The sequence below is a fragment of the Flavobacterium frigidarium DSM 17623 genome (genome assembly GCF_000425505.1).
Classification (GTDB): Bacteria; Bacteroidota; Bacteroidia; order Flavobacteriales; family Flavobacteriaceae; genus Flavobacterium; species Flavobacterium frigidarium.
Genome location: NZ_AUDO01000001.1, coordinates 57,672 through 115,342 on the forward strand (window position 1 = coordinate 57,672; position 57,671 = coordinate 115,342).

At 34.0% G+C, this 57,671-nt stretch carries 49 protein-coding genes (2 of these 49 cut by a window edge); 23 read left to right on the forward strand and 26 right to left on the reverse strand.

From position 1 onward, the window contains the following. From H603_RS0100260 to guaA, 5 genes are all read right to left on the reverse strand, one after another. Positions 1-1,004, reverse strand: the 5' portion of a protein-coding gene (locus H603_RS0100260) for a CTP synthase (protein WP_026706699.1). 610 nt of this gene lie to the left of the window's left edge; the window shows 1,004 of its 1,614 coding nt (coding positions 1-1,004); its start codon is at positions 1,002-1,004; its stop codon lies beyond the left edge, outside the window. A 321-nt stretch (positions 1,005-1,325) separates the two neighbouring features. Then, positions 1,326-1,559, reverse strand: coding sequence for a DUF3820 family protein (locus H603_RS0100265; RefSeq protein ID WP_026706700.1), 234 nt, complete (start codon positions 1,557-1,559; stop codon positions 1,326-1,328). Positions 1,560-1,634: 75 nt separating this feature from the next. Then, a complete protein-coding gene (locus H603_RS0100270) occupies positions 1,635-2,036 on the reverse strand; it encodes an OsmC family protein (RefSeq protein WP_026706701.1) in 402 nt (133 codons plus the stop codon). After that, positions 2,036-4,051, reverse strand: a complete 2,016-nt coding sequence (locus H603_RS0100275) for a LysM peptidoglycan-binding domain-containing protein (protein ID WP_026706702.1) — start codon at positions 4,049-4,051, stop codon at positions 2,036-2,038. Before H603_RS0100275 ends, H603_RS0100270 begins: the two co-directional genes overlap by 1 nt. Positions 4,052-4,179: 128 nt before the next feature. Further along, positions 4,180-5,709, reverse strand: a complete 1,530-nt coding sequence (gene guaA, locus H603_RS0100280) for a glutamine-hydrolyzing GMP synthase (RefSeq protein WP_026706703.1) — start codon at positions 5,707-5,709, stop codon at positions 4,180-4,182. Between the two features lie 247 nt (positions 5,710-5,956). Between guaA and H603_RS0100285 the strand changes: the two genes are divergently transcribed. After that, complete coding sequence (locus H603_RS0100285; protein WP_035675089.1) at positions 5,957-6,490, forward strand: hypothetical protein; 534 nt, start codon at positions 5,957-5,959, stop codon at positions 6,488-6,490. 6 nt (positions 6,491-6,496) lie between these two features. Here the strand turns inward: H603_RS0100285 and H603_RS0100290 are convergent, their stop codons facing one another. Next, positions 6,497-7,162 (reverse strand): hypothetical protein, encoded by a 666-nt coding sequence (locus H603_RS0100290; RefSeq protein WP_026706705.1) that lies wholly within the window; start codon positions 7,160-7,162, stop codon positions 6,497-6,499. A 261-nt stretch (positions 7,163-7,423) separates the two neighbouring features. On the opposite strand from H603_RS0100290, the gene H603_RS0100295 reads away from it, so the two are divergent. The 6 genes from H603_RS0100295 (at position 7,424) to H603_RS0100320 (ending at position 13,229) form a co-directional block, all read left to right on the forward strand. After that, the gene (locus H603_RS0100295) at positions 7,424-7,807 is read left to right on the forward strand and encodes a RidA family protein (protein ID WP_026706706.1); all 384 of its coding nucleotides are present in this window, start codon (positions 7,424-7,426) and stop codon (positions 7,805-7,807) included. A 53-nt stretch (positions 7,808-7,860) separates the two neighbouring features. Then, a complete protein-coding gene (locus H603_RS0100300) occupies positions 7,861-9,117 on the forward strand; it encodes a voltage-gated chloride channel family protein (RefSeq protein WP_026706707.1) in 1,257 nt (418 codons plus the stop codon). 69 nt (positions 9,118-9,186) lie between these two features. After that, entirely contained in the window at positions 9,187-10,194 is a 1,008-nt protein-coding gene (locus H603_RS0100305; protein WP_026706708.1) for a DHH family phosphoesterase, read from the forward strand. A gap of 3 nt (positions 10,195-10,197) precedes the next feature. Then, positions 10,198-10,860: a gliding motility-associated peptidyl-prolyl isomerase GldI gene (gene gldI / locus H603_RS16185; protein WP_035675091.1), complete on the forward strand. Its 663-nt coding sequence runs from the start codon at positions 10,198-10,200 to the stop codon at positions 10,858-10,860. A 15-nt stretch (positions 10,861-10,875) separates the two neighbouring features. After that, complete coding sequence (locus H603_RS0100315) at positions 10,876-12,000, forward strand: peptidylprolyl isomerase (RefSeq protein ID WP_026706709.1); 1,125 nt, start codon at positions 10,876-10,878, stop codon at positions 11,998-12,000. 35 nt (positions 12,001-12,035) lie between these two features. After that, entirely contained in the window at positions 12,036-13,229 is a 1,194-nt protein-coding gene (locus H603_RS0100320) for a peptidylprolyl isomerase (RefSeq protein ID WP_026706710.1), read from the forward strand. A gap of 86 nt (positions 13,230-13,315) precedes the next feature. On the opposite strand, the gene H603_RS0100325 is transcribed toward H603_RS0100320, so the two are convergent. From H603_RS0100325 to H603_RS0100375, 12 genes are all read right to left on the reverse strand, one after another. Further along, positions 13,316-13,756 carry a hypothetical protein gene (locus H603_RS0100325; protein ID WP_026706711.1) on the reverse strand — a complete coding sequence of 147 codons (441 nt, stop codon included), beginning with the start codon at positions 13,754-13,756 and terminating at the stop codon, positions 13,316-13,318. A gap of 153 nt (positions 13,757-13,909) precedes the next feature. Beyond that, positions 13,910-14,518, reverse strand: a complete 609-nt coding sequence (locus H603_RS0100330) for a GNAT family N-acetyltransferase (protein WP_026706712.1) — start codon at positions 14,516-14,518, stop codon at positions 13,910-13,912. A gap of 118 nt (positions 14,519-14,636) precedes the next feature. Beyond that, positions 14,637-14,996, reverse strand: a complete 360-nt coding sequence (locus H603_RS0100335; RefSeq protein ID WP_026706713.1) for a hypothetical protein — start codon at positions 14,994-14,996, stop codon at positions 14,637-14,639. A 69-nt stretch (positions 14,997-15,065) separates the two neighbouring features. Continuing rightward, the gene (locus tag H603_RS0100340) at positions 15,066-16,244 is read right to left on the reverse strand and encodes an AIR synthase related protein (protein WP_026706714.1); all 1,179 of its coding nucleotides are present in this window, start codon (positions 16,242-16,244) and stop codon (positions 15,066-15,068) included. A gap of 183 nt (positions 16,245-16,427) precedes the next feature. Beyond that, positions 16,428-17,921, reverse strand: a complete 1,494-nt coding sequence (locus H603_RS0100345; protein ID WP_026706715.1) for a carboxypeptidase regulatory-like domain-containing protein — start codon at positions 17,919-17,921, stop codon at positions 16,428-16,430. A gap of 70 nt (positions 17,922-17,991) precedes the next feature. Next, on the reverse strand, positions 17,992-19,350 hold the full coding sequence (locus tag H603_RS0100350) for a CsgG/HfaB family protein (protein ID WP_026706716.1): 1,359 nt from the start codon (positions 19,348-19,350) through the stop codon (positions 17,992-17,994). Between the two features lie 4 nt (positions 19,351-19,354). Then, a complete protein-coding gene (locus H603_RS0100355) occupies positions 19,355-19,753 on the reverse strand; it encodes a curli production assembly/transport component CsgF (protein WP_026706717.1) in 399 nt (132 codons plus the stop codon). 15 nt (positions 19,754-19,768) lie between these two features. Beyond that, positions 19,769-20,092 carry a CsgE family curli-type amyloid fiber assembly protein gene (locus H603_RS17220; RefSeq protein WP_169628280.1) on the reverse strand — a complete coding sequence of 108 codons (324 nt, stop codon included), beginning with the start codon at positions 20,090-20,092 and terminating at the stop codon, positions 19,769-19,771. Between the two features lie 2 nt (positions 20,093-20,094). Beyond that, entirely contained in the window at positions 20,095-20,493 is a 399-nt protein-coding gene (csgH, locus tag H603_RS0100360; RefSeq protein ID WP_026706718.1) for a curli-like amyloid fiber formation chaperone CsgH, read from the reverse strand. A gap of 1 nt (position 20,494) precedes the next feature. Beyond that, positions 20,495-21,025 (reverse strand): hypothetical protein, encoded by a 531-nt coding sequence (locus H603_RS17510; protein ID WP_026706719.1) that lies wholly within the window; start codon positions 21,023-21,025, stop codon positions 20,495-20,497. A 71-nt stretch (positions 21,026-21,096) separates the two neighbouring features. After that, on the reverse strand, positions 21,097-21,951 hold the full coding sequence (locus tag H603_RS0100370; RefSeq protein ID WP_026706720.1) for a hypothetical protein: 855 nt from the start codon (positions 21,949-21,951) through the stop codon (positions 21,097-21,099). Between the two features lie 537 nt (positions 21,952-22,488). Next, positions 22,489-24,678 (reverse strand): glutamine synthetase III family protein, encoded by a 2,190-nt coding sequence (locus H603_RS0100375; protein ID WP_026706721.1) that lies wholly within the window; start codon positions 24,676-24,678, stop codon positions 22,489-22,491. Between the two features lie 288 nt (positions 24,679-24,966). Between H603_RS0100375 and H603_RS0100380 the strand changes: the two genes are divergently transcribed. Next, complete coding sequence (locus H603_RS0100380) at positions 24,967-25,926, forward strand: TerC family protein (RefSeq protein WP_026706722.1); 960 nt, start codon at positions 24,967-24,969, stop codon at positions 25,924-25,926. Positions 25,927-25,984: 58 nt separating this feature from the next. Here H603_RS0100380 and H603_RS0100385 read toward each other — a convergent pair whose 3' ends face one another. After that, complete coding sequence (locus tag H603_RS0100385; protein WP_026706723.1) at positions 25,985-26,482, reverse strand: hypothetical protein; 498 nt, start codon at positions 26,480-26,482, stop codon at positions 25,985-25,987. 85 nt (positions 26,483-26,567) lie between these two features. On the opposite strand from H603_RS0100385, the gene H603_RS0100390 reads away from it, so the two are divergent. Then, positions 26,568-27,149 carry a DUF1543 domain-containing protein gene (locus H603_RS0100390; RefSeq protein WP_026706724.1) on the forward strand — a complete coding sequence of 194 codons (582 nt, stop codon included), beginning with the start codon at positions 26,568-26,570 and terminating at the stop codon, positions 27,147-27,149. A 126-nt stretch (positions 27,150-27,275) separates the two neighbouring features. Then, complete coding sequence (locus tag H603_RS0100395; RefSeq protein WP_026706725.1) at positions 27,276-27,821, forward strand: type 1 glutamine amidotransferase domain-containing protein; 546 nt, start codon at positions 27,276-27,278, stop codon at positions 27,819-27,821. 260 nt (positions 27,822-28,081) lie between these two features. Here the strand turns inward: H603_RS0100395 and H603_RS0100400 are convergent, their stop codons facing one another. After that, a complete protein-coding gene (locus H603_RS0100400) occupies positions 28,082-31,516 on the reverse strand; it encodes a methylmalonyl-CoA mutase family protein (RefSeq protein ID WP_026706726.1) in 3,435 nt (1,144 codons plus the stop codon). A 274-nt stretch (positions 31,517-31,790) separates the two neighbouring features. Here H603_RS0100400 and H603_RS0100405 point away from each other — a divergent pair, with 274 nt between their 5' ends. Both H603_RS0100405 and purU read left to right on the forward strand, forming a co-directional pair. Beyond that, complete coding sequence (locus tag H603_RS0100405) at positions 31,791-32,498, forward strand: DUF4197 domain-containing protein (RefSeq protein ID WP_026706727.1); 708 nt, start codon at positions 31,791-31,793, stop codon at positions 32,496-32,498. A 29-nt stretch (positions 32,499-32,527) separates the two neighbouring features. Beyond that, positions 32,528-33,382, forward strand: coding sequence for a formyltetrahydrofolate deformylase (purU, locus tag H603_RS0100410; protein WP_026706728.1), 855 nt, complete (start codon positions 32,528-32,530; stop codon positions 33,380-33,382). A 200-nt stretch (positions 33,383-33,582) separates the two neighbouring features. Here purU and H603_RS0100415 read toward each other — a convergent pair whose 3' ends face one another. The 3 genes from H603_RS0100415 to H603_RS0100425 form a co-directional block, all read right to left on the reverse strand. Next, positions 33,583-34,368, reverse strand: coding sequence for an alpha/beta fold hydrolase (locus H603_RS0100415; RefSeq protein WP_026706729.1), 786 nt, complete (start codon positions 34,366-34,368; stop codon positions 33,583-33,585). Between the two features lie 123 nt (positions 34,369-34,491). Then, positions 34,492-35,892: a di-heme oxidoreductase family protein gene (locus H603_RS0100420; protein ID WP_026706730.1), complete on the reverse strand. Its 1,401-nt coding sequence runs from the start codon at positions 35,890-35,892 to the stop codon at positions 34,492-34,494. A gap of 61 nt (positions 35,893-35,953) precedes the next feature. Further along, positions 35,954-37,132 (reverse strand): imelysin family protein, encoded by a 1,179-nt coding sequence (locus tag H603_RS0100425; protein ID WP_026706731.1) that lies wholly within the window; start codon positions 37,130-37,132, stop codon positions 35,954-35,956. A gap of 329 nt (positions 37,133-37,461) precedes the next feature. Between H603_RS0100425 and H603_RS0100430 the strand changes: the two genes are divergently transcribed. From H603_RS0100430 to H603_RS0100445, 4 genes are read left to right on the forward strand one after another with little or no spacing between them, the layout of a single operon-like run. Then, the gene (locus tag H603_RS0100430; RefSeq protein ID WP_026706732.1) at positions 37,462-38,685 is read left to right on the forward strand and encodes a DUF4856 domain-containing protein; all 1,224 of its coding nucleotides are present in this window, start codon (positions 37,462-37,464) and stop codon (positions 38,683-38,685) included. Positions 38,686-38,745: 60 nt separating this feature from the next. After that, positions 38,746-39,870, forward strand: a complete 1,125-nt coding sequence (locus tag H603_RS0100435) for an imelysin family protein (protein WP_026706733.1) — start codon at positions 38,746-38,748, stop codon at positions 39,868-39,870. Positions 39,871-39,917: 47 nt separating this feature from the next. Beyond that, positions 39,918-41,276 carry an HTTM domain-containing protein gene (locus H603_RS0100440; RefSeq protein WP_035675096.1) on the forward strand — a complete coding sequence of 453 codons (1,359 nt, stop codon included), beginning with the start codon at positions 39,918-39,920 and terminating at the stop codon, positions 41,274-41,276. After that, complete coding sequence (locus H603_RS0100445; protein ID WP_245576068.1) at positions 41,215-43,680, forward strand: TonB-dependent receptor domain-containing protein; 2,466 nt, start codon at positions 41,215-41,217, stop codon at positions 43,678-43,680. The genes H603_RS0100440 and H603_RS0100445 overlap by 62 nt, the downstream gene beginning before the upstream one ends. Positions 43,681-43,984: 304 nt before the next feature. Here the strand turns inward: H603_RS0100445 and H603_RS0100450 are convergent, their stop codons facing one another. The 3 genes from H603_RS0100450 to prfA all read right to left on the reverse strand — a co-directional run bounded on the left by H603_RS0100450 (position 43,985) and on the right by prfA (position 47,331). Continuing rightward, the gene (locus H603_RS0100450) at positions 43,985-44,791 is read right to left on the reverse strand and encodes an ABC transporter substrate-binding protein (RefSeq protein WP_026706736.1); all 807 of its coding nucleotides are present in this window, start codon (positions 44,789-44,791) and stop codon (positions 43,985-43,987) included. A 464-nt stretch (positions 44,792-45,255) separates the two neighbouring features. Further along, a complete protein-coding gene (gene pyrF, locus H603_RS0100455; protein ID WP_026706737.1) occupies positions 45,256-46,080 on the reverse strand; it encodes an orotidine-5'-phosphate decarboxylase in 825 nt (274 codons plus the stop codon). A gap of 174 nt (positions 46,081-46,254) precedes the next feature. Further along, positions 46,255-47,331, reverse strand: coding sequence for a peptide chain release factor 1 (prfA, locus tag H603_RS0100460; protein ID WP_026706738.1), 1,077 nt, complete (start codon positions 47,329-47,331; stop codon positions 46,255-46,257). 1,447 nt (positions 47,332-48,778) lie between these two features. Between prfA and H603_RS0100470 the strand changes: the two genes are divergently transcribed. From H603_RS0100470 to H603_RS0100500, 7 genes are all read left to right on the forward strand, one after another. Then, entirely contained in the window at positions 48,779-49,285 is a 507-nt protein-coding gene (locus H603_RS0100470; RefSeq protein ID WP_026706740.1) for a hypothetical protein, read from the forward strand. Between the two features lie 228 nt (positions 49,286-49,513). Next, complete coding sequence (locus H603_RS0100475; RefSeq protein WP_026706741.1) at positions 49,514-50,365, forward strand: formate/nitrite transporter family protein; 852 nt, start codon at positions 49,514-49,516, stop codon at positions 50,363-50,365. Positions 50,366-50,645: 280 nt separating this feature from the next. Beyond that, positions 50,646-52,046 carry a carbon starvation CstA family protein gene (locus tag H603_RS0100480; RefSeq protein WP_026706742.1) on the forward strand — a complete coding sequence of 467 codons (1,401 nt, stop codon included), beginning with the start codon at positions 50,646-50,648 and terminating at the stop codon, positions 52,044-52,046. A gap of 351 nt (positions 52,047-52,397) precedes the next feature. Then, the gene (locus tag H603_RS0100485) at positions 52,398-52,979 is read left to right on the forward strand and encodes a fasciclin domain-containing protein (RefSeq protein WP_026706743.1); all 582 of its coding nucleotides are present in this window, start codon (positions 52,398-52,400) and stop codon (positions 52,977-52,979) included. 387 nt (positions 52,980-53,366) lie between these two features. Beyond that, complete coding sequence (locus tag H603_RS0100490) at positions 53,367-55,673, forward strand: DNA topoisomerase 3 (RefSeq protein ID WP_026706744.1); 2,307 nt, start codon at positions 53,367-53,369, stop codon at positions 55,671-55,673. Between the two features lie 115 nt (positions 55,674-55,788). Further along, positions 55,789-56,277 (forward strand): DUF6265 family protein, encoded by a 489-nt coding sequence (locus H603_RS0100495; RefSeq protein WP_026706745.1) that lies wholly within the window; start codon positions 55,789-55,791, stop codon positions 56,275-56,277. A 186-nt stretch (positions 56,278-56,463) separates the two neighbouring features. Continuing rightward, positions 56,464-57,671, forward strand: the 5' portion of a protein-coding gene (locus tag H603_RS0100500; protein WP_035675100.1) for a TonB-dependent receptor. The gene runs 1,168 nt beyond the window's last position; only the first 1,208 of its 2,376 coding nucleotides appear in the window; its start codon is at positions 56,464-56,466; the stop codon falls past the right edge of the window.

Below are 57,671 nucleotides of genomic sequence, written 5' to 3' on the forward strand. Positions count from 1 at the left end.
TCTGAATGAATTGAAACTACGTTTACTTTAGTCTCATTTGTAGCACCCGCGTGAATAAATGCTTCAAGAATAGATTTATAACAATCTTGCATTTCGACATATTTCCCAATCAAACCAATGTTAACAGTATGCTTTGGATTTTTTAGTCTTTTCAAGAAAGTATTCCAAGTCTTTAAATCTGGAGCTGCTTTCTTAGGCAAGTCAAGTTTCTTTAAAGCAACTACATCTAATCCTTCTTCAAGCATTAAATTTGGAACCTCATATATTGTCTTTGCATCGATAGACTGGATAACAGCTTCTCTCTTTACATTACAAAAAAGTGCTAATTTATTACGAATCTCATCAGAAATTTCATGTTCTGTTCTACACACTAAAATATCAGCTTTAATTCCGCTTTCCATTAAAGTTTTCACAGAGTGTTGTGTTGGTTTTGTTTTCAACTCACCTGCTGCTGCCAAATAAGGAACCAATGTTAAATGAATAACAATAGCGTTATTCTCTCCCATATCCCAAACTAATTGACGCACAGATTCGATGTAAGGCAAAGACTCAATATCACCCACAGTACCACCAATTTCAGTAATAACAATGTCATAATCACCTGATTTACCAAGCAACTGCATTCTATCCTTAATCTCGTTTGTAATATGAGGAACTACTTGAACAGTCTTCCCTAAAAACTCTCCTCTTCTCTCTTTTTCAATCACCGAAAGATAAATTCTCCCCGTAGTAACATTATTTGCCTGAGAAGTAGGAACATTTAAAAAACGCTCATAATGACCTAAATCTAAATCAGTTTCAGCTCCGTCATCAGTTACATAACATTCCCCATGTTCGTAAGGATTTAATGTTCCTGGATCAACGTTTAAATACGGATCAAATTTTTGAATTGTTGTCCTATACCCTCTTGCTTGTAACAATTTTGCTAAGGATGCTGCTATAATTCCTTTTCCTAAAGAAGAAGTCACACCACCGGTAACAAAAATATATTTTGTTTGATTCATTATGTTGTAGTTTGTATTGTAGTTGTGTAAAAAACTTGGCAAAAATACGATTATAAATTGAGAATATGCTAATTTAAAAAAGAGATAATTTTCGAAATTGCCAATTATCCCTAACTATAACTTCTTGTTTTTAAGTTATTGATTACTAATTTCATAGATTGCTATAATATCTTATTAATCCATAAAACTGCAATTAACTACAGCCTAATGTCTGCTTTTTCGAAAGAAAATTAAAAATTAAAACTTGTAATCAACTGCAACGATTTATATTTCTCTACAGTTAAGTAACCTACAAATAAAAAAGAGCAGCAACTTAGCTAGTTACTGCTCTTTTGGATACCTCTTTTTAATATTTCGAATCAACTCTTCAAGACCGTTTAATTTCAATTCATAAATTAATTTTAATTGATCCCCTAACTGCCCTTTTGGAAAACCTTTATTGTGATACCAAACCACATAGTACTCTGGTAAATCGATAAGAAAACGCCCTTCGTATTTACCGAAAGGCATTTTTGTATGTGCTAATTTAATTAGCTCTTTTTGATTTTGATCCATTTTATTTTTGATCAGTTAGATTAGTTTACAAGACAGTAATTAAAACACTGTCTCGTTTCTAACCCAACTTTTACTTTATTTCCAATTAAAAATAATGTCTTTTTCGATTTCTGGATGTAAACTTAAAAACACCGGACAAGTCATTGCTGCTCGTTCTAAAATAGTTTGTTGTTTATCATCATTGGTACCAACCAATTTAAAATCAACTTTGACACAACCAATTCTTCTTGGTTCAGCGTTCATTATTTTTGTTACTTCAGCAACTGTACCTTTCATATCAACTCCCAATTCGGCAGCTTTAATCCCCATAATTGTAATCATACAACTAGCGAGAGCGTTAGCAACTAAATCTGTAGGAGAGAAAGCTTCGCCTTTTCCTTTATTATCTACTGGAGCATCAGATATAATTTCTGTTCCAGATTGAATATGAGTTGACGATGTTCTTAAATCACCTAAATAAGTTACTTTTGATGTCATTATTTTGCTTCTTTTATTATTAGATCCGTATCATAATACATGATGTGCACTCCTTTATTGGTGTAACCACCGTCATTCTTCTTATAATATTCAAATTTATTTTCGATACGATCAGTAGCTACAGTTTTTATTGTTTGCTCAAATTTCACATTTTGAACTAAACGCATCATAGTGTCAAAAGTTACATCAAAACCACGAGTCGCATAATCTGAAGGATATACATTATTTATTTTTTTGTAATTTTTATCGAAAATTGCTGCTTCTGGTGAAACATTATCACGAGTAACTGACGGATACATCAATTTTAACTTTGTCAAATTTGTGAACTTAATTTCTTCGAAATCTAAAGTTTCATTAGGTTCTAAAATCACTAATTGCACTTGGTAACTTAACATCGAACTCAACATAGCCGAAATAGTAGTTTTAATCATCCATGTGTTTGCAGTTTCCATAACTACATAATTCATGCGTCCTTTGACCAACATACCTTTCAAACTTTCTGCAGAAACACTTCCATTATCCTTAAATGCTACTAAAGGAACTCCTGGCTGATATTCTCTTAAATAAGATAAAATAGATTCTTTCTTTTTATCAACAACTGCCATAATGTTTCCGTTTTGAGAACGCATGTAATTGAACATAGTATTCTTTACAGTTTCATTATTTGGTATCGATTGATACAAATTAGGAAACGCATTTCCTACATCCTTAGACAAAGGAGAAACAACAGGAACATTGTTTTCTACAAGAGCCTGAGCAGCTACCTCAGCATTACTTTGATAAAAAGGCCCCACAATTGCATTTGCAGTTTGTAAATTATTCGCTTTAATTAATGCTAGTACATTAGAGCTGTTTTTAGTTTCTTCAGAATCGTATATTTCAACATCAATAGGCAATCCTAGTGTTTTGGCAGAATCAATAGCAATTAAAGCTCCAGCATAAAAATCAAGAGTCATATTTAAAAACTTATCCTTTTTTAATCTACTGTAACCAGAAGCATTTACATCTTCATCAGCCGCAGACACATTAAAAGGTAGCAACATTGCCAACCTTTTACGCTTACCCACTGCTATATTCTTATTTAATGATACATACTCTTTTTTTCCTTCTACCGCCGTTACATAATTTTTTGTAGGTGCTTTTATAAACATACCAATCGTAACTCCAGCATTCAACTCCGGATTCAACTCTAATAATTCCCTCTGAGAAATATCAAACATCTTTGAAAGACTATATAAAGTTTCTTTTGGTTGAACCTCATAAGCAATATATTGTGGCACGCTATCTTTTACAACAGCATTAGTTTTTGCTTCTTTATACACGTCTGTTGGTGCAGTAATAACTTTTGAATCAATTACCGCTGAACGTTTCCCTTTTATTAATAATTTATAACCAATTGGCAAATTGGTCACCACTTCTGGGTTTAATTTTTCTAATTGCTCAATTGTAATTCCGTATTGTCTTGAAATAGAATATTTTGTTTCTTTTGGTAATACGTCATGATAAACAGCAGTTTCCTCCGCTTTCTTGATCGCTTTCTCTTGTTTTCTTGTAGTGCCTTTTACATCATCTTTTATTGCTCCTTTTGATGGTATTTTCAACAACATACCTATTTTTAATCCATCAACGAGAATCTCAGGATTGGCCTCGATTAATGCTTGCTCTGACACATTGTATTGTTTTTTAATACCATAAAGGGTTTCTTTAGGCATCACTAAATGTGTCGTACCCGCAACCGCCGCTGAAGCCGCAGTACTTACTGTTGCAGGTTTACTGCTAGTAAGTATCGATTTACCATCAGACTTAGCTGGAATCAACAATACACTATCTGCTCTTAGTCCAGTTTGTGCATCAGGATTTAATTGATAAATATCAAAAGGCGTCACTTGGTATTTTTGTGCAATTTGAGTAATCGTTTCCCCCTTTTCAACTTTATGAGTCAAAGTTTTAGTTTGAGAAAAAACAGAACCCGTTAAAAACAAAAAAGTAGCACAAGTAGCAAAAAAATATTTCATTATATGTATTTAATTATTAATATATCAAAGATAGCAAAACGGTATCAAATTTTATTCCGAAAATCTGATACCGTTTTATAAATTTATTGCATTTTAGTTTAATAAATGCCTAATATGTGTTTAAATTATTATTCCCACTCAATAGTTGCAGGCGGTTTTGAGCTAATATCATATACTACTCTATTCACACCTTTTACCTTGTTTATAATATCATTTGATACTTTCATTAAGAACTCATAAGGCAAGTGTACCCAGTCAGCAGTCATACCATCAGTCGATTCTACTGCACGTAAAGCTACGACTTTTTCATAAGTACGCTCATCACCCATAACTCCTACACTATTTACTGGAAGTAAAATAGCGCCGGCTTGCCATACTTTATCATATAATCCCCAAGATTTTAAACCATCGATAAAAACAGCATCTACATCTTGTAAGATTTGTACTTTTTCTAATGTAATATCTCCTAAGATACGAATAGATAATCCAGGTCCTGGAAAAGGATGTCTTCCTAATAATTCTGGATCGATTCCTAATGAAGCTCCTACTCTACGTACTTCGTCTTTAAAAAGCATGCGAAGAGGCTCTACAATTTTTAATTTCATATAATCAGGTAATCCCCCAACGTTGTGGTGCGATTTTATTGTAGCAGAAGGCCCTTTTACAGAAACCGACTCAATAACATCTGGATAAATTGTTCCCTGGGCTAACCAAGTAACATCTTCGATTAACTGTGATTCAGCATCAAAAACTTCGATAAAAGCATTTCCTATCGCTTTTCTTTTTAATTCAGGATCAGTAACTCCCGCTAGAGCAGCATAAAAACGTTCAGAAGCATCTACTCCTTTTACATTTAAGCCCATTCCTTCATACTGATCTAGTACACTTTGAAATTCATTTTTACGAAGCAAACCATTGTTTACAAAAATACAGTAAAGGTTTTTTCCAATAGCTTGATGTAATAAAACAGCCGCTACGGTTGAGTCAACACCTCCTGATAATCCTAGAACAACTTTATCGTTTCCTACTTTCTCCTTTAATTCGGCAACCATCTCTTCTACAAAAGCGTTTGGAGTAAAAGTTTGAGGAACCTCAGCAATTTTCACTAAGAAATTCTCTAACATTTTTGAACCATCCGTTGAGTGAAATACTTCTGGGTGATACTGAATAGCATAGGTAGTTTCACCTTCAATTTTGTAAGCAGCAAATTCTACATCGTGAGTACTTGCTAATTTTACAGCATTTGTAGGTAATGCTTTTATACTGTCACTATGACTCATCCATACTTGACTGTTTACAGCGACATCTTCAAAGAATATTTCGTTTTCTTTAATAAATGAAAGATTAGCTCTACCATACTCTCTTGTGTTTGATGCAGCTACTTCTCCTCCGCTAAAATGCGCCAAATATTGTGCTCCGTAACATACGGCTAGCAAAGGCAATTTGCCTCTAATTTGCGACAAATCAGGATGAGGAGCATCTTCTCCGCGAACAGAGAATGGGCTTCCACCAAGAATTACGGCTTTGTAACTAGATAAATCACTCGGTATGTGATTATAAGGGAAAATTTCGCAGAATATATTTAATTCGCGAACTCTACGCGCAATAAGCTGAGTGTATTGCGATCCGAAGTCTAAAATAAGTACGTTGTGTTGCATGCGCAAAAATACTTTTTATATTTTAAACTGAAAAGTTGAATTTTGAAAATTTTGGATTTTTTTTCAGCTACTAAAATAATAGCAATTTTAAGAGGTAAGCCCTTTCGAAAATAGTACTAAAATAATAAATTTTTAAAAGCACTAAACGTATAACTGAAGACGGAATCATTCTGGTTATCACTATCAAGTTTTAAAACTGTAGCTTTACCACTTATAAAAGAATCCCTTTCGAATAAAAATCTAAATCATGACTTTAAGATTAAAAAGCAGCATCGTTATAATAGTCCTAATAACTGCAATCAGCTCTTGCAGTGTAGTAGATAAATTGTTAACCTTCACTATTTCCAATACAGCAACTATCAAAATAGAAAGTGGTTTGCCTGTAGGAGGTGTATTTGAGATCGTCACTCCTGACATCACTACTAATTCTAGTAAAGAATTCGAGAACAATAATACTAAAGCAAATTTAGTAAAAGATGTCAAGCTTAACTCTTTGAACTTGACAATCACAGAACCTAGTGGTAAAAGTTTCAGCTTTTTAAAATCTGTGCGTTTGTATATCTCAACTGATTCAAGTGATGAAATAGAATTAGCTTATTTAGAGGATATCAATACCACTGCTAATACTATCTCTTTAATTCCAAATACAGCTAAACTTGATAAATATGTAAAGGCCTCAAGTTATAAAATTAGAACAAAAGCTGTTTTAAAAGAAACAGTAACTAAGGATATCACAATAGATGCAAACATGAAGTTTAAAGTCACTGCAGATCCTTTTTAATAAAAATTATTCTTTTACTAATAAAATAGTTGCTTTAAATCCGGTCCCTAAATTCCATTGACTAGCATTAATCAAAACACCTTTGTCGTCATACACCTTAAATTCAGCGGTGTTAGGACCAGAAGTTCCTTGATTTAAAGCTTCGAAATCTATTTTATTAAATCCTTTAACTAGTGTGATTTCAAAACCTTTAAAACTACTGTCTAGGTTAACTTGATATTGAATTACTTTATCGTTTAGATAGACTCTAATTTGGTCCCCATCGACATAAGCTGCATCTCTATACATGACCTTTGCTGTAATTGATGCTGTTTTAAAATCTCCTAAATTTTGATTTCTTCTATAAATCGTTGCTTCAGGATTGTCTTCTTTTTTATTAAATTTTTCTACTATTTCGTCACCTGGATTTACAAAATCATCTTTTTTAACCATTGACATTTCCTTAGGCGCTCCTATGGTGTACTGCCTAGCTGCGGGCATCAGCGGGTCTGGCTTTTTAAAAATATTTGGAGCAGTGATTACCGCTGGATCATTATTTTTAATTTCTGCTTTTTTAGGGGTGTAACTATTATCCACTGGCGGAATCGCTTTAAACTTATTACTAAATTCATTTTGAGCATAACCTCCAGTAGCAAATCCTACTATTAATAAGAGAAAAAATATTTTTTTCATAATGTCGTTGTTGACTCGTCTGATAATTTTTTAAAAATAAAAAAACCAAAATTAAATACTGTCCTACCACTATATAATTTAACGTACTATTATAACTATCCTTTTTAACATTTATTACATCCAATAAAATAAAAAAGTATCATAACCTACAATTAAACATCTGATGATAAAGACATCTGTTTTGTTATTTTTGCTAAATTGCAAAAAATATACCAAAAGTAATTTGGTAGCCGTAAATAGCTTATCATAAAACTATATTATATGAAAAGAGAAAATATTTTGAGTGGTTCAGCATGGGAGGAGAAAATGGGATATTGTCGCGCTGTCAAAATTGGTAATATTATAGAGGTATCTGGAACTGTTGCTATTGTCGACAATAACACTGTAAAAGCAGATGACGCTTATGCTCAAACTCTAAATATTCTTGAACGTGTTTCGACTGTTTTACAAGATCTTAATGCAAGCATGGATGATGTAATTAGGACACGCATCTTTACCACAAATATCGATTGTTTTGAAGCTGTCGCAAAAGCACATGCTACTTTTTTCAAGGATATTAAACCGACTACCGGATTTTATGAAGTTAGTAAACTGGTAGCCCCTGAGTATTTAGTCGAAATTGAATTCACTGCAGTGCTCGCATAATTTTTACAAATACGAGTTTTAACTTATTACGGTGAGCTCGTGCAAAATATAAAATGAATTTATCTACAATAAAAACAGTTATCGTTCTCCTATTTAAGTGGGTTCTTATTTGTGCTTTAATCGGTTTTTTTTCAGGGTCAGCATCTGCTTTTCTACTTGTTGCATTAGAATGGGCTGCTGCAACAAGGGAGAATACTGTTTGGATTATTTGGCTGTTGCCAATAGCCGGGTTGTTAATTGGGCTGAGTTACCATTATTATGGAGTAATAGCCGTTAGAGGGAATAACTTATTACTGGAAGAATATGAAAAACCGGTAGCCAAAATTCCGCTTCGCATGGCTCCATTAGTTCTGTTTGGGACTATTGGCACGCATTTATTTGGAGGTTCAGCTGGACGCGAAGGTACAGCAGTGCAAATGGGAGGTGCAATTGCCGACCAGTTTACCTCCTTTTTTAAACTAGACAAACCCGATAGAAAAACGATTATCATATTAGGAATTAGTGCTGGTTTTGCTTCTGTATTTGGCACACCTTTAGCCGGAGCAATCTTTGCTCTTGAAGTAGTCTATTTTAGCAAAATTAGTTTAAAAAGCACCGCTCTTTCTTTTGTAGTAGCTTATTTCGCCTATTATACGGTAGAACTTTGGCAAGTACACCATACTCAATATGCTATTCCGTTTGTTCCTGATTTTTCACTCACAACACTAGGCTGGATTATTCCTGCAAGCTTATTATTTGGTTTGGCTGCTATGTTATTTTCGAGAAGTACCCATTTTTGGGGCAAGCTGTTTGCAACTTATTTTACTTATGCTCCATTACGTCCATTTGTGGGCGGCATAATAATTGCAACGGTAGTATTTTTAATGGGAACAACAAAATTCATTGGTTTAGGCGTACCTACTATTGTTGAATCCTTTTCAACTCCTAGCGGGTACTATGATTTTCTTTGGAAAATTTTGTTAACGGGATTTACTTTAGGAGCTGGTTTTAAAGGAGGTGAAGTGACTCCCTTATTTTTTATCGGAGCGACATTAGGAAGTGCATTATCCTTGATTATTCCTTTACCTATTGCTTTTTTAGCTGGCTTAGGATTTGTAGCTGTATTTTCAGGAGCCACACACACTCCTATAGCTTGTACGGTAATGGGGTTAGAACTCTTTGGAACTGAAGGCGGAATTTACATCGCTATTGCTTGCTTTATTGCCTATCTAGCTTCTGGCTCAGTGGGAATATATCATGCACAAATCGTTAAAGGAGCTAAATACCATTTATACCAAAAACTAAAACGAACAAAAAGAGCATCACTTTAAACACTCTTTAATCTGATTATTTAAAAATGATTTCAAACTTTACATTAAAAAAATGTAATTTCGCATACTATGAAAAAACAAGATATTGAAGCTATAGCGTTGTTATTAGCAACACCAAAAAAAATTGCAATTATACCGCATAGAAGTCCTGATGGAGATGCTATGGGATCAACACTGGCCTTGTACCATTTTTTATCTAAATTTAACCATGACGCAGTAGTTATCGCGCCTAACGAATTTCCTGATTTTTTAGCTTGGCTTCCTGGCTCTGAAACAGTGAAAATTTTCGAAAAAGATAAAGATAACTGCACAAGCATATTAAATGAAGCAGATATCGTATTTACTTTAGACTTTAATGCTTTTCATCGTGTGGGTCATGAAATGGAAAAAGCTTTGGCATCCTTGGATACTACGTTCATTATGATTGATCATCACCAAAAGCCAGATGATTATGCTGCTTACATGTACAGTGATACCGCTTTTGGTTCTACATGCGAAATGATTTATAATTTCATCGAATTTCTAGGAAAGAAAGAATTTCTAGACAAAACGATTGGTACCTGCATTTATACCGGAATTTTAACTGATTCAGGTTCGTTTCGCTTTCCTGGCACAAATGGAAATACACACCGCATTGTTGCACACTTAATAGATTTGGGTGTAGAAAACACTAAAATACCAAACCTACTTTTCGAAAATAGTTCATATCAACGCTTGCAACTTTTAGGGAGAGCACTTCAAAATATGAAAGTTTTTAATCAGTATCAAACTTCTTATACTACACTTACGCAAGAGGAATTAGACACTTTTGAATATGTAAAAGGGGATACTGAAGGAATTGTAAATTATGGTTTGAGTATAAAGGGAATCGTATTTACTGCGATTTTTATCGAAAACAAAGACGAAAAAATCATCAAAATATCTTTTAGATCTCAGGGTGATTTTGATGCTAACCAGTTTGCAAGAGACCATTTTAATGGAGGCGGACATAAAAATGCAGCTGGTGGAAGATCAGAGGTTTCAATGGAAGAAACCATTCAAAAATTCGAAAAATTAGTTGCTAACTTAACGATATAAACAATGAAATTAAGGCACTCAATCGCATTATTAACTTTTGCTATGGTAGCAGTAACAAGTTGTAAGCAACAGCAAGAAGCAAGAAGACCCTTATCTCAAAGTTCAGGATCGTTCATGAAAAAATCTGTAGAGCGTAATAAAAAATTGGTCGCTACAGAAGAAGATGTTATTAAAGGAATCATCAAGAATAATGCTTCAAAAAAATATACAGCTTCTGCAAAAGGATATTGGTACACTTACGAGATAGCAAATACAAACGACACTTTGAGACCTAAAAGAGGTGATGTAGCCTTATTCAATTATGAGGTAAAAGACCTAAAAGGAAACATTATTTACAATGAACTCGAGCTTAGACCTCAAGTATATTATGTTGATAAACAAGAAATCATGATGGGATTGAGAGACGCTATTAAATTGATGCGTAAAGGAGAGAAGATAAGTTTTCTATTTCCTTCACACATTGCTTATGGGTATCATGGTGATAATAAAAAGATAGGTCCAAACGTACCATTGCAAGTTACCGTTACTTTAAATAATTTTATGCCTGAGGCAGTTTACGACAAGGGAACTACAGCAGCTGCACCAATAGCGACTCAACAAAAAGCAGAAAAAGCACTACCTCTCAAACCAGTAGCTGCAAAACCAGAAAGAGACACCATAAATTAAGTTAATACTATTGATATGAAAAAGAAGATTCTATTTGTACTACTAGCAGTAATTGCTTTATCATCATGTAAGGAAGACAACAACAACCTTCCTGATGGATTGTACGCCAAATTAGAAACTAGTAAAGGTGAAATTATTGTAGCTTTAGATTACAAAAAAGCGCCAATAACAGTGGCTAATTTTGTGACTCTGGCGGAAGGTAAGAACGATTTCGTCACAAATAACAACCTTAAGGGAAAACCATTTTTTGATGGTTTAAAATTTCATCGTGTTATTAATGATTTCATGATCCAAACTGGAGATCCACTAGGAACAGGTTCTGGAGATGGAGGTTATAAATTCAAGGATGAATTCTCTGACTTACGTTTTGAAAAAGGAGGTGTTCTTGCAATGGCTAATAATGGACCAGCAACAAACAGCAGTCAATTTTTTATTACACATGTAGCAACACCTTGGTTAGATGGCAAACACACTATTTTTGGACACGTAGTCGAAAATGGTATGGAGGTTGTCAATAAAATTCAGCAAAACGACTACTTGAACAAAGTAACGATTATCAGAAATGGTGAAGCAGCAAAAAAATTCGACGCTGTTAAAACATTTTTTAACTATTTCTCAGTAGAGTCTGAAAATCAAAAAAAGATTTTAGCACAAGAAGCTCAGGAAAAGAAAGTCTATGACGAAAAATACAAAGATGTTCGTGAAGACAAAGTAAAATACTTTAATGCTTTAAAGAGTAAAGTAACAAGAACTTCAACAGGTTTAAAATATGTGATTACTAAAAAAACTGCAAACAAAAAACCTGCAAATGGAACACAAGTATTTATTCACTATGCTGGTTTTTTAGAAGACGGACAATTATTTGATAGTAGCATCGAAAATGTAGCCGCTACTTTTGGGAAATTTGATCAAAATAGAGCGGATCAAAACGGCTATCAACCAATACCTTTTCAAGCTGGTCGCAAAGAAGGAATGATACCTGGTTTTATCGAAGGTTTAGAAAAATTATCATATGGTGAAAAAGCAATTCTGTTTATTCCGTCGCACTTAGCGTATGGAGCTGGAGGAGCTGGTGACGTGATTCCACCAAATGCAAACATCATTTTCGAAATAGAATTAATGGATGCCAATCCACAATAACGTCACAATTAAGTTTTATCAATATACCTACAGCAATGAATTTTAAAATTTTAGGACTTGTACTATTTGGTGTTATCAATTTACAAGCGCAAACAATAAAAAAAACTTCTACAGCACTTGCTGAGAGTAAAAAAGTAGAAATACCTTTCTCATTGAAAGAAAATGATGGACTTTATGCTACTATCTCAACTAATAAAGGAGATATCATCGTCTCTTTAGACTACGTAAACGCTCCAGTAACAACTGCTAATTTTGTTTCTTTGGCAGAAGGTAAAAACAAATCCATTACTGATAAAGCCCTTATAAAGAAACCGTTTTATAATGGCTTGAAATTTCATAGAGTTATCAAAGATTTTATGATTCAAACTGGTGATCCACTAGGTACAGGTAGCGGTGGTTCAGGATATAGTTTTAAAGATGAATTTGGAGACGCAAAGTTTGATAAAGCAGGAGTGCTTGCAATGGCAAACTCTGGACCTGCAACTAATTCTAGCCAAATATTCATCACTCATAAAGAAACGCCTTGGCTTAATGGCAAACACACTATTTTTGGTCAAGTTGTCAGCGGCATGGACGTTGTTAATGCAATCGCACAAGAAGATGTTATCAATAAAGTAACAATCACTCGCACAGGGAAAGCAGCAAAGAAATTTAAAGCCGATAAGGTTTTTGCTAACTACTTTAACAACAAAGCCGAAGACGCTAGAAAACAAGCAATCATCGACGAAGAGAAAAAACAAGCGCTTATCAAAATTGAAGAGGAAAAAGCAGCAGCCCGCAAATTAATGATAGTAGAGAAAGCAGCATACTTCAAATCAATGAAGTCTACTGCAACAACGACAACCTCTGGTTTTGCATATAAAATTATTAAAAAAGGAACAGATGTAAAACCTATTGCAGGATCAACATTTTATTTTCACTACGCAGGATATTTTGAAGATGGTAATCTATTTGACAGCAGCTATGAAGATGTTAGCAAAGACTATGGGAAATTTGACGAGCGAAGAGCTGCCGCTAACGGATACAGACCCTTACCTTTTCAAGCAGGCCGAAAAGACGGTATGATTCCTGGATTTATGGAGGCATTAAACTTAATGAGCTACGGCGATAAAATGGTTGCCTTTATACCAGCTAATCTTGCTTATGGAGCAAAGGGAGCTGGTGATGTGATACCTGCCAACACTGATCTAATTTTTGAATTAGAGATGTTTGAAAAACAAGATAATTAAGCACTACAAAACAATTAAAAACCCGATAAGTACTTTACTTATCGGGTTTTTTAATTTTATGATAATCTGTAACTAAGTAGCTTAAATTATTTTTTACCAAATTTCCAGTCAAATTCATCTTTTTCATTGATGATAGCGCCTATTTCAAACTTAACAACCTCATCAAATTCAGTTTGCAAGATGATCCAGTTGTCTTCATTAAAGTAATTCTCAAAAGTATCAAATTCTTCTTGAGTAAACTTTGCAATTCCTTTGCGAGACAAATCTTTTTTTACTTCTTTTATTTTTCTTCCAATAATCTTATTTTCGAATAACTCTAAATCAGCGCTAGAAGCAACTAGATATCCTAATTTAAGATCTTCTTCATGGTAAAACGTTAAACGAATTTTAAGTGCGTTGTAAGAGAAAATAACATTATCATCTTCATCTTTGTAATTTCTGTCAGGCTTACCATAAATAGTAATTACATCATTTTGTTTCATTCCGAAAATGAGTTTATCAATTCCGCTTTTTAAATTTATTTTCATCTTTTTTATTTTATTATTCTTATGAAGCAATAGCAATCGTTTACCATATTACTATTGTGTAACCGCCAATTACTGCCGCTGCAAAGTTCGCAAAGTTTTTAATAATCACGCTATTTATAGAACTATAAATTATTAAATACTTGTTTCAAAGTACTAATTTATAATTGCGATAGCTGCTTGTAAATTTTGTTTTACGGTTTCAAACCATTCGTTTCTTAAAATACTCAATACAATTGTATCCCTACGAGTAGGATTATCATAAGTAGGCATGTGACTACGCATTACCCCTTCTACCACACAGCCAATACTTTTCATTGCAGCTATGCTCCTCGCGTTGTTACTATCAGCTCTAAATTCAACGCGTTCTATATTTAATTCTTCGAATGCAAATTGTAATAACAAAAATTTACAGTGTTTGTTTAAACCCGTTCCTCTAAATTCTTTTCCGTACCAAGTATAGCCCAATTGCAATGTTTTATGACTGAAATTAATATCATAAAAACGCGTACATCCAGCATATGAATTTGTCCTCTTATCGAAAACTATGAATGGGAACTGCGTTTTATCTTCCCTAGATTTTATAGCTGATGTAATGTAATTAATCATGTTTTCTTCGCCATTTGCTCTAACTAGAGAATAGTGCCAAGTATCCGGTTGATTGATTGCAAAATTAAGTAAATGATCAATATCTGAATGTTGTAGCGGACGCAACAGCACAGCATCATTTTCTAAATGAATATTATGTGAGAAATCAAATTCCATATCAACTATTTTATATTCGTTCAAATGTGACTTTGCTGTTTTCCTTTAAAGTAAAAGAGACAATAAAAATACGTATTTCTATTGTCTCTTTTATGTAATTATACATTTCAGAAAATGATTATTCGCTCATTTCGTCATAACGCTCAGGCACTTGAGGATCGTAAAGCGGACATTTGAATTCCTCCATCACACTTACCAACTTATCCATCGTTGTACCTTGTGTACCGTAGCAGTCAATCTTTATGCTCTGCGGAGTAGTACGCACTTGAAAAGCACCTACTCCATCATTGTTCTTCCAACTTTTATCATCTACTTTTTCCCATTTTGAGAATACTGATGCTATTCTATTCAAAATCACTTGAACAGGAAGTTCCTCAAGACCTTCGATGACTACTTGTTCCTCAGAAATATATTCATAAATCTCGTGGTGATTCAAGTATACTTCTTCTAAATATTTCCAAAATACTAATTCGTACATTTTATTAAATTGAAAGATTGAAAAATTGAAAGATTAAAAATCTCTCATTTACTACATGTAGCCCGCTTGCTAATATTCAAAAGTCCCGTATTCACTATTGATTGTTAACTTTTTATCATTGGCAGCTTCGACTCTACCTACGATTTGTGCATCAACGTTGAATGATTTAGAAATTGCAATAATATCCTGCGCCACAGTTTCAGGAACATAAACTTCCATACGGTGCCCGCAATTGAATACTTGGTACATTTCTTTCCAATCTGTTTTTGATTGCTCTTGTATCAATTTAAAAAGTGGCGGTACCGGAAATAAATTATCCTTTATAATGTGTAGGTTTTTTACAAAATGTAAAATCTTAGTTTGCGCTCCTCCACTACAATGCACCATTCCGTGGATATCATCAGATGAGTATTTATCTAAAATTTTCTTGATAATAGGTGCGTAGGTTCTCGTAGGAGAAAGCACTAACTGCCCTGCATCAATAGGGGAATTTTCGACAGCATCCGTCAGTTTTACTTGACCTGAATAAATCAGATCCTCAGGAACTGCAGCATCAAAACTTTCAGGATATTTAGTAGCTAAATATTTTTCGAAAACATCGTGACGAGCAGATGTAAGTCCGTTACTTCCCATTCCGCCATTGTAACTTTTCTCATAAGTTGCTTGACCAAAAGAAGCCATACCTACAATAACATCACCAGCTCTAATTTTGGCATTATCAATTACTTTTGAACGTTTCATGCGCGCCGTTACAGTAGAATCTACAATAATAGTGCGTACAATATCACCAACGTCAGCTGTTTCACCGCCTGTAGAATGAATGGTTACGCCAAAAGAATCGAGCTCTTTTATTAGTTCCTCTGTTCCATTGATAATTGCTGATAAAACTTCGCCCGGAATCAAATTTTTATTTCTTCCAATCGTTGATGAAAGTAAAATATTATCTGTTGCTCCTACACATAATAAATCGTCGATATTCATGATTAAGGCATCTTGAGCAATCCCTTTCCAAACAGAGATATCTCCCGTTTCTTTCCAGTACATATAAGCAAGAGACGATTTTGTTCCTGCGCCATCAGCATGCATGATCAAGCAATAGTCCTCGTCCTGAGTTAAATAATCTGGAACAATTTTACAAAATGCTTGTGGGAATAAACCTTTATCAATGTTTTTAATGGCGTTATGCACATCTTCCTTTGATGCCGAAACACCGCGTTGTGCATATCTTTTTGAAGTATCTGAACTCATGTAGTGTAGTTGTGTAAGTTGCAAATTAGCAACTGGGTTGTTTGGGCAAATATAAATATTTTTTTCGGGTTTTATGTATAGTAAAAGAGTAAGAATTAGAAGTTGTGTAGCGATATTAAAGCACATAAAAACCAAAACAGCCATCAATAACGATGGCTGCTTTCTTACTACTAAATATATAAACTATTCCCAATCTGGCATACTTGCATTGGCAAACAGAATGGTTCTTAAAGCACCAGAGCTATCAGAAGATGGTGTGTAGCGAATAATATTTTTAACAGACAAGCCATCATTTGATGTATTTGTGAATATCAGTTCGGCCTCATTAGGAGAATAGCGCGCATCTAAGTCGAGAGTTCCTGAAGGCTTACCACTCACAATCTCTACTACAACCTTAGAACTTAAAATATATTGAAAAACTCGTGTGTCTAATTGTCGGTAATTCGCTCCTTGAAATCCTGACACATCCTTAGTATAAATAATATTTTTTCCATCTACTGTAAAATTAAGTCCACCAGCTGCACCGGGATCACCGCTTGCGATTTGATTGACCACTGCCCCACTTGTATTGATTACATACAACTCTACGTTGTAACCAGTTGCGTCATTTGTTTTCAATGCAATTTTAGTTCCATCTTTACTCCAGTCACACTCCGAAATAAACTTACCATTTGATGTTTCGTAGATCATAGTAAGGCCACTCCCATCTTTGTTAATACGATACAATTTATCAAAATAGGGATATATAATTTGGCTACCTGAAGCATTCCACGAAAAGTTAAGAAAGTCGGAGTTAAATCCAGCTATTGGTACTGCAGATGTAACTTTAAATATATCAGTCCCATCGGCATTCATCGTATAAATATGATTTTGAGCGCCACTAGAACGAATAAATGCTACTTTGCCAGCTTCATTACTTTTTCTTGGTCTCCAACTATTAGTACCTGAATTAGTAATTTGCACTTCTGCACCTAGTTCATTACCTGAAAAAATAACGTTATTGTCATTAATTTTTCGAACAAATAAAAATCTTGAGTTTACAAATGAACCCGTTGTAAAAGAACCAATCGCACTCAAAACTGGCTCATTGATGCCATCATACGCCGCTACTTGCCAGATATACTTTGTACTATATGTTAATTCTTTGATGGTGAAACTTGTCTCAGCAATATCCTTATAAGTAACTACATCACTACTATTCTCTTTTCTAAGAGTGATAGTATACGTTAATGCATCTTTTTCAGGATCTGTAGCGGTCCAACTTAACGCAAGTTCTAATGCCTGGTTTACCGCATTGTCTGTAGGTGAGACCAAGACAGGTGTTGATGGTGTTTTATTATTTGAAGTTGATAATTTTAATTCGAATACAACTGTTGTTGCCTGACCTTCATTTATTGTTGCAGCTTCAAACTTGGATACATAGCCATCTTTCTGAGCTTCAAAGGAGTAATCACCTACTTTTACGTTAGGAATTGAGAACTTTCCTTCTTCGTCAGTAAATACAATGCTGGAATTAGGGCTAGAGAAGACCTTCACATTTGCTAAAGGCTTAAAATCAATCGCACTAACTACCTTACCTTCAATACTACCGTAGGTTTCTCCTGCAAATTTCTCTTCACTACACGAGCAAAGTACCAACAACAAAATACAGCAAATTTTTATATATAGATTTTTCATTATAATACATTTTAGATTGGTTGCGATAACTAGCTGATATTATCTAGAAGCGGTTTTGATGAATTAATATTTATTTTCTATTTGGGAAATAATAAGTCAGGCCTAAACCAAAGCGGTAGTAGTAATCGTCCCGCACTCCGCGATCTAAATAATCGATATTATCGCTAAAATTTACATTTTGTTCGCCATAAACTTTGATGCCTATATTATCAGATACCATATATTCTAAACCAGCTCCAAACTGAACTTTTAGATGTGTATTCTCAACGTTTTTATTGAATCCAAATCCACCCCCTACAAAAACAAATGGACTAAATCGATCTTTTGGGAGTAACATCCACTCCGCATTTAAATCAAGAGTGACGTAGCCTGCATTAAGATATCCTTTATTTGCTAGTTTCAAAACATTAGCAGAAGCACTCAAACTTAAAGAAGGCGTAATTAAATATTTCAAGGCACCACGAGCCATGGGTTGCAAAGAAGCGCTAGGATAATCACCATCCATAAGAGTAGCTCCTCCCGATAATTCCATTGCAAAACGTGTTCTTCTATCTTTTAATTCTCTAGCGTAAATTGCTGTATTATTTGCTTCTTTATTTTCTTGATCGTAATCAGCTATCATAGCATTAAGGGCTTCTTTGGAAGCATTAGCTTGCCATATATCTTTTTTAATCCCTTCAATTATCAATGTAGCAACAGCTTTTTCAATTGCTTCTGTAACGGCCATTTGTACAGGTTCATTTGTTGTATATCCCGTCTCAACTTCTAATAATCTTTTAAAATTTACATACTTAAATAAACTTTGATCAATTGCTTGGGATAATATTGTTTTTGAAATGTAAACTGATTTAAGTATTTGACCATTTGCTGTAGAAACTAGTCGAAGATAAATAGTAATACGGTCTTGTCTGTATTTTACCGAACCACCAGTTCCAAAATATCTAGCACCAAAACCACCTGTAATAATATTTGAATCATAGGAGATTATACCACCTTCTAATAAAACACCTGCATATAACAATGGCGTTATTTGTGGAGCTGTGGGCTTATCTCCCTGCGTATACTCCTCTCTAGTTGAACGTATTAAGTTACGCTCTTGCAACAAGTTTCCAATATTTTCTCTTTCGATAGGGATGAACCAGTTTGAATCTTCTAAGGCCTTGATTAATACAGAAGTTGCACCCTGTGTGACAGCAGTGCTAAAATTGCTTCCATTCTCTGAAGCTTTGTACTGCCCAGTTTGATCTCTAAATTTATAAACCCCTACAACCACTGGCTTTACAGGTTTAGGCAATCCAGTGAGAACGGTTGTTGCTGGAGTGGGCTCCCCAATAACTGCCCTCTCTATACCGGTAGGCTGATTATAATAGGCACCACAATTTATCAGTAAAAATGCTGTAGGAATTAATAAGTAGGATCTTAATTTCATAATATCAGTTTGGTATGATTACTTGGGTTTGTTCTCCAGTTTTGGTATCTAATATATCAACTGTCAATCCGCCAGAGGATGGATAAATTTCGACAGCTAGACTACCAAAAGTATAACTCCCAGCAGATAATGCATCTGTTCCAAATTGTTGTGTAAATAATGATCTTGATATTTGACCTAATAGTTGTGAATTTAGTTGATCTCTAAATTGTTCTAATTCTGTCTTTTCTACTGTTGTCACTTCTTTGGCTGTAAATTTATTTTGTGATTCAGCAGAACTCGCAAGCCACTGATAGTTGAAAGTATCTCCACCAAAAGCTGGATTTTTAGGCTTATAAACTAAGTCTTGAGCACTTGATACATAGGTAAGAAATAGTGATGCTAAAAGTAGAAGTGATTTCATAGTTTCTAATTTAAATTAGTACTGCGTAAAAGATTTTAATTGATTTTCGAGCTGCCTTAAATATTGATAGGTTTGATATACAGATGACTGAACCATAGATTCAATATACTCTTGATCAGGTCTCGCAAGAAACTCATAAACTACATTGTTATCTATGCTAATCATAATTTTAGTATTTCTACCAAAGCTTAATTCCTCTATAATAGTTACTATCTTAGCACTATTAATATTGTATTCATTGTATTTATAGTAATATAAATCATAAAATTCTTTCCCAATTTTAGTTTTAGTCTCGTCAACAATAACTCCTTTAAAAGAGAAACCATCAGCAGGTTTAATTGCTACTTTTTTTTTTCTTGATTTAACACAAAACGATCTTTTCCTATTAGCGTTTTATTTTCATCATAGAACAGCAAAAGGATCGTAATTTCGTCTTCGTTCGAAGAGTTCAATTGAGTCTCCGATAAAATCTTGGTTTGATTTGGATCTAAGGTGACAATTCCTTCTTGTGAATTGTCAGATATATTATTGCTTTTAAAATTTTTCTTTATAACAGTTAATTTATAAGAAAAACTTTGAACAATAGCACTCAAATTTTCTGACACACCTTTCACTTTAATCATTCCATTAGCTTGTTCAATTTCAATTTTGGCTTTCACTACAGTATTAGACAATTGTGCATAATGTGCTATGGAGTTTAAGATTAAAATCAAAGTTAGAAATGGTTTCGCTTTTATCATCTTACTTATAATTTATAATTACAACTGCTGCATCGTTTCCTTTTTGCACCACCTTCATATTTTGAGACAATGAATTAGAGCCAAAATTCCTTATAGTTTGATTATTCCCATCTTGGATTATTTGAGTATTAATACTGTAATTACTAGCATTTGAGTAATCTTGAATCTTATTATTATTTCCCCTTTGAACAATATCCTTTGTGATATCGTCTCCATAGGCAGTTAAGTAATATTTATTATTATCACCGTTTTGATTTACATTTATTGTTGCTTTATTACTACTTGCAGCAATAGTTGTGACATTGTAATTCCCTATTTGTTCAATGTTGACAGAGGAATTTTGAGTTGCCAAATTAGTAGAAGTGCTAAGCTGTTTTTTTTCTATTGGAAAAAATAATCCTAAGGCATTTTCTTTTTGATCAAACAATGAAGAACTGTAATTTTTAAAAATAGAATTTGACTCTTTCTCTTGAGCAAATAATGGACTAGAAAGGAATAAAAGCAACATAAAATTTAATAGTATCTTTTTCATCTTATGAGTTTTTAAATTAAAAAAATGAGATAACCTTTATGGTTATCTCATTTTAAAATAGTTACAAGATATTACATTCCGTTATTTTGTGATACAGTGATAGAGTTACCATTACCGTTAGAGTAAGCTACACTTTCATGTCCCATACCATTTTGAGTGATCATTGCATTATTATTGTTACCAATTTGCAATGTGTTGTCTAATAATCTAGTACCATCTTGAATTAAAGTAGCAGTATTGTTTCTTCCATATTGATAGTGGTTAGATACGTTTCCTGCTGCCATACCTGTTCCTGCTGGAGAAGTTTGTGTCTGGAAAGAATGATTTTCTACCCCACCTTGACTAGCATAAGCAGTGTTAGCATCTCCATTTTGAGTTTGAGTTGCATCATTATTGAAATTTGGTGACACAGGAACCGGAACCGCGTTAACAGCTGCTATCTGAGCAGATGAGAACACTGCTGTACCTGTAGGTCTTTCGTTTCCGTTAGTACCTTGGTCAATTGTAGCTACGTTTCTATTCCCTGTTTGTACTTGAATTCCCAAATCAGATCCACGTGTTGCTGCTGGTGCTCCATTAATTTGATCTTGCCAAATTGTTCCTTTGTTGTTGTTACCAGTTTGAGTTTGGAAAGCTTCGTTGTCCTTGTTGCTTTGTGAAATAAAAGCGGTATTTCGGTTACCATCTTGCAATACCTCTGCAGAGTTTCGTCTTGCGTCCCATGATCCTGGATTAATACCTTGTGAAACTTCAGAAGTGTTGCTGTTTCCAATTTGATCGACGTCTGACATGTTGTTGTGACCGTGTTGCATAACAGTAGAAACATCTGCGTTTCCTACTTGATTCACATTAGACATGTTGTTTTGAGCGAAAGAAACTGCTCCTACACATAGCATCGCGGAGATGCTTAAAATTACTTTTTTCATAATACATATATTTAATTGGTTATTAATACAAGTTATTATGTAGGTTCAAAAAAGTCTTGGGGAAAACTTTTCATCTTATGTAGGTTTGAAAACGATTTGGGAATCTTTTCAATTGTAATAAAACTGTTTTGTTTAACTATTAATAGTCAGCTTTTCGTTTGTTTTACATTTCAAAGATAGAAAAGATATTTAAGTAGCATCCCCGTATAAATACCTGTTTTCCAGTAATATAAACATTTTTCGATGAAGTGTGCCTTTTTAACGACCAACTACGACACTAGAAAAGTTATGCTATCAGAAAAAAATTATTAAAACTAATCAGTTGTTAAAACATAACGAAAATAACAAAGATTCCTATTATAAATAAACTATTAAATACTAAATAGACATTTTATCATTATAATTTATAAATATTTAGTGTTTTTCTTCATTCCTATTTATTTGAAAACTATTGGTAAACATTCAGTAGCATGGCTATAGACTAAAAAAAAGCCGCTCCATAAAGGAGCGGCACTACAAATAAAACTATTATTAATACTATTTAGTAAATAGTAACTCTCTATACTTTGTTAATGTCCATAGTTCATTGTCAACTAGTAATTCTAATTTATCACAGTGTTCTCTAATAACTTCAAAATACGGTTTAACATTATCGCAATAAGCTTCAGCCATTTCTTGAGCGTCTGTTAATACATTTGCTTTCTTTCTTTCATTAGTCATTTCCATTACTTTAGAATTAATTCCTTCAATATGTTTTGAAATTGACTTGATAATATTGATTTGCTCTTTAGCGATTGTTTCAAAATCATCACCAAAGATATCTTTCAATCCTTTTACATTTTCGATTAATGTATTTTGGTAACGAATTGCTGTTGGGATTACGTGATTAGTCGAAATATCACCTAAAACGCGTCCTTCAATTTGAATTTTCTTAGTGTACTCTTCTAATTCAATTTCGTAACGTGCTTCTACTTCCACATGATTCATAATTCCCATATCAGAGAATAAGTCTAATGCTTGTTTAGAGGCTCTAGCTTTTAATGCTTGTGGCGTAGTTTTAAAGTTACTCAACCCTCTCTTTGCAGCTTCTTGCTCCCAAGCTTCACTGTATCCATCACCTTCAAAAAGAATTTTCTTAGAATGTTTGATGTACTCTCTTAATACATTAAAGATAGCATCGTCTTTCTTCATGTCTTTAGTTTCGATCAAACTATCAACCTCTTTCTTGAATTCTTTCAACTGTTTTGCAACAATTGTATTTAAAGTAGTCATTGCATTAGAACAGTTTGCAGTAGAACCCACCGCTCTAAACTCAAATTTATTTCCAGTAAAGGCAAATGGTGATGTTCTATTTCTATCCGTATTGTCAAGAATTACTTCTGGAATTTTACCTACAACGTTTAATTTTAAGTCAGTTTTTTCTTCAGGAGATAATTTCCCTGTAGTTACGCCTTCTAATTCTTCTAATACTTTAGTTAATTGCGCTCCAATAAATACAGATATAATTGCAGGTGGTGCCTCATTAGCTCCTAATCTATGATCATTACTTGCTGTAGCAATTGCTGCTCTCAATAAAGCTTCGTGATCATTTACCGCTTTAATTGTATTGATGAAGAAAGTTAAAAACTGTAAATTCGTCATTGGCGTTTTACTTGGGCTCAATAAGTTTACTCCAGTATCTGTTGCAAGTGACCAGTTATTATGTTTTCCTGAACCGTTAACACCCTTGAATGGTTTTTCATGAAGCAATACTTTTAAGTCATGACGTTCAGCCACTTTTTGCATTACATCCATTAATAAACAGTTGTGATCTACCGCTAAGTTAGTCTCTTCAAAAATTGGTGCAAACTCAAATTGGTTTGGAGCAACTTCATTGTGGCGTGTTTTAACTGGTATTCCTAGTAACATACATTCTTGCTCTAAATCTCTCATGTACGTTAACGCACGTGTAGGAATCGAACCGAAGTAGTGGTCATCTAATTGTTGTCCTTTTGCAGAGGTGTGACCAAGTAAAGTTCTTCCTGTCATCATTAAGTCAGGACGTGACTCTGCTAATGATCTATCGATTAAGAAATATTCTTGCTCCCATCCTAGGGTAGCAGTAACTTTCTTCACGTTTTTATCAAAATATCTACAAACATCTGTAGCAGCATCATCAATTGCTGATAAAGCTCTTAATAATGGTATTTTATTATCTAATGCTTCTCCAGTATAAGAAATAAAAACTGTAGGGATACATAAAGTTGTACCATAAATGAACGCAGGTGATGTAGGATCCCATGCTGTGTAACCCCTAGCTTCAAATGTGTTTCTAATTCCTCCATTAGGAAAACTAGATGCATCTGGCTCTTGTTGCACTAATTGAGCTCCACCAAATTTTTCAACTGGATCGCTCCCATCGTAAGATGTTTCAAAAAAAGCATCATGTTTTTCGGCTGTAGCTCCGGTTAATGGTTGAAACCAGTGTGTATAATGAGTAACACCTTTTGAAAGGGCCCACTCTTTCATACCCATCGCTATATAATCAGCTAATTTTCTGTCAATTTTAGTTCCATGCTGAACAGCACCTTGAACTCCCTTAAGAGCATCTGAAGTCAAATATTGCTTCATTGCTTTTTCATTAAAAACATTGGCCCCGAAAATAGCAGATTTTCTACCGTTTTCTTCAAATTGTACTGGTTTTCTAGTTGAAGCTTCTCTTAAAGCTTGGAAACGTATTGTCGACATAATTTGTTTTTTGATTAAACCCCCGTTAATAGAGCGCAAATATAAAATAATTATCACTTTACTAAAAACTTACCTCCTGTTTTTATGGGTATATCTCCTAAATTTATGATATTGACAAAAACATTGGGGAAAATTGGCAAAGTGGTGTGTTTTAATGACAATTATTACAATTATCGTATTTAGCCTAAAATCAGCACTCCCATCTTAATCACCAAGTTTCCTGTTTTTATTTTCTAACTTTGAAATCAAAAGGTATCTTTGTAACTGTAAAATTTAAAATTGTTCCCTATGATAGTTTGGAGTTGTTTCATCGTTGCTATTTTATTGTTTTTGGCGTTAGATTTAGGAGTCTTTAATAAAACGCCGCATGTGATAAGTACAAAGGAAGCTAGTAAATGGACCGCAATTTGGGTTAGCATTTCATTTGTGTTTTCTGGAGTTATTTATTGGCTGTATGACAATGCCTATATTGCCAACCCTGACGGTTTAAAACCTACAGTGGCCGCCATGAAATTTATTACAGGTTACTTGATCGAATTGTCATTAAGTGTCGATAATATCTTTGTTATCGCAATAATATTTGCAGCCTTTAAAATCCCTAAAAAATACCAACACCGAGTTTTGTTCTGGGGAATATTAGGAGCTATCGTTTTTAGAGGTCTCATGATATACTTCGGCGTGATGTTAATTAACAAATTCGCTTGGACGACTTATATATTTGGTCTCTTCCTGCTTTATACCGCTATTAATATGCTGTTTTCAAAAGATGAAGATCAATTTGACCCAAAAAAGTCATTCGCTTTTAGAATGATTAAAAAAGTCATCCCAATAACTAACACAATAGAAGGCGAACATTTCTTTGTAAAAAGGAAGCACATAAATGCTGCAACCCCGCTATTTGTAGCGCTACTAGTAATCGAAGTAATGGATGTGATATTTGCGTTAGACAGTGTACCTGCGATATTAGCAATAACTAGTGATCCATTTTTAGTGTTTAGTTCAAACATATTTGCAATTTTAGGATTGCGTTCAATGTACTTTTTCCTAGCAAACATGTTAGAAAAATTCAGTTACTTAGAATATAGCTTAATCGCTATCCTAAGTTTTGTAGGTCTTAAAATGCTACTTCATGATTTTATTGAGATTCCCGAGTGGGCTTCACTAGGGTTTATCGCCCTTTCACTTGTAGTAGGAATTATCATTTCACTAGTTAAGAACAAACCATCAACAATCGATGAATCTGAATAAGACATAAAAAAGGGAGTACTTTTAATTAAGACTCCCTTTTTTTTTATCGAATACTAAACTACAAAGTGATCGTCTTAATTTGACTATCTTTTATATTCAAAGCATTAATTACATCTTGGTAATTTTTCCTATTGATAGATTTAGCAAAACTATCAGGAACTACTACTACTCTCAATATTTGGTTTAACCTGAAGGCGGTAGGTACTGTTTGCAAATTCTTTCCAACTAAGTAAATGCTAACATCTCGGTTAGTGTAGTCGTATTCATAACCAAAATCTAACGAACCATCATTGAAATAATAGTACTCTGGTAACAATTCATAAACATCAGTACTTTGCGTGCTTCTTGTCAATCTATACACTAGAACTTCATCACTATTATACAATTCACTATCAAAGAAAATTTGTTTAGTATAATTATTTGAAGCTGTAAATGATGTAGGCACATCATACACTTCATTTCTAGGAGTATTGTCTACATAAATTTCGTCAGACACTGTACAACTTTGTAGCGTTAAAGCAGATACTACTGCTAATAAAGTAAATATCTTTTTCATAATGTTATTTTTTAAAGGTTGCTTTTTGATACTATTCATTAACTGTGCCAAAACATTATTCGAGAAAACATTGTAGCTTTATATCATGGAAAAAGAAGTAAACCTATATATGCTTTTACTAGGCTGCACGCCGGAGGGCAGGCTAACAGAACAGCACGATGTTTTTTTTGGAATTGCTCCAAATCTCAAAGATTTAGTTCGCGATATCAAATCGTTTTGGCCTGAAGCCAAAGGTAAAATTCATATTGATGCTTGGCGCCAAATTACAAAAGTAGACAATCACATTATTCGAATAATTAATAGAGAGGAACAAAGGTACTATGACGATGAGAAGCTCTTTTTCTTGAATTTAGGTGGTTATAGATTAAATGAATTTGAAGAATACCATTATAGGACTCTTGCTATCGCAAAAAATACTAGCCTAGCAATTAAGCAAGCTAAAAAATCAACTTTTTACAAACATTGCAACATTGCTGGAGCTCCATCTCATATTGATGAACAATATGGCGTAGACGTAGATGATATTCACAATATTGATGACCTGTTGTCTCCTATTATAAAGCAACAATATAAAATAGTAATTAGTCCGTGCGTCTTACCAACTCCTGAAGATGAAATACACTTAGGATATTTAACACTTAATAAATTAAGCCAGTCTTCCATTTAAAATATCAATGCACTGAAATTCCTTTAACACAATTTAAACCTTTTTTAATAGGTTGTTGTGATTTACTCCTACTAATGATTTGTAATTTTATATCAAACAAAATATTAACAAACAAACTAAAACATTATGGAAAAGAAAATAGCAATTTTAGCAACACACGGTTTTGAAGAAGTAGAATTAAGTTCACCAAAAGAATATTTAGAAAAACAAGGATGGCAAGCAGATATTGTTAGTCCAGAAAGCGGAAGCATCAAGTCATGGGCTTCGACAGATTGGGGTAAAGATTATACAGTAGACCAAGAGTTAAAAAACGTAAAAGCATCAGATTATGACGCTTTAGTTTTACCTGGTGGTGTTTTAAACCCTGATAAATTAAGAACAGACGAAAATGCTTTATCATTTATTAAGGATTTCTTTGAAGCAGGGAAACCTGTAGCTGCAATTTGTCACGGACCACAAATTTTAATTAGTGCTGATTTAGTAAAAGGTAGAAAAATGACCTCTTACCCTTCGGTAAAAGTTGATTTAGTCAACGCAGGAGCTGATTGGCATGATCAAGAAGTGGTTGTAGATAAGGGATTAGTTACAAGTAGAAATCCTGATGATTTACCAGCATTCAATAAGAAAATGGTAGAAGAAATTAAAGAAGGAAAACACCAACCACAGGTATAATCCTTATGATATAGAACAAAAAAATGCGGAAACTATTTTCCGCATTTTTTTTGTTTTAAGATTCTCTAGATCCCGATAAAATCGGGATAAGCGATTCACACAAATTTTGCTTTGCACACAGTGGTTCATTAGATCCCGATAAAAATCGGGATAAGCGATTCACACTATTTTTGCTTTGCACACAGTGGTTTGTTAGATCCCGATAAAAATCGGGATAAGCGATTCACACAATTTTTGCCTTGCAAAAATTGGTTCTCTGCTTACATATTTCTTCTATATTGACCCCCTACTTCAAATAAAGCGGCTGTGATTTGTCCTAGTGTACACACTTTTGTCGCTTCCATTAAATGATCGAATAAATTTTCATTTTTGATGGCTGCATCTTGAATTTTATCTAACTGAATTTGAACTTGCGTCGCATTAGCTATATGCAAGTTTTCTAAAGTTTGAATCTGGAATTGCTTCTCTTCTTCTGTCGCTCGAATTACCTCAGCTGGAATAACTGTTGGCGATCCTTTCGAACTTAAAAATGTATTTACACCGATAATTGGAAATTCACCAGTATGTTTCAAGGTTTCATAGTACAAACTCTCTTCTTGAATTTTAGAACGTTGGTACATTGTTTCCATGGCACCTAAAACTCCTCCACGCTCGGTGATTCTATCAAATTCTTGTAAAACAGCTGCCTCTACTAGATCTGTTAGTTCTTCGATAATAAACGAACCTTGAATTGGGTTTTCGTTTTTAGCTAAACCTAATTCTTTATTAATAATTAACTGAATTGCCATCGCACGACGTACAGATTCCTCTGTCGGTGTTGTAATCGCTTCATCATACGCATTGGTATGCAATGAATTACAGTTATCATAGATTGCGTAAAGGGCTTGCAAAGTAGTACGAATATCATTAAAATCAATCTCTTGAGCATGTAAAGAACGTCCTGAGGTTTGAATATGATATTTCAGCATCTGTGCTCTTTCGTTTGCTCCGTATTTATTCTTCATGGCTTTTGCCCAAATTTTACGTGCTACACGACCAATAACTGCATACTCTGGATCTACACCATTTGAAAAGAAAAATGATAAATTAGGTCCAAAATCATTGATGCTCATTCCGCGACTTAAGTAGTACTCTACATAAGTAAATCCGTTTGAAAGTGTGAATGCCAATTGCGTAATTGGGTTGGCACCCGCCTCAGCAATATGATATCCTGAAATTGAAACCGAATAGAAATTTCGAACATTATTAGTAATAAAATATTCTTGAACGTCACCCATTAAACGCAACGCAAATTCTGTAGAGAAAATACAAGTGTTTTGCGCTTGATCTTCTTTTAAAATATCAGCTTGAACCGTTCCACGTACTTGTGAAAGCGTTCTCACTTTTATTTCGTTATAAACTTCCAGAGGCAATACTTGATCTCCAGTAACTCCTAAAAGAAATAATCCTAAACCATCATTCCCTTCCGGTAAAGCACCATTATAAACAGGACGAGCGACACCCTTTTCTTTGTAAATCGCCTTAATTTTAGAATCAACTTCTTTCTCTAAATCATTTGCTTTAATGTATAATTCACATTGTTGATCGATAGCCGCATTCATAAAGAAACCAAGCAACATAGGCGCTGGTCCGTTAATTGTCATACTTACTGATGTTAATGCATGCACTAAATCAAAACCTGAATACAATTTTTTAGCATCGTCAAGACAACAAATAGAAACCCCAGCATTACCAATTTTTCCGTAAATATCTGGACGTAAATGTGGATCATTACCGTACAACGTCACACTATCAAAAGCTGTTGATAAACGCTTAGCAGGCAATCCTGCACTTACATAATGAAAACGCTTGTTAGTTCTTTCAGGTCCACCTTCTCCAGCAAACATACGCGATGGATCTTCGCCCTCTCTTTTAAATGGGTATAAACCTGACGTAAAAGGAAACTCTCCTGGAACATTTTCTTGCAAACACCATCTTAGAATATCTCCCCAAGCTTCATACTTTGGTAAAGAGATTTTCGGAATTTGAGAGTGTGATAACGACTCTGAATGTGTTTTTATTTCGATAACCTTATCTCTCACTTTGAAGGAATAGATTGGGTTTTTATATTTATTAACTTTCTCGTCCCAAGTCAAGATTACTTCCCAATTGTAAGGATCTAAGTCCATTTTTACTTTATCGAATTGATTTAGTAAAAGATTTAAAAACACCTTATCTTCATCTTGCTCTTTAGCTGAATATACCGTGGTATCATCAAGTCCGGTTTTTGTAATAGCGGGCATTTTTCCTGAAACCGATTCAATTGTCTTGAAAATACCGTATAACTTTTGAGCTACTTTTTGCTGACTCAAAGCGGTTTCATCATACTTACGATTACTCTCTGCAATTTCAGATAAATAACGTGTTCTATGTGGTGGAATAACGAAGATTTTCTCACTCATTTCACGCGTTACCTCAAAAGTTGATTTCAGCTCAGAATCTGTTTTCTCTACAATTTTGTCCATGATAGACTTGTAAAGCGTATTCATTCCCGGATCATTGAACTGTGAAGCAATTGTTCCAAAAACTGGCATTTCATCAGGATTTACATCCCAAAGATTGTGATTGCGTTGGTATTGTTTTTTAACATCGCGAATCGCATCTAATGCACCGCGTTTGTCAAATTTATTAAGTGCTACTAAATCAGCAAAATCAAGCATGTCGATTTTTTCTAATTGTGTTGCTGCACCAAATTCTGGCGTCATAACATATAAAGAAACATCAGAGTGGTCCATGATTTCCGTATCTGACTGCCCGATTCCAGAAGTCTCCAAAATGATAATATCATATTTCGCCGCTTTGATCACCTGGATCGCATCGGCAACATATTTAGATAAAGCCAAATTAGATTGACGTGTAGCCAATGATCTCATGTAAACACGAGGATTGTTAATTGCGTTCATACGGATTCTATCTCCTAATAAGGCACCACCCGTTTTACGTTTTGAAGGATCTACAGATATTAAACCAATCGTTTTCTCAGGAAAATCAATTAAAAAACGGCGTACCAGCTCATCAACAAGTGATGATTTTCCTGCTCCACCTGTTCCTGTAATTCCTAAAACAGGGGTTTTACAGTTTTCGTTTATTTTAATAATCGCATCTAAAGCTGGCTTAGCTACCTCAGGAAAATTCTCTGCTGCCGAAATTACTCTTGCAATTGCAGTTGGATTTTTTGAAGCTAATTGCGCTACTTCATCCGTTAATTTGTCCCCTGTAGGATAATCAGACTGTTGTACTAAGTCATTAATCATTCCTTGCAATCCCATAGATCGACCATCATCAGGCGCATAAATTCTAGTGATTCCATATTCATGTAATTCTGCTATTTCAGAAGGCAAAATTACTCCTCCTCCACCACCAAAAATTTTAATATGTCCTGCTCCTTTTTCTTTAAGCAAGTCATACATATACTTAAAATATTCATTATGACCTCCTTGGTACGATGTCATTGCAATAGCATTAGCATCTTCTTGAATAGCTGTATTTACTACTTCTTCAACGCTACGATCATGTCCAAGATGAATTACTTCTACTCCAGTAGATTGGATAATTCTTCTCATTATATTTATGGCAGCATCGTGCCCATCAAATAATGAAGCTGCTGTTACAATTCTTACTTTATTCTTAGGAATATACGGTGTTTGTGGATTCATTTTGAGAATATGATAATTTTAAGTGTGCAATTTACAAAAATTTTTAATGACAGATGAAAGTTATGCCACTATGTTGATAAAAAAGCAAAATAAATTCATTAATAGCATTTTTGATTGCTACTGTAATAATTTGCGAATAATAAAATTTTAAAAGCGCAGAGGCTTAAAATCAGTACGGAAGATTGATAAATATAACATAAAGTTAGTAGCAACAGTAAAAAACATGCTACTAGACATGATATAAATGCTATTTTTGAAATAAATAAATCAAATCATGAAAAAATATCTATTAGTACTCGCTGTGTTCTCATTATCAAGTTGTGCCGAATTGCAACAAATTGCAACACAATATCCCACAATAGGCGCTGCCAACAATATCAATATAGCAAGTGGTTTGAAAGAAGCCCTTAATAACGGTATTACAAAACAAGTTACTAAATTAACAGCCACAGATGGATTTTACACTAATGCTGCAGTCAAAATTTTACTACCTGAGGAATTACGCAAAGTAGATTCAGGACTTAGAGCTATTGGGTTGAGCTCTCTTGCTGATGAGGGTTTAAAAGTCTTGAATAGAGCAGCCGAAGACGCTGTAAAAGAGGCGACTCCGATTTTTGTGAGTGCGGTACAAAACATGTCATTTAATGATGCGAAATCGATTTTACTAGGGAACAATACAGCGGCTACTTCATATTTACAAACAAGTACTTCTACCGCTTTGTACGCCAAATTTAATCCAGTGATTAAAAACTCTTTTAGCAAAGTAGGTGCCGATAAAGTTTGGACAAATATCATCAATAAGTACAACAGCATTCCGCTGGTGAATAAAGTTAATCCTGATCTTAATGATTATGTTACTAATCAAGCGATGAATGGCGTTTTTAAAATGATAGCTGTCGAAGAGCAAAACATTCGTACTAATATTAGTGCTAGAACATCTCCATTATTACAATCAGTCTTTGCTATGCAGGACAAAAAATAAACCGCATACAATTATTAAAAATCAAAACCATGCAAAAAATCACACTACTTATTCAATGTAAGGATCAAAAGGGAATTATCGCTGCAGTTACTAACTTTATAGTTAGCGTGGAGGGCAATATTACCTATATTGACCAACACGTTGACCGGGAACAAAGCGTGTTTTTTATGCGTCTAGAAACCGAACTAAACAATCCAGCATTTTCACTTGAACAAATAAAAAATCAGTTTAAAGATACTATTGCAGCGAACTTCAATATGCAGTGGGATTTTTATAATAATGATATCAAGCCGAAGATGGCTTTATTTGTTTCGAAATATACACATTGTCTCTATGACATTTTAGGTCGTTATAGCGCAGGAGAGTTGTTTGTTGAAATTCCGTTAATCATTAGTAATCACATGGATTTAAAACCCATCGCTGACCAATTCGCAATTCCGTTTTACCATGTTCCTTTCACAAAAGATAACAAGGAAGAAGGTGAAAAAGCTCAGATTGCATTATTGAAAAAATACGATATCACTCTTGTAGTTTTGGCGCGATACATGCAAATTATTACACCATCATTAATCGCACTGTACAAAAATAAGATCATCAATATTCATCATTCATTTTTACCCGCTTTTCCTGGTGCAAAACCATACCATTCAGCATTTAAAAGAGGCGTTAAAATTATAGGAGCAACAAGTCATTATGTGACAGAAGAACTAGATGAAGGTCCTATTATAGAACAAGATATTACACGAGTTTCTCACATTAATTCGATTGAGGATTTTATAATGAAAGGCCGTGACTTAGAACGAGTAGTATTGGCACGAGCAATTAAATTACATTCTGAAAGAAGGGTGATGACCTACAGTAATAAAACAATTATTTTCACTTAATATAATCGTAAAATGCGGCCACTAATGAGGACATAAAAGCTGTTAAAAAAACTTAACTTAATTTCAACAAAGTAATAACAAAACCTTAACAGCAATATGCCTGCTTATGGTCGAACTTTGCAGGAGTAATAAACTGGTTATTTATTATTTGGTTTTGGTTAGTTAAATGAATGCCGATATCTTAGGATGTCGGCATTTTTTTATTTAGCAGTATTCATAAAATTGAGAACTGCATTATTAAATGCTATAGGCTGTTCTACATTAACCACATGACCCGCATTTTTAATTACAAATAACTTTGATGACTTATAGTGACTTGCCACAACCTTACGTACTGAAGGCAAAAACATATAATCTTCTTCACCCATAACATATAATGTTGGAATATTTAACTCTACTTGACGGAACCATTTTAAAACAGGATTGATTTCGGCAGTTAGTTTAAACCACTTTATAAATTCTTTTTGATATAGTTTTTTTGCTTCATTTATAAAAAGTAAACGAGATTGTTTGTGATTCTTTTTTGGCATGATCACAAAAGCAAAAAACTGATATAAAACTAAGTATGGTAAAACGTATTTAAAAGCGTTACCCAATTTCATTAATATTTGGGAACGGAAATTCATTTTTAGAATTGCTCCGCCTAATATCATACTCTGTACTCTATGAGGATGCATTTCGGCTAACTGCCTAATTAAAATCGTTCCTAATGAAATACCAACAAAATGCGATTTTTCAATAGCCAAATGATCCAAAACTTCAAGAATATCATTAGCCAAAGCCGAAAAAGTATATTTGGGTTTAAACGCTTTTCTAATCGTTGATTTTGAGTTTCCATGACCTCTCAAATCTAACAATAACACATTGTATTGTTTTTGAAAGTCTCTGATTTGCTTGAACCAAATTGACGAACTACCACCTGCTCCATGAACGAAGGTTACCCACTGGGTACTGCTCTTATTTTCGTAAATAGTATAATTGATCAAGTTATTTTTTTTTTACAAAAGTAATGTAATATTTCTTAATTTCAATCAACTGTTAGCGAGCCTTAAAAATGAAAAAAGGACACTCATATGGTGTCCTTCTCTATTGCCTAAAATATATTAAAATTAGAGCGAATTAATAAAGTCTAAAAGTTTATTCCTATCAGCAGATGTGAGCTGTTTGAAACTGTTTTTAGACTTTTCTGCTTCCCCACCGTGCCATAAAATAGCTTCGGTTACATTTCTAGCTCGTCCATCGTGTAATAAGTTTGTATGACCGTTCACAGTAAAAATTAAACCAATTCCCCATAGAGGTTGGGTTCTCCATTCATTTCCTGAAGCTTGATAATCTGGTGCATTATCCGCGAGACCTGCTCCCATATCATGAAGTAGTAAATCAGTATAAGGACGAATTGTTTGAGTCCTCAATGCAGTGATTGCATGTGTCTTTCCTGTCATTATTTTAGGAATATGACAACTTGTACAGTTAATTGTTTCGAATATTTTTTTTCCTTCTAGAACATTTTGATCTGTATAATTACGTCTCGCTGGAACAGCAAGTGTGCTTGAATACAAAGCTACACGATCTAAATTAGCATCTGTAATTTCGGGAGACCCTCCATTTGGTATCGAGTTACAGTCAACGCCAGGTGGGCAATTTTCATTTGGAAACAAACTAGAAGTTATTCCTATATCTCCTGAAAAAGCTGCAGCAACCTGCTGGCGTACATTGGGCTGATTGGCTTTCCATCCAAATCGACCCAACTTTTTAGTATTCGAAGCAAAATCATGAACATAATTTGGTCGCCCTGAAATTCCGTCATTATTTGCGTCATTTGCATCGGCGAAAGCCAAAATAGTACTTTCATCAATAGCTTCTAACAAACCCAAACCAATCATTTGATTGGCTACACGAGGAGAAACTTTAACATCAGCTGCTAGTGATCCGTAACCTAAGGAATTGAACTGATAGATTGGTTTGCGGAGTACTATAATAGTTCCATCTGCTAACGTTTCATTTATATCCTGATAAACAATATTGAACCTGCCTTTTAGAGTTTGTCCTAATATCGCATTGTCTTGCATTTGTCCACCATAAACTGGATCAGCAAAAGCACTACCGTTTGCAGCAGTTCCAGTTGTACTCAATCTCAGTAATAATCCGTGCGCAGTCTCACCATCAAACAGTGGTGCTCTACCTCTACCGTCTTTAAAATGGCAGCTAGAACAAGATACAGCATTAAAAAAAGGACCAAGACCATCTCTGGCAGTCGTTGAAGCTGGAGCTGTTACCCAACTCTGTCTGAAAAAAGAATTCCCTATACCGAAATCACCTTGCTCATCGAATGTTAGATTTGGTGCTGAGAAACCAAAAGCTTCTTCGGTGGCATTAAAAAAAGTGGTCTCACCTCCCGAAAATTGCTCCCCTTCTTCAGCGACTAAATCCATGTACTTTTCATCAGTATCACTGCAACTACACAATTGCATTCCCACGACGAGTAACAAAATTTTTATACTATTCTTCATTTTTATAAACAGAAAAAAGTGTCCTTAAAAAAGAACACTTTAGTTAAACTTGTTATTTATATTATCCGTTAACTACAATTCCAATTTTTGCAGCACCCGCTAATAAATTTGCTCCTAAATTTTTAAGAGAAACTACAGCTTTGTTCACTTTTGCCCCTTCTACAGAATCAATTCCTCCAGAAATAGCCAAATCAAACGGAGTTATGATTGCAGCAACATTAGCTAATGACGTAGTAACAGCAACCTCAGTATCGTTATAAACTATTGTATTAGCTTGTTTAACCAAATCTCCAAGTGAAGCGCCATCAATATTAACATATTTACCTTGGTAAACATTAATAACACCTTGTAAGTTTAAAGCAATATCTCTATGCGTGTTATCACTAAAACAAGAATGTTCATCCTCTTGATCAGCATTTCCTAAAGCAACGTACATGCGCTCAACAGGTAATTCAGCAGATACTAAAGTTGTGATCCCCAAATACATATTCTGGATTGCTTTATCTTCAGGCAATGCTAAAAATACTGTTCTATACGTTCCGCCTACTTTCCATTGATTTACCATGTAATCTAGATGATCTGTAAGCAAGTCAGCACATACTTTTAAATAAGCTGCTCGTCGTAATTGAAAATTAGCAGTTCCGTTCAAACCTACCACGTAATCTGTATAAGGTCTTAAACCCGCTTTTTTCTCCGATGGAGCAGTCAAATCTTGACCCCAAAGTAAAAATTCAATAGCATGGTATCCTACACTGATATTTTTTTCGCCACCATTTTCGTTTTGAGCTTCTAAGAAAGCTTTGTCAATAATAGGAAATGTAATAGGATCATTAATAATTCCTGATGTGCTAGCTCCTTCAACATAATCAATATAGTTCTCGTCAAGAGGCCAAGCATTCATCAAACTTTCTGGTCCATTTTCATCATCAATAGGTCCGTTTGCAAACCTAAAAGCTTCGGTTGTACCGTAACTTTCTCTTGATTGTTTCCATTTATCCTTGGCTGCATCAAAGTTTGCTTGTGTAGGTGCATCAGTAAAAGTATTAATTGCGGTCTCAAGTACAACTGCATCATCATAAGCTGCTTTATAATTTGCATAAGCGATATCAGCATAATTTGCTATTACTTCTTTTTTAGTAACATTTGCAACTTGATTCGCGTTGTCATCAGAGTTGTTGCATGAAAACGCTAATGTTCCCATTAATAAAATCATTGATGTTCTTAAAAGCACTTTCTTCATTTTATATTTATTTAGAATGATTAAATTTAAGGCAAAAGTATATGCTTAGTTTTTAAAAACAAATTTTATTTAGAATAAATTTAAATAAAATTTTAGATAATTTTTAGATTTACTTAAATATACCGTTTTAACATTTTAGCTTTCAATACATTAGCTATTAAAGCATTACCGTCTAATACTGTTCAGCAAGCCGTATTTATTTGTAATTAAATTATATAGTAACTTAAAATATTAAGATATTATTTAGAAATAATCTAAACAAAATTTGCTTAATAAATATTGAGTCTTATCTTTGCGCAAATTATTTTTATTTAATCTTAATAACCAACATGAAATATTCTAAACTAATTTTCACATCAGCTATTATTGCTTCATTAGTATCAACATCATGCTCGAATGACAATGATGATCAAGCAACAAATTACAGCATTCCTACAAACTATAATTTTGAAAGAAACAATGCTTCGACTGTTGAATTTTCAGGACAAACGAATCGTTTACTAATGTTAGAAGAAATGGGGAACGTAATCAAAGTAGCCGCTACAAATGGTACCGTTGCCGATCTTACGTTGTTAAGCAACATGTATTCAAATACAAACAATCCTTTTACAAATTCTACCTTAAATATTTCTGGAAAACAGTTGAAAGATAAAACTGCTGCTTCAAAAGATTATTTCGAATTAAATCTAGGTGGTGGAAGTATCACTGAAAAAACTACTGTTCAAGCCTTTTTTGAAAATCAATTAATACTAGCAAACCAAGCAAGTTTAGCTGGTAATGCTTCTGCTGGCGTTGCAGGAGTATATCTTGATGGTTCAAGTGCAAGATTGTTTGCAGCTAACGGTTTAGAGCCACAACAAGTTCTTTTAAAAGGAATGATGGGTGCTGGATTTTTAGACCAAGTAGTCAATAATTACTTAAGCAAAAATAAATTAGACGAAGGAAGTAATAGAACTAATAACTCGAATAAAATTGTAGAAACCAGCAAATCATACACTACTATGGAACATGCTTGGGATGAGGCATACGGTTACATCTACGGTGGTGATGACTTGACAGCTTCGCCGGCAGTTGTAAAATACTGGAGTAGTTACATCAATCAGGTCGATGCTGATGCTGATTTCAATACACTTAAAAATGATATAGACTTAGCTTTTCGTACTGGTAGAGCCGCTATAGTTGCAAATGATTATGCAACTCGTGATGCTCAAATTGATATCATTAAATCTAAATTAGCATTAGTTCCAGCTGTTAGAGCAGTTTACTACTTACAAGAAGGAAAAGCAAAGTTAGTTACAGATAATGGAGCAAAAGCGTTTCACGCATTGTCTGAAGCTTACGGATTTATTATTTCATTACGTTACACAAACAAGCCTGGAACTGATAGTCCTTACTTTTCAAAATCAGAGATAGATACCATGTTAGCTACAATGGTTAGTGGACAAAATGGTCTATGGGACATTGACACATTAGGAACAAAACTAGATGCACTTTCTTTACAAATAGCTACCAAATTTAACTTTACAGTAGCTCAAGCTACAACAGTAAATTAATTTAGAATAAATACAGATAAGTACAATTGGTTTTGTATTTTTGCAAAAAAAGAAGATAAAATGAAAAAGAAATTATTAATATTTTTTGGTGTAATCGCCACTGTAGTAGCTTGTTCATCAAGTGATGATAGCGGAAGCGAATCAACTGGCGGAAGCAATTTTGACAGAACAGCTCTTTTGACAAACTGGGCAGATAACATTATTATTCCAAGCTTTACAAACTACCAGTCAAAAATTCAAGCTTTGAATGCTAGTATCACTGTTTTTAATACAACTACTACCGAAGCAAATCTTGTAAATGTGAGAACTTCGTGGTTAGAGGCATATAAAGCGTATCAATATGTAGCTATCTATAATTTTGGTAAATCAGAGGAAATTAATCTTAAAGAAAGTGCTAATACTTATCCTTCGAATACAGTTGGAATACAAAGTAATATCACTGCTGGTAACTACAATTTAAGTTTGATTTCGCAATTTGACAAGCAAGGTTTTCCTGCTTTAGATTATATGATTAATGGTTTAGGAACCACAGATGCAGCAATCGTTACTTTTTACACAACTAATACAAATGCTGCAAAATACAAAAGGTATTTAACTGACCTTACTGCACGTTTGCAAACTAGCGCTGACGCAGTGGTTACTGATTGGAATTCATCATACAGAGCAACATATATTGCTAACAACGGCGTATCAGTTACTTCATCAGTAAATATCACAACAAACAATTTTGTTAAAAACTTGGAAAAAGATGTTCGCTCAGGTAAAATAGGAATTCCTGCTGGAGTTTTCTCAGGCGGAACCTTATTCCCTGATAAAGTTGAAGCTTTTTACAAAAACGATGTTTCTAGAGATTTATTGAATACAGCTGTACAAGCATCTAAAGATTTCTTTAACGGAAAAAAATTCAATGGTACTTCTACTGGTGCTGGATTCCAGTCTTATTTAGATTATGTAAATGCTACCCGTTCTGGTCAAAAATTAAGTACGATCATAAATACTCAATATGATGCAATTTTGACTTCAAATGCAACATTGAGTACTAGTTTTTCTAAGCAGATTACTACTGATAATACTAAGATGATTACTGCATATGATGTGTTACAGCAAAATGTTATCTACACAAAATTAGATATGATGCAAGCTCTAGATATTACAATTGACTACGTTGATGGTGATGGAGATTAATTAAATCTGACTATCAAAACAGATTTACAAATAGCATCTTACTCTCAATGATACAAAATTATTTAAAACAACATAGTTCAGCCGCGACGCTAGCCTTTTATAGGCTAGCGTTTGGTTTAATGATGCTATTGAGTTTGATCCGTTTTGCCAGTTATGGCTGGATTAAAAAGTTTTATATCACCCCTGAATTCCACTTTACTTACTATGGTTTTGAATGGGTCAAACCTATTGGCAACTATACCTATCTCTTGTTTGTCATTGCTGGACTTGCGGCTTTTTTTGTCGCTATAGGGTACAAATACAAATGGGCCATCCTAACTTTTTTTTTGAGTTTTACTTACATTGAGTTAATGGATAAAACGACCTATTTAAACCATTACTATTTTATTACACTTATCAGTTTTACTTTTTTATTCCTACCTGCAAATTGCTATTATTCAGTTGATGCATATAAAGATGAAAAATTAAGATTCGAAAAAATTCCGTCCTGGAATATTGATATTCTCAAGTTACTGCTTGCGCTGGTTTATTTTTATGCAGGCTTAGCCAAAATAAATTCTGATTGGCTTATAGAGGCAATGCCTCTCAAAATTTGGTTGCCTAATAATTCAAACCTACCTTTAATAGGTAGCTTTTTAAATGAGAATTGGGTTCATTATGCATTTAGCTGGACAGGAATGATTTATGATCTTGCAATTGTATTTTTACTACTTTATAAAAGAACGAGACTATTTGGTTTTATTTTAGTTGTGGTGTTCCACATTTTAACTAAAATATTATTCCCTATAGGAGTTTTTCCTTATGTAATGATTATCAGTTCATTAATCTTTTTTGATACCAGCTTTCATAAAAAAGTATTAAATCTCATTTCAAGAATAGCTTCAAGAAGCATCACTATTTTCGAAAACGGAAAGGAAAAACAAGTCAATCCTACGATGTTATATAAAGCTAAAATTAATTTTATTAGTGTTTTTGTATTGTTTCAGTTGCTATTCCCGTTTAGGTACGTTTGTTACCCTAACGAACTCTTTTGGACCGAGGAAGGTTTTCGCTTTTCATGGCGTGTTATGCTTATGGAAAAGGCAGGATATACCACTTTTACAGTTATAGATGCTATCACCAAAAAAGAAATTAGAGTAAATAATAGCCATTTCTTGACGAAATTTCAAGAAAAACAAATGGCATTTCAGCCCGATTTCATTTTAGAGTATGCCCATTACTTACACAATTACTACCTCAATCAAGGCATTAATGCACCCGAAGTTTATGTAGAAAGCTACGTAGCTTTAAACGGAAGATTAAGCCAAAAATATATAGATTCAAAAATAAATTTAGCTAACGAAAATGAAAGTTTCAAACACAAAACCTGGATACTCCCTTTTAATGACACTATTAAAGGATTTTAAACTCGCTCTTTTCTTGCTGTTGCCATTACTAAGCTTTGCTCAAAATAAAATTTCGGGAACGGTTACAGATGGAAACGGAAAAAAATTAGCTGGTGTTGAAGTATACAACAAGTCTACCAATACCAAAATTTTTACCGACACAGCTGGAGTATTCGAAATAAACGAAAAAACATCAGCAAGTTTTGATTTTGTTTTTTTTAAAGAAGGTTACAGTATTGTAGAGCAAAGCGGTATCTCAACGGGCAGCGCTATCAAAATCGTTTTGAATAAAATTAATAATCTAACAGAGGTAATTATTAAGAAGCAAAACCAAAAACTATCTGCGATATATAAGTTAAAAGACATTGAAGAAACAGCAATATACGCAGGTAAAAAAACAGAGGTTGTCAACATAAGTAAATTAACGGCTAATAAAGCAACGAATAATGCCCGCCAAGTATTTGCTCAGGTTGTGGGTTTGACCATTAACGAAAGTTCAGATGGTGGTTTGCAATTAAGCATTGGTGGTCGCGGATTAGACCCTAACCGAACAGCTAACTTCAATACTCGCCAGAATGGTTATGACATTAGTGCTGACGTTCTAGGCTATCCTGAAAGTTACTATGCTACACCTACTGAAGCATTAGAAGAAATCCAGATTATACGTGGTGCTGCGTCATTGCAATATGGTACACAGTTTGGAGGTTTGATTAATTTTAAGATAAAAACACCTACTACAAAGCCTTTTGAATTTATCACCCGAAATACTTTAGGCTCTTATGGCTTGTATACTAATTTCACTTCATTAAGCGGTACAAACGGTAAATTTAGTTACTACACTTTCTTCAATTATAAAAAAGGAGATGGATATAGGCCCAATTCAGATTTTGAGAGTAAAAATTATTTTGCAAACTTAAATTACAAATTTAACGAAAAAACATCTTTACATTTTGATTATACCTATTATAACTACCTAGCACAGCAAGCTGGAGGTTTAACAGATGCTATGTTTGAAGAGAATCCTAGACAAAGTAATCGCACTAGAAACTGGTTTGCAGTTGACTGGAATTTATTTGCATTGCGTTTAAAGCATAAATTTAATGAGGACAATACCTTCTCATTGCAATTGTTTGGATTAGACGCAAGTAGAAAAGCACTAGGATTTAGAGACAATCGAATCACCACACCAGATCCTATGGGAGAGCGTGACTTAATCCTTGGAGATTTTGTGAACTGGGGTGCCGAAGCCCGTTATCTAAAACAATATTATATTGGTAAACAAAAAAGTGCTTTTTTAATTGGAGCAAAATATTATCAATCTAATAATACTCAACAACAGGGTCCTGGAAGCTCAGGTAGCGATGCTAATTTTAATATCGCAATCGACGAATTTCCATTCTATAAAAACCAGTCTGATTTTACATTTCCAAATTTGAATTTAGCTCTTTTTGGTGAGAACATCTTTAAGCTTAGCAATACTTTTACTATTACGCCTGGCTTCAGAATAGAGAAAATCAAAACACAAGCTGATGGAAGTTATAGAGTGATTAATCGTGACTTAGCTAACAATGTTATTTTTGACGAAACTCAAACTGAGAACAATATAAAAGATCGAAATCTACTACTACTTGGAGTTGGATTAAGCTATAAACCTAAAAACGGAATTGAATTTTACGGAAATGTATCTCAAAATTATCGTTCAGTAACTTTTAGTGATATTCGTACAGTAAATCCAAGTCAACAAATTGATGAAAATATTACTGACGAAAAAGGATACACTTCTGATATTGGTGTAAGAGGTCATATTAATAACAAACTAACATTTGACACAAGCATTTTCGGACTCTATTACAATGATAAAATTGGTGATTACGACAGTACGAACTCTTCTAATCAAATAGTAAAAATTAGAGCCAATACAGGTACTGCACTAACCTATGGTTTTGAAACCTTACTAGACTGGAATATTGCTAAAACATACTTTGAGTACAATGAAAATTTCAGTTGGAATGTATTTACAAATTCTGCCATAACAGGTTCAAGTTATTTAAAATCTGATATCCCTACTATTAAAAAGGGATACAAAGTAGAATTTGTTCCGTTATATAATCTCAAAACAGGAACAAGTGTTGGATATAAAAACTTCCTTTCAAGTGTTCAGTTTACCTATATCTCATCGCAATTGTCAAGCGCAAGTAGCAACAGTTCAAATAATGTTTCAACTGGAATTTCAGGAACAATCCCTTCTTATTACGTAGCAGATATTTCTTGCTCTTACAAATGGAAAAACTGGAAATTAGAAACCGGTGTAACCAATTTTACAAACAACAGTTATTTTACTCGTAGAGCTACTGGCTATCCAGGACCTGGAATTATACCATCAGACAAAAGAACATTTTACACCACTTTGGAATTTTTATTCTAAAGTAAAAATAACACAATTTTCAAACCCCTTTAAAACTAAGCACTCTTAGTTTTAAAGGGGTTTTTCTTTGCATAATACAGAAGTCTTTACTGCCGCAGTCGGGCGTCGAATGTTTGAAAAACACATAAAAAGAAAAGCTGTTTGATCCCCCGCGGCGGAGTGTTCTTTTATTTTAGTGGTCTAAAACCAGTTCGACCGACGAGAACGTACTGACTTGATTTTTTTGTTTCTTTTTTTATCAAGAAAAAAAGAAAAACGCTTTATAGATAACTAAACGTTATACGAATTAAAAAAACACGAAGAATTATTTCCCTAAATTCGAATGTAACATTTTGAAATAAACAAAAGCTTTTAACAATCTGCTACCATACCAAGAAAACATCTCCCCATCAACAAGCACAGTTTGTGTATTTTCAGTGTAATTACTTATCTCATATCCATCCTCTTTTTTAAAAGGATAAGGTTCCGAAGATAGAAATATATAATCTGGATCCCCTTCAGCAACGATATCTTCAATCGCTACTTCGGGATAGCGTCCCTTCGTGCTGTAAATATTTTCAAAATGATTTAGCTTTAATAATTCATTTATAAAATTATTAGAACCGGCTACCATATATGGCTTTTTCCATATAAAATAAGCTACCCTCTTAACTGGAATATCATTAATAAATTTTTTGAAATCACTTAAAGCAAAGGTTAATTTGTCGTTCCATTTTCTAGCTTCTGTTCTTGCATTAAAAAGCTGACCAAAATCCTTTATCATTTGGAAATTATCTTCTACAGTAACAATATCAGTAACCCATACTGGACAAATTTCGCGCAAGCGCTCCACCATTTCTAGTGTGTTCTCCTCTTTATTACAAATAATAATGTCGGGCTGTAGCTCTTTTATTTTTCGATAATTAACTTTTTTAGTACCACCAACACTTTTTATAGTTGACTTAAAATGATAAGGATGCACACAAAATTTGGTAATCCCCACAATCTTTGCCTCCAGACCTAAATCATAAAGTAACTCTGTTTGCGAAGGCACAAGAGAGATGATTCGTTGAGGCGAGGCTTCAAAAATATGTTCCGTACCTATTTGATCTTTTAAAGAAAGTGTTTTCAAGTTTTTTTATTTAAAGTAAGAAAATTAGTTTCAAGTTAGAGAATTAGTTTCAAGTTTTCCTTGTTTAAAGTTTAAGGTTAAACTGTGCAGTGGTAGATAATTAGTTTCAAGTTTTCCTTGTTTAAAGTTTAAAGTTAGACTGTGCAGTGCTTGCAAAATGTCTAGAATCCGAATTTGTGTTTAAATATGTTGTGGTTGAAAAAATAATATTTTACTTATATATATCGCTTGAGATAATCAAAGTCAATTTTAAACAATTTTTTAACCAAGTAAAGCCAACCTTAAACCTTAAACTCTAAACCTGAAACATTTTACGCACAATATGCATCAACCTTAAACCTGAAACTTTAAACCTGAAACTTTAAACCCGAAACAATTTAAGCACAATCAGCATCAACTTTAAACCTGAAACAATTTAAGCACAATCAGCATCAACCTTAAACTTTAAACAAATCACAGACTATCTAAGTCAACTTTAAACTAACAATTCCGCTCATTTCCTTTTGCATTTTCAAAGCCTCTGCTCTTGCTTTTTCGGCAAAATCTGTATCTTTTGATGCATAGATAATGGCTCTAGAAGAATTAATTAGCAAACCGATATTATCGTTCATTCCGTATTTACATACTTCAGCTAAACTACCACCTTGCGCACCTACACCTGGAACTAGTAAAAAACTATCTGGAACGATTTTGCGGACTTCCGTAAAATACTCCGCCTTTGTTGCTCCTACAACATACATCAGGTTTTTACTATTTTTCCACGATTTAGATGTTTCTAATACTTGCTTATAAAGTTCTTTTCCGTTTACCTCTAATGTTTGAAAATCAAAAGCCCCTTCGTTAGAAGTTAGTGCCAGCATGATTGTATGTTTATTTTCGAAAGCCAAAAATGGTTCTACAGAATCTTTCCCCATATAAGGTGCTACTGTTATACTGTCAAAATTTAAATCTTCAAAAAAAGCTTTAGCATACATCGACGACGTATTTCCTATATCACCACGTTTAGCATCGGCAATTGTAAAAATATCAGGGTAGTTGTCGTTGATGTAATTAATTGTTTTTTGGAGTGCCATCCAACCCTTAATTCCGTAGGCTTCAAAAAAGGCGATATTGGGTTTGTATGCCACACATAAATCGTGGGTCGCATCAATAATCACTTTATTAAACTCAAAAATGGGATCTTCAAGTTGCAATAAATGCGGTGGGATTTTATCTAAATCAACGTCTAAACCAACGGCTAGAAATGATTTTTTAAGTTTGATTTGGCTGATTAGTTGGTCTGTAGTCATGTTGTCTATTTAAAAGCGAATTTTACAAAATGTATCGCAAATTTCGCTACGTTCTTTTATATACAATTGTTTTTTAGCCCCGATTGAACCGATATCCTCGTAGTGCAACGAAGAGATAAAGGAGAAAGCGGGAAATAGCTCCAAAAAAAAGCCTCAATAAATGAGGCTTAATATTTAGAAAACTTCACTAGCTTCCTTTAGTTTTTCCATATTGTTTACAAGAGCAAGCTCCTCGACAATTTTCTGGATATCTCCATTCATGATATTCCCTAGATCATATAAAGTCAAACCTACACGGTGATCCGTCACACGACCTTGAGCGTAATTGTAAGTACGAATCTTAGCCGAACGGTCACCTGAACTCACTTGAGAGGTACGCGTGCTGGCATCTTCGGCCTGTTTCTTAGCTAATTCTTGTTCGTATAAACGAGAACGCAATACAATAAATGCCTTATCTTTATTCTTGTGTTGTGATTTTTGATCCTGACATTGCGCCACTAATCCCGTAGGAACGTGCGTTAAACGTACTGCTGATTTGGTTGTATTTACTGATTGCCCACCAGGTCCTGACGAACAAAAGAAATCTACACGTACATCGTTCATATCAATTTGCACGTCAAATTCCTCAGCCTCTGGCAAAACCATCACGGTCGCTGCAGAAGTATGCACACGTCCTTGTGTTTCTGTTTGCGGTACGCGTTGCACACGGTGAACACCCGCCTCAAACTTTAAAGTACCATAAACATCCTCACCAGTAACCTCAAAGATCACCTCTTTAAATCCACCAGATGTACCTTCATTCATGTCAACCACAGAAGTTCTCCAACCTCTATTTTCACAATATTTAGTGTACATACGGAAAAGATCTCCTGCAAATATACTCGCTTCATCCCCACCCGTTCCGGCACGAATTTCCACCATGACATTCTTAGCATCTTCTGGATCTTTAGGAATCAACATGAATTTGATTTCTTCCTCTAATTCTGGTAATCTATCCTTTGCTTCCTCTAGTTGCATCTTGGCCATTTCGGTCATATCAGCATCACTATTATCAGCTATAATTTCATTTGCTTCTTCAATATTTGCCATTAAAAGAACATATTCATCTCTTTTCTCAGCCAATGCTTTCAAGTCTTTGTACTCTTTATTCAACTGCACATAACGCTTTTGATCAGAGATAACATCCGGCTGAATAATCAAATCCGAAATCTCATCGAAACGTTGTTTTACTATTTGAAGTCTATCTAACATAATCTTAGTCCTTTATTTGGAGTGCAAAATTACGAAATTTTTGTTTAAAATTTCACCATTACATCTCCTACTTTTCATAGCTTAAAATCCAACTAAAAATTGCCTATTTAAAAACTCAAATTCTTTAGGGCGTGCCTGCCAAAAAAAGGCAGTCAGGCTATTCGCTACAATCTTTTTATGATTCCGCTATCGCTGCATAATAAAAAGGATTTTCACTACTATCCTTCACGCGGTATTGCGGTGTTACAAAATAAAAGATTCGTTTACTAATAAAAATCAGCTCAATATTGTCACGCTTAAAGCGTCTCACGTAAGAAGCTAACACAGCTAGAATCCTTGCGATGGTAGAAGCTTTTTGGTTTATTTTATTAATCATTTTGCCCTACAGTATTTTTTGAACTTGAATTTTAAAAAAGCTCGGATGATTCTTAGTGTAACGCTAATTTGAAGTCTTTGTCGAGTTACTCTGCTAAGACTCTTTCAGAGTGACAAAATTGGAGTGCATTGTCTAGTATTGGTGTACTTTGCTATGTTGAGTTACTTTGCTGAGACTCTTTCAGAGTGACAAGATTGGTAATTCATAAATTGTGAGAAGTAATTCCTGTTACTCATTGACATTTCTTAAAAAACACTAGAAATCGTTATCTTGAAAAAATTCGACGATTATACTTTGTAAAGTATTAAGTATAAAACAATGCTAAAACTATTTCTCTCAAAAAGCTCCTCAATATTGTCACGCTGAAAGCGTCTCACCTAAGAAGCTAACACAGCTAGAATCCCGATGAAGTAAGAAGCTTTATGGTTTATTATGTTAAATTCCTTACATACCAACTTACTTGAATTTGAAAAAAATCGGATGAACATGGGTTTAATTTCCGGCTGAAGTCTTTGTAGAATTTGCTTTGTCGGGCTACTTTGCTAAGACTCTTTCAGAGTGGCAAGATTGGAGTGCATTGTCGAGTATTTGTGCACTTTGCTCTGTCGAGTTACTTGACTAAGACTCTTTCAGAGTGACAAGATTGACTAGTAGTATTACGTCCATTTACTTAATGATCTTTTCTTTGTCGAGTTACTTTGCTAAAACTCTTTCAGAGTGACAATATTGTTCGAGTGAGTAATCAATCATCATTGCATCGGAAATTCGATTGAGTGACCATTTAAATTCAAAAAGTTTTCAAATTTGATAAAACTAGTGTATTAACCATTTTTTCTATTTGATTCTTGGGTTGCTAAATCAAAGCTTATCAGCATTTTTGTGTTTCAGCGACTTAAATATTTTGATTTAGGTTTTCAATATTCTGCCTATAATTAGTAACATTAAGATGCTTTTACTCTTTTATCAGCTATTGCAATTAAATTTGTTACTATCAATTATATTCTTAAATTGAGACTTTAAAAAAATATTGAGAACAGTTATAAAATCTGTTCATTAAAGCGGCATCACATTATGGAAAAATATTTACGTCAATTGATTTCGATTGAGTTTGAAGATAAAAAAGACATTTTTACCGGTTTTTTAATTGACTGGACGGAAGACTGGATACTTTTAAAAAATAATCCGGTGGACTTTATTATTGATGGTTTTACTATTTTAAAAAACAAAAATATTAAAGCAATTATTCAAGATAAAGATCATGAGTTCACAGAAAAAGTCATCAAATTAAAAGGCCTTAAAACTAGCGCTGAAGAAATTATTCCTTTGACTAATTTAGAGTCAATCATTAATTTTCTGGCGAATAAATACCAAATCTTTCAAGTTGCCAAAAAATCAGACAAGGCGGTTTATCTAGGAAAATTAATGGAATTCACAGATAAAGAGTTGGTGATGGATTTTTTAAGTCCGGAGGGTGAATTTGAAGGTGTAATGAGTTTTAAGCATAGTAAAGTAAGAGTAATCGAATTTGATACTGATTATATCAATTCCCTAAAATTACTTGTTGACGAGAACGACTAACTAACAGTTCTCTTTATATTTAATTATAAAATAAAAACAGACTCCCCTAGCCCTGATGGCTGTGGCATCGCCCGGAGTGGTAAACAAGGTATTTTTGCCGTAGTTTACTTAGCGGGAATACAGCGTACAGCAGGACAGATGGTCTTTTACATTCACAGTAGTTCTGCTACTAATAAATAGGATACAAAACTTATTTTTAGATGAGAGAATGGTAACAAAAAAGTCTTTATGAAATCTGAAGAAAAAGAGCAAGAAAAATATCAAGAGGAGTTAGAAGAAACTTCAAAGGAGGTCGACGGTGTCAATGAATACCGAGATATTATAAGTCGCGTAATCCATGAGGGAGAAGAGATTTTTAAAATAAAAAATAGAGCGATTACACTTAGTGCAATTATTGCCGGTCTCGAGATTGGTTTTAGTTATATGCTGCTTTGTGCGTTACATCATTTATTACAAGGCAAGGTAGAAGAAAGTACTATTTTTAAACTTTTTAGTTTTGTTTATCCGGTAGGTTTCATATTAGTTATTCTTGGGAAGTCGGCTTTGTTTACAGAGCAAACATCGGTTTTGACACTTCCCGTATTAAATGGGCAGCGCAAGATTAGTGAACTACTTCGTATTTGGGGACTAGTTATCCTAGGAAATGTTGTTGGAGGGATGTTGTTTGCGATTTTCATTAGTGTACTTGCTCCTCATCTTAATTTATTCACCCAGGAAACGATGGTTACTATAGGCAGTCACGTCTTGGATCATGAAGGCTGGGTGCTGTTTTTAAGCGCAATTGCTGCGGGCTGGCTCATGGGTTTGCTAAATTGGCTTTTAAATAGTGCCAAAAATTCGCTAACACGTATTTTTCTAATCTTTATGATTACGGCAGTAATTGGTTTTGGTGGTTTCCACCACAGTATTGTGGGAAACATTGAAGTTTTTGGGGCTTATTTATTTTCACCATCAATTGGCTTTTTAGACTATCTATGGTTTTTGATTTTAGCATTATTAGGAAACAGTATTGGCGGTGCCGTTGTGGTTGGATTATTCAAATACCGAATTTTTGAATCTAATTACAGTAAGGAACACTAAAAACACTACCGTTTTAAGAAACAAGTTTTTACATAAAGGCAATGAGTGAAATTTTTCTACTCATTGCCTTTTTTTTAATGCAACTATTCATTAATTCTGCTTTTATAAATGCTTGCAAAGTGGAATTACTATTACGATTTCGGTTTTTTAACAGGATTTGAGCCGTAATTCTCAATGAAAATCACAAAAAACGAATTAGACAATAATATTGTTATTTTATTATTGGTAAAGCATTATATTTAAAAAAATATTATCATTTTACCAATTTAACACCACCGCTATGATTACATTTATTGTTGCCCTTATTCTTTTACTTTTGGGTTATCTGACTTATGGAAAGTTTGTAGACAAAACTTTCAAATCTGACGCTAATAAAATAACCCCTGCGCATACTCATGCCGATGGTGTTGATTTTGTTCCCATGAATAGTAGTAAAAATGCTTTTATCCAAATTTTAAATATTGCAGGAGTAGGTCCTATTTTTGGTCCTATTCTAGGAGCACTGTACGGTCCTTCTGCTTTTTTATGGATTGTTTTTGGTTCTATCTTTGCTGGTGGCGTTCACGATTACCTAACCGGAATGATTTCGCTACGTTATGGCGGCGCTCATTTACCAGCATTAGCCTCTCGATTTCTAGGAAAATCTTTTAGTCATGTAGTAAACTTCTTTACCCTATTACTATTGTTGTTAGTTGGAACTGTATTTGTTTCTGCACCAGCAAAAATGATTAATGAATTAATAGGTAACGACAGCAGTGTGCTAACTATCATCGTATTTTGCATTTTCATATATTATATCATTGCCACCGTTTTACCTATTGATAAAGTGATTGGTAAAATATATCCCGTACTTGGATTTTTACTTATTGTAAGTGCTGTTGGAATTTGTGTAGGGATGTTTATATATGGTAATCCAATTCCTGAACTAACATTAGAGAATTTACATCCAAAAGGCTTACCCTATTATCCAGTGATTTTCTTAACGATTTCATGCGGTGCCCTATCGGGATTTCACGCTACACAATCTCCTATTATTTCGCGTACTATCGATAACGAAAAAGACGGAAGAAAAATATTTTACGGAATGATGATTCTTGAAGCAGTGATTGCCATGATCTGGGCAGCAGCAGCGATGAGTTTAATGAACGGAGAGGATTTGAGCATTTTACTTGCAAATGGAGGTCCTGCAGCTGTAGTAAATAAAATAGCTATTGTATTTCTAGGAACTGTAGGGGGAACAATTGCTGTTCTTGGTGTAATTGTGCTGCCTATTACCTCGGGTGACACCTCATTTAGAGCGGCTAGAATGATTATTGCTGATTACCTTAAAATCGATCAAAAAGCTTTGAAGAATCGTTTTATGGTTGCAGTTCCATTATTTGTGATTTCGTATATCTTAACAAATATGGACTTTCAATTGCTATGGAGATATTTTTCATGGGCAAATCAAGTAACTGCGGCTATTGCTTTATGGATAGGAGCTGTGTATTTATATCAAAAACGAACACATTACATGATTGCCTTAGCACCGGCTTTCTTTATTACTTCTGTAATATTCTCTTATTTATTTTATGACCCAACAATTGGTTTTGGTATGGCAGTGGCCACATCAAACTGGATTGGTATCATTTTAACTGCTCTAGTAACAACTATGTTTTTTGTTGCCATGAAAAAGCGTTAGGAAATTATAGAATAATCAAATACCATTTATTTTTTCAGCAAAGCCATAGTTTTTATAAACCGTGGCTTTTTTTTTTCGTCAAAATAAATCGACTCAACGAGTATTAAATGTATTTGTAAATCTTTTGGACTTATACCTTAGCAGTTTGGGAATGCTTGTCCTAATCGAAGAATGTAGAGTACTTTTTTAGCAAACATTATTATTGAAAAAATTAAAATTTTTCATTGGGGTTTCCGAATTTTAAGAAATGTAAAAAAAATATTTTGTTTAATTAAATGTTAAAAAGATTAAACAAATGCTTTTAATGTTTATATTTGAATTAATTAACTTTTCTAACATAAAATAATGATTATGAAACTAGTAACAAAAATTAGCGCACTAGCACTATTAGGAATAGTAGCAATTTCTTGCGGAGAAAAAAAAGGAGCAGAATCTAACGAGATGGGTGACTCAACTGAAGTAGCAATGGACACTGTTGTCGTGGATACACCAAATATTGTTGGTGTAGCATCTTCAAATGAAGATTTTTCAACTCTGGTAGCTGCAGTTAAAGCAGCTGAATTAGTCGAAACTTTGAGTAGCGAAGGACCTTTCACAGTTTTTGCACCAAACAACGCAGCATTTGCAAAACTTCCAGAAGGAACGGTTGAAAATTTATTGAAACCAGAAAATGCAGAGAAATTAAAATCTGTATTAACTTATCATGTAGTTGCAGGAAAATTTGATTCGGCAGCCGTACTTGATGCTATAAAAGATAATAATGGAAAGTATAGTGTAACTACTGTACAAGGTGAAACTATTGTGTTGAGCTTAAATGATGGTAAAGTGATGTTGACAGATGCAAATGGAGGAACTTCAACAGTAATTCTTGCTGATGTAGCTGCTTCTAATGGAGTTATTCACGCCATTGACACTGTAGTTATGCCAAAATAAGGTTTTAATTCATCTTAATTTTAAAAACCGTTACAGTAGTGTAGCGGTTTTTTTTGTTTCTCTACTACTTGTCTACAAATATTTCTTTCTACTTAAGCTTGATCAAAGCTCCCTTTTATTACCACCCACAAACAGTCTAAAATCCATATATAATTATTGATTAGGGAAATGTTCGAACCTATATCTAGTAGCTATTTTTAATTAAGTTTAAAAACTACTGTTTTAAACTTAATGAAGGGCTGCAAACCCAAAAACCAAATTAGATGGAAAGTTCATTATTCGAAAATAAATGTAATCCTCACAATTTTAACCGTTAAAACTCATGGCGATTTCCTTTTAATACCAAATTCTAAATCCCTAATTTGCACCCTCAAAAATAGTAATAAAATGAAGGTCTGTATTGCCGAGAAACCAAGTGTAGCACGAGAAATAGCATCCGTTTTAGGAGCTAATACTAAGCATGATGGCTATTATGAAGGCAATGGATACGCGGTGACCTACACCTTTGGACATTTGTGTACCTTGAAAGAACCAAACGACTACAAACCCTACTGGAAAAGCTGGGATTTGAATAATTTACCCATGCTCCCTGAAAAATTTGAAACCAAGGTTGTTCAAAATTCAGGTATCCAAAAGCAATTCAAAATTATAAAAGGATTATTTGATAAAGCTACTCTAGTAATTAATTGCGGGGATGCTGGACAAGAAGGTGAATTGATTCAGAGATGGGTAATGAATGAAGCAAAGTACAAAGGTGAGGTGCAGCGATTATGGATTTCGTCTCTTACCACAGAAGCCATTAGAGAAGGATTTGACAACTTAAAACCCTCTGCAAATTACGATAATTTATATTATGCAGGTTTTTCTAGGGCTATAGGTGACTGGCTATTAGGCATGAATGCTACCCGTTTATACACTGTAAAACATGGTGGTTATAAGCAAGTTTTGTCAATTGGCAGAGTGCAAACACCTACGCTCGCTATGGTTGTGGATCGCTGGAAAGAAATAGAAAATTTTAAACCGCAACCGTATTGGGAATTACAAACATTATATAGAGAAACACTTTTTAGTTATGAAGACGGCCGCTTTTTGAAAAAAGAAGATGGAGAAGTATTAGCCAATAAAGTTAAAGAAAGTCATTTCGAAATTGTCTCTATCGAAAAAAAGCAGGGAAATGAATATGCCCCTAAACTATTTGACCTTACTGGATTGCAGGTATATTGCAATACTAAGTTTGGTTTTTCTGCAGATGAAACTTTGAAAATAGTACAAACCTTATACGAACAAAAAGTAGTTACTTACCCTAGAGTAGATACTACTTTTTTACCCAATGATATTTACCCTAAAGTACCGGGAATTCTACAAAAGTTGACCAATTACAGCTCTCTAACAGAACCGCTTTTAGGAAAAAAAATAAAAAAATCAGCAAAGGTTTTCAATGATAAAAAAGTAACAGATCACCACGCTATTATTCCCACTGGCATTCAGTCTAACTTGCAATACAACCAGCAACAGGTGTACGATATCATTACCAAACGCTTTATTGCTGTATTTTATGATGACTGTACTGTTGCAAATACTACCGTTATGGGACAGGCTGCAGAAGTATTGTTTAAAGCAACTGGAAAAATTATCATTAAAAAAGGCTGGAAAATTGTCTTTGAAAATCCAGATGCAAAAGAAAAGGAACCTGATTTACTACCTGAATTTGTAAAAGGGGAAAAGGGACCACACCAACCTTCATTTCTTGAAAAGGAAACTAAGGCACCCAATCAATTTACTGAGGCAACTTTACTGCGCGCGATGGAAACGGCGGGCAAGCAAGTTGACGATGAAGATTTGCGTGAGCTCATGAAGGAGAATGGTATAGGCCGTCCTTCTACTCGCGCTAATATTATTGAGACACTTTTTAAGCGTCAATATATTATTCGAAATAAAAAACAAGTACTACCAACTCCTACCGGAATTCAATTGATCGATACGATTCAAAACGACTTAGTAAAATCGGCTGAGCTTACGGGCTCCTGGGAAAAACAATTGAAAGATATTGAAAAAGGTACTTTTAGCGCGGCTGCATTTATCAATAATATGAAAAAGATGGTTGATGCTCTTGTTTATGAAGTACGTAGCGAAACCAAGCATGCCAATATTTCACACTCACAAAATAGCCAAAAGAAAGAGGAAAAAGCAGTCAAGAAAAAAACGCAAGGCATCACTGCTGAGATTTGTCCTCAATGTAAAAAAGGCACAATTATTAAAGGAAAGTCGGCTTATGGCTGCGCCAATTATAAGGTAGGTTGTGATTTTAAATTGCCTTTTGAATTTGCTGATAAGAAAATATCTGAAAATCAATATTTGAGATTGCTTCAAAAAGGATCAACTGTAAACTTGAAAGATTTTAAAATCGATGGTCATTCGGTTGAAGGTCTGCTGCGCTTCGACGATGCTTTTAAAATAGTTCTTGAACCCAAGAAAACTGCGATAGTATCATCTAAAACTAGTCAAGACAATGCTCCATTGCATTGTCCTAAATGCAAAAAAGGCGCTATCATCAAAGGAAACTCAGCATACGGTTGTAGCGGATATAAAGAAGGTTGCGATTTTAAAGTTTCATTTGATGTTGTGAGAGAAAAATTAAAAGATCAAAAAGCTACTAAAGAATTAGTACATCAGATTTTAAAAGATAGTTTTTAAGTTTTTCAATAAAATTGCATGGGATTCATTTAATAATCAGATTGCAGATACTTAAACAAATTGAATTTATTTTAGCTAATTTTGTCACAGTCAAACCAAAATCAAATAAGCCATTATGATTAAAAAAATTACTTTACTCTTACTTATTTTACCATTTATAGCCTGCAACAAATCAGGGAAAGACAGCAATAATGAAAAAGAAAAAATGAAAGCTGCTCGTTTTCTCATTGGAAACTGGGAAATGAGTACACAAGACGGTCACTTGAAAGAATTATGGGATAAGCAGAATGACAGTGTTTACAATGGACAGTCCTATTTTATTAAAGCTAAAGACACTATCCATTCTGAAAAAATTCAATTAAAACAAAAAGGAGATATTTTAACTTATACTACAATTATCAAAGGGCAGAACAATGATAAACCTATATCGTTTATGCTGATAGATTATCAGGAAAACAAAGTTGTATTTGAAAATAAAGCTAATGATTATCCCCAGAAAATTATCTATTCGCAAAATCAGAAAGGGAGTCTAGTAACCGAATTATCTGGTATCCAATCTGGAAAAGCTAGTACAGAGAAATACGAAATGAAGAAAATTAAATAACCTACAAATATATTAATCTAAAACCTTGCTGACCGCAAGGTTTTTTTTATGACTATAAACCCCTAAAATAGAGATTCCTAAAAATTTTATTTTTATTAAATCTAAATAAGTTTTGTTAAAGTTAAATTAAAATATACATTTGCATTATTCTTAACGATTCTAAATAATATTTAATTTTAATTTATCATGTTCTATATTTATAAAAAGATACAAACTTATTTTCTTGCTATTTGTCTATGCCTCTTTTGTATACAATTTGCAACAGCTCAAAAGCATGAAACAGCAATTAAGGGTACCATTTTTAGTAATAATCAAACGCCCGCTGAAGGAGTTACTATCACTCTAAAAGGGAAAAACAGAACAACAGTAACTAACAATGATGGTTATTATGAAATAAACGATTTAAGTCCAGAAACGTATACACTAATTGTTTCTCTAGTGGGTAGCCAGGATCATCAGCAACAGGTAATTGTCGAAAAAAATAAAATTATAACAGTCGATATCACGTTATCTTTATCTAACACTGAATTAAATCAAGTTGTGATTTTGAGTAATAAAAGTGCTTTTAAAACCAATCGTGTTTCATCGTCGCTACGTTTAAATTCACCTATAAATGAAATTCCACAAAATATTCAGGTGATAACAGGTAAGTTGATCAATGACCAACAAATATTTAATATGCTTGAGGGTGTTACTCGTAATGTAAGTGGAGCGACACGTGTTGAACATTGGGACAACTATGCCAACATAACTATGCGTGGAAGCCAAGTTGCAGCCTTTAGAAATGGTATGAATATAAGTTCAACGTGGGGACCACTTACCGAGGACATGAGTATGGTAGAAAGAATCGAGTTTGTAAAAGGCCCAGCAGGATTCATGCTTGCCAACGGAAATCCGAGTGGATTTTACAATGTTGTCACCAAAAAACCTAGCGGACGTAATAAAGGAGAAGCAAGTTTAACCTACGGAAGTTTTGATATGTTTCGAGCTACACTAGATCTCGATGGCAAATTGACAAAAGACGGTAAATTGTTGTATCGCTTTAATGCAATGGCAGAAAAAAAGAAAAGCTATCGTGATTTTGACTTTAATGACAGGTACACAATCGCACCGGTATTGAAGTATTTATTTTCTGATAAAACTGCAGTTACGTTAGAGTACACACAACAATATTCGAAAGTAAATGCCATAGGAAGCAACTATTCTTTTTCGAAAGAAGGATATGCTGATTTATCCCGAAATTTCACTACTTCAGAAGCGAATTTAGATCCTACTGATATGACAGAGCGCAATATCTTAGCGATACTCGATCATAAAATAAACGACCGCTGGAAATTTACAGCACAAGGTTCGTATTTAAACTACCAACAAGAAGGCATGTCTTTATGGCCAAC

Bases quoted from the DNA above. Each gene is read 5' to 3' on its own strand.
- H603_RS0100265 (WP_026706700.1), bottom strand. From the start codon at position 1,559: ATGGATCAAAATCAAAAAGAGCTAATTAAATTAGCACATACAAAAATG.
- H603_RS0100270 (WP_026706701.1), bottom strand. From the start codon at position 2,036: ATGACATCAAAAGTAACTTATTTAGGTGATTTAAGAACATCGTCAACT.
- H603_RS0100275 (WP_026706702.1), bottom strand. From the start codon at position 4,051: ATGAAATATTTTTTTGCTACTTGTGCTACTTTTTTGTTTTTAACGGGT.
- guaA (WP_026706703.1), bottom strand. From the start codon at position 5,709: ATGCAACACAACGTACTTATTTTAGACTTCGGATCGCAATACACTCAG.
- H603_RS0100285 (WP_035675089.1), top strand. From the start codon at position 5,957: ATGACTTTAAGATTAAAAAGCAGCATCGTTATAATAGTCCTAATAACT.
- H603_RS0100290 (WP_026706705.1), bottom strand. From the start codon at position 7,162: ATGAAAAAAATATTTTTTCTCTTATTAATAGTAGGATTTGCTACTGGA.
- H603_RS0100295 (WP_026706706.1), top strand. From the start codon at position 7,424: ATGAAAAGAGAAAATATTTTGAGTGGTTCAGCATGGGAGGAGAAAATG.
- H603_RS0100300 (WP_026706707.1), top strand. From the start codon at position 7,861: ATGAATTTATCTACAATAAAAACAGTTATCGTTCTCCTATTTAAGTGG.
- H603_RS0100305 (WP_026706708.1), top strand. From the start codon at position 9,187: ATGAAAAAACAAGATATTGAAGCTATAGCGTTGTTATTAGCAACACCA.
- gldI (WP_035675091.1), top strand. From the start codon at position 10,198: ATGAAATTAAGGCACTCAATCGCATTATTAACTTTTGCTATGGTAGCA.
- H603_RS0100315 (WP_026706709.1), top strand. From the start codon at position 10,876: ATGAAAAAGAAGATTCTATTTGTACTACTAGCAGTAATTGCTTTATCA.
- H603_RS0100320 (WP_026706710.1), top strand. From the start codon at position 12,036: ATGAATTTTAAAATTTTAGGACTTGTACTATTTGGTGTTATCAATTTA.
- H603_RS0100325 (WP_026706711.1), bottom strand. From the start codon at position 13,756: ATGAAAATAAATTTAAAAAGCGGAATTGATAAACTCATTTTCGGAATG.
- H603_RS0100330 (WP_026706712.1), bottom strand. From the start codon at position 14,518: ATGGAATTTGATTTCTCACATAATATTCATTTAGAAAATGATGCTGTG.
- H603_RS0100335 (WP_026706713.1), bottom strand. From the start codon at position 14,996: ATGTACGAATTAGTATTTTGGAAATATTTAGAAGAAGTATACTTGAAT.
- H603_RS0100340 (WP_026706714.1), bottom strand. From the start codon at position 16,244: ATGAGTTCAGATACTTCAAAAAGATATGCACAACGCGGTGTTTCGGCA.
- H603_RS0100345 (WP_026706715.1), bottom strand. From the start codon at position 17,921: ATGAAAAATCTATATATAAAAATTTGCTGTATTTTGTTGTTGGTACTT.
- H603_RS0100350 (WP_026706716.1), bottom strand. From the start codon at position 19,350: ATGAAATTAAGATCCTACTTATTAATTCCTACAGCATTTTTACTGATA.
- H603_RS0100355 (WP_026706717.1), bottom strand. From the start codon at position 19,753: ATGAAATCACTTCTACTTTTAGCATCACTATTTCTTACCTATGTATCA.
- csgH (WP_026706718.1), bottom strand. From the start codon at position 20,493: ATGATAAAAGCGAAACCATTTCTAACTTTGATTTTAATCTTAAACTCC.
- H603_RS17510 (WP_026706719.1), bottom strand. From the start codon at position 21,025: ATGAAAAAGATACTATTAAATTTTATGTTGCTTTTATTCCTTTCTAGT.
- H603_RS0100370 (WP_026706720.1), bottom strand. From the start codon at position 21,951: ATGAAAAAAGTAATTTTAAGCATCTCCGCGATGCTATGTGTAGGAGCA.
- H603_RS0100375 (WP_026706721.1), bottom strand. From the start codon at position 24,678: ATGTCGACAATACGTTTCCAAGCTTTAAGAGAAGCTTCAACTAGAAAA.
- H603_RS0100380 (WP_026706722.1), top strand. From the start codon at position 24,967: ATGATAGTTTGGAGTTGTTTCATCGTTGCTATTTTATTGTTTTTGGCG.
- H603_RS0100385 (WP_026706723.1), bottom strand. From the start codon at position 26,482: ATGAAAAAGATATTTACTTTATTAGCAGTAGTATCTGCTTTAACGCTA.
- H603_RS0100390 (WP_026706724.1), top strand. From the start codon at position 26,568: ATGGAAAAAGAAGTAAACCTATATATGCTTTTACTAGGCTGCACGCCG.
- H603_RS0100395 (WP_026706725.1), top strand. From the start codon at position 27,276: ATGGAAAAGAAAATAGCAATTTTAGCAACACACGGTTTTGAAGAAGTA.
- H603_RS0100400 (WP_026706726.1), bottom strand. From the start codon at position 31,516: ATGAATCCACAAACACCGTATATTCCTAAGAATAAAGTAAGAATTGTA.
- H603_RS0100405 (WP_026706727.1), top strand. From the start codon at position 31,791: ATGAAAAAATATCTATTAGTACTCGCTGTGTTCTCATTATCAAGTTGT.
- purU (WP_026706728.1), top strand. From the start codon at position 32,528: ATGCAAAAAATCACACTACTTATTCAATGTAAGGATCAAAAGGGAATT.
- H603_RS0100420 (WP_026706730.1), bottom strand. From the start codon at position 35,892: ATGAAGAATAGTATAAAAATTTTGTTACTCGTCGTGGGAATGCAATTG.
- H603_RS0100425 (WP_026706731.1), bottom strand. From the start codon at position 37,132: ATGAAGAAAGTGCTTTTAAGAACATCAATGATTTTATTAATGGGAACA.
- H603_RS0100430 (WP_026706732.1), top strand. From the start codon at position 37,462: ATGAAATATTCTAAACTAATTTTCACATCAGCTATTATTGCTTCATTA.
- H603_RS0100435 (WP_026706733.1), top strand. From the start codon at position 38,746: ATGAAAAAGAAATTATTAATATTTTTTGGTGTAATCGCCACTGTAGTA.
- H603_RS0100440 (WP_035675096.1), top strand. From the start codon at position 39,918: ATGATACAAAATTATTTAAAACAACATAGTTCAGCCGCGACGCTAGCC.
- H603_RS0100445 (WP_245576068.1), top strand. From the start codon at position 41,215: ATGAAAGTTTCAAACACAAAACCTGGATACTCCCTTTTAATGACACTA.
- pyrF (WP_026706737.1), bottom strand. From the start codon at position 46,080: ATGACTACAGACCAACTAATCAGCCAAATCAAACTTAAAAAATCATTT.
- prfA (WP_026706738.1), bottom strand. From the start codon at position 47,331: ATGTTAGATAGACTTCAAATAGTAAAACAACGTTTCGATGAGATTTCG.
- H603_RS0100470 (WP_026706740.1), top strand. From the start codon at position 48,779: ATGGAAAAATATTTACGTCAATTGATTTCGATTGAGTTTGAAGATAAA.
- H603_RS0100475 (WP_026706741.1), top strand. From the start codon at position 49,514: ATGAAATCTGAAGAAAAAGAGCAAGAAAAATATCAAGAGGAGTTAGAA.
- H603_RS0100480 (WP_026706742.1), top strand. From the start codon at position 50,646: ATGATTACATTTATTGTTGCCCTTATTCTTTTACTTTTGGGTTATCTG.
- H603_RS0100485 (WP_026706743.1), top strand. From the start codon at position 52,398: ATGAAACTAGTAACAAAAATTAGCGCACTAGCACTATTAGGAATAGTA.
- H603_RS0100490 (WP_026706744.1), top strand. From the start codon at position 53,367: ATGAAGGTCTGTATTGCCGAGAAACCAAGTGTAGCACGAGAAATAGCA.
- H603_RS0100495 (WP_026706745.1), top strand. From the start codon at position 55,789: ATGATTAAAAAAATTACTTTACTCTTACTTATTTTACCATTTATAGCC.